The following is a 57,671-nucleotide window of genomic DNA, read 5'->3' as shown; positions in this document are numbered from 1 at the left end:
GTAGCCGATCGGCCGATTGTCGGGAAGCGGAATCCGTGCCCGGTCGCCTGACCAGCGATTATCTCGGCAGGTTCGGGCGGGGGAAGTCGTGGTGGTGGACCGATCGTCTCCCATGGCAAGCGGTTTCCGGTGAAAACGGCCCGGACGGCGAAGAACCGCCCGTGTCCACACAGGACACAGGCGGTTCTTCGGTCGGTTCAGGTCGAGAAGGTCAGACGGTCCACTTCTGGTTCGCGGCCCCGGTGCACTCCCACAGGTGCGTGCGAGTGCCGTCCCCGGAGTTGTTCCCGATCACGTCCAGGCACTTGTTCGCCGGGATGTTCACGATGTCGCGCGCCCCGCTGACCGCCCACTGCTGGGCTCCGGTGCCGTTGCAGTCGTACAACTGCACCAGCGTCCCGTTTGCGGTCCCGGCCGCGGCGGCGTCCAGGCACTTGCCCAGCGCGCGGATGGTGCCGTCACCGGGACGGCTCCAGTTCTGCGCGGCGTTGCCGTTGCAGCCGACGATCTGGATCGGCGTGCCGTTGGCGCTGTTCGCGCCCGCGACGTCCAGGCACTTGCCCGCGAGGCCGATGATCTGGCCGCCGCCGGGTTGCGGGCTGTCCGACGTGGTCACGCGGACGTAGTCGACGAGCAACTGCTGCGGGAACTGCGTGTTGCCGTCGGGGTCGCCGGGCCAGTAGCCGCCGACCGCCAGGTTCATGATGATGAAGAAGGGCTTGTTGAACACCCACTGCCTGCCGCCGAGGTCGGCGGGCGTGCGGGTCTGGTAGACGTTGCCGTCGACCGACCAGCGGATGGAGTTCGGGGCCCAGTCGATCGCGAACGTGTGGAAGCCGTCGGAGAAGTTCGGCCCGTTGTAGCCCGCGCCGATGCCGCCGGAACCCGAGTAGCCGGGCCCGTGCAGCGTGCCGTGGACGGTGTTGGGCTCGAAGCCGACGTTCTCCATGATGTCGATCTCGCCGCTGCCCGGCCACGGGTTGCCGGTGTTGATGTCGGCGCCCAGCATCCAGAACGCGGGCCACATGCCCTGGCCGCGCGGCAGCTTCATCCGCGTCTCGTAGTGGCCGTAGGTCTGGGTGAACTTGCCCGCCGTGTTCAGCCGCGCGGAGGTGTACTCGCAGCGCCCGTACCAGCAGTTGTAGTTGGCCGGGTTCTCCCTGCGGGCGGTGATGACGAGGTTGCCCGCGCCGTCGGTCGCCGCGTTGCTGCGGCTGTTCGTGTACATCTGGCGCTCGTGGTTGTTGACGTTGTCACCCGTCTCCAACTGCCACTTGCTGCCGTCCACCCCGCCGCCCGCGGGACCGTTGAACTCGTCCGCGAACGTGGTCGCCATCGCGCCGACGTCCTGTGCGGAGGCGGCGGGTGCGCTGCTGGCCGGGGTGGACACGGAGATCGCGCCCAGCGTCATCAGCAGGGCTGCACCCAGCATTCCGGCTGCTCGGGCACGCCGAAGAGGCCCTCGTGTCGACATCGCAGATCACCTTTCAGGCAGGGCGGCGGTTCGGCGTCGAACCACTGATCGGCGAAACGTCAGGGGGGATCAGTGGTAAATGGTCCGAACCACCTGGTGTCAACGGGACGTTACTCGACGTCTTTGTTCAAGTCACGATGAAAGAATGATCGGCTCCATTGATCGCTTCAGTGCGGACCGAACGGAACCATTCCCCGATAGTGTGCAGACGAGGGCGCGACCCGCCTGCTTTACTGAACGAACGGTCGGTAGATCACCCCGGACCTTGGAGGACGACCCCGATGGCTCTGCTGCGCAGTTACGTCTCCGGTCACTGGCACGTGCCGACAGCCGAGGGCGCACCCCTGCACGACGCCGTGACGGGGGAGGAGATCGCCCGGATCTCCTCCGCGGGCATCGACATGGCCGCTGCGCTGCGGCACGGCCGCGAGGTCGGCGGCCCCGCGCTGCGCGAGCTGACGTTCCACCAGCGGGCCGCGCTGCTCAAGGCGCTCGGCTCGACCCTGCGCGAACACCGCGACGAGCTGTACGCGCTGTCCGCGCGCACCGGCGCGACCAAGAACGACTCGATGATCGACGTCGACGGCGGCATCGGCGTGCTCCTCGGCTACGCCAGCAAGGCCAAGCGGGAACTGCCGAACGACACGGTCTACGTCGACGGCGCGGTGGAGCCGCTCGGCCGCGGCGGCACGTTCCTCGGCCAGCACATCGCCACGCCGCTGCGCGGTGTCGCCGTGCAGATCAACGCCTTCAACTTCCCGATGTGGGGCCCGCTGGAGAAGTTCGCCCCCGCGTTCCTCGCGGGCGTGCCCAGCCTGGTGAAGCCCGCCTCCCAGACCGCGTACCTGACGGAGAAGCTCGTCGAGCTGATGATCGGCTCAGGGCTCCTGCCCGAGGGGTCGCTGCAACTCGTGTCCGGCAGTGCGGGCGACCTGCTCGACCACCTGACCGAGCAGGACCTCGTCGGCTTCACCGGCTCCGCGTCCACCGCGCAGCACCTGCGCACGCACCAGGCCGTCGTGCGCTCCAGCGTCCGGTTCAACGCCGAGGCCGACTCGCTCAACTGCTCGATCCTCGGCCCGGACGCGGTGTCCGGCACGCCGGAGTTCGACCTGTTCGTCAAGCAGCTCGTGACCGAGATGACCGCCAAGGCGGGCCAGAAGTGCACCGCGATCCGCCGCGCGTTCGTGCCCGCGTCGCTGATCGACGAGGTGTCGGAGGCCGTGTCCGCGCGGCTCGGCAAGGTCGTCGTGGGCAACCCGGCCAACCCGGACGTGCGAATGGGCGCGCTGGCGGGCCTGGAGCAGCGCGAGGAGGTCCGGCGGTCGCTCAAGGGGCTGCTGGAGGCCTCGCGGATCGTGTTCGGCGACCCGGAGCGCGTCGAGGTCGTGGACGCCGACGCCGAGCGCGGCGCGTTCCTCTCGCCCGTGCTGCTGCGCGCCGACGACCCGGAACTGGCCCAGCCGCACGAGGTCGAGGCCTTCGGCCCGGTCAGCACCCTCATGCCGTACACCGACACCGAGCACGTGGTCCGGCTCGCCGCGCGCGGCCAGGGCAGCCTGGTCGGCTCGGTCGTCACGGCCGACACCGACTTCGCCCGCGAGGTCGTGCTCGGCGCGGGCGCGTGGCACGGCCGCATGCTCGTGCTGGACCGCGACGACGCCAAGGAGTCCACCGGGCACGGCTCGCCGCTGCCCGCGCTGGTCCACGGCGGCCCCGGCCGCGCCGGTGGCGGCGAGGAGATGGGCGGCATGCGGGCCGTGCTGCACCACATGCAGCGCACGGCCGTGCAGGGCAGCCCGAAGGTGCTGGCGGCGGTCACCGGCCGCTGGGTGCCGGGCGCGCCGCGCACGGACTCCGACGAGCACCCGTTCCGCAAGAGCCTGGCGGAGCTGAAGGTCGGCGACAGCGTCGTGGCGGGTCCGCGCACGGTGTCGCTGGAGGACGTGGAGCACTTCGCCGAGTTCACCGGCGACACGTTCTACGCGCACATGGACGAGGAGGCGGCCAGGGCGAACCCGTTCTTCGGCGGCCGGGTCGCGCACGGGTACCTCGTGGTGTCGTTCGCGGCGGGCCTGTTCGTCTCGCCGGAACCCGGTCCGGTGCTGGCCAACTACGGCCTGGACAACCTGCGGTTCCTCACGCCGACGTTCCCCGGCGACGAGCTGACCGTGACCCTGACGGCCAAGCAGATCACGCCGCGCGAGGACAAGGACTACGGCGAGGTGCGCTGGGACGCGGACCTGGTGAACCAGAAGGGCGAGTCGGTCGCGAAGTACGACGTGCTGACGCTGGTCGCGAAGACCAGGTAGGAAGCGAAAGGGGGGCTTCCGTCCGATGTGGACGGAAGCCCCCTTCGTCGTGTTCGGCTAGCTCGCGGTGTAGGAGAGGATCTCGGCGCTCGTCCAGTCGCTGGACACGATCGTCGCGCCGATCGCGCCCAGTTGCCGGACCCTCGCCTGCGCGTCGGCCGCGGCGGGGTTGCGGCTGTCGATGGCGGGTGCCACGTTGTGCGCGTCCGTCATGACCACCAGGTACTTGCCGCCCAGGTAGGGCGCGCCGCCGAAGCCCGCGTAGGACGTGGCGCTCCCGTCGAACGCGACCATCCACGGCTTGCGCGCGCCACCGCGGTCACCGGTGCGCGGGTCGGTCGCCGAGGCGCCGTTGATCGCCGGGAACGACAGCGCCGAGGCGAGCGCGCCGCTGGAGTTCGCCGCGATCAGCCGGTCGGTGACCTCGAGGTCCGTGTCGTAGTTGTCGAACGGGTTGCCCAGCTCGAACGTCCCGTTCTCCACGATCACGACGAACTTGCCCGTCAACGCCGATCGCGACGGCCAGCCGCTCGCCTGCACCGCCGTGTCGAGGTCGGGGTGACCGCCCTTGAGCGCCGCGGGGGAGAAGATGTTGGCCGCGCCGATCGTGTTGGCCAGCAGCGTGTCGAACTGCGGCACCCCGAAGCCCGCGCGCCCGTCGAAGCCGTTCTTCATCTCGACCTTGACGACCATCGGCGCGTGGTTCGGGTTGCGGTCGTGCCACAGCCTGATGTTGCGCAGGCAGCCCGCGAGGTTCTGGTTGCGGTTGCCGGAGCGCAGGCCCTCGTAGGTCGTGGCGTTGGAGCAGTTGTTGGCGTTGCCGGGGTCGTGGCCGACCTGGAAGTCGTTGGTGAAGAAGAAGTTCGTCCACACGTCGATCTCGATCATGCCCGGATTCCGGTCGAGCACGTCGACCAGCCAGGGCGCGGTCTCCTGCGTGTAGCTGTTGTGCAGTCCGACGGCCGTCGTGCCGGTGGCCGTCGGCGTCGCCTGCGCCGACGGCACCACCGTGATCATCAGGGCCGTCGTGGCCACGGCGGCCAGGAAGCGCTTCATCCGGAACTCCTCGCACTGGACGTGTTCGTACGGCTGCGTAGCGTAGGGACCATGAAGAGCGTTCACGATGAACGCTGGATGGCCTCTTCGGGAAGCGCTCGCGGACGTCAACAGTTGACGGTGGCCCGCCGGATGTCGACCTTGAGCTTCGGCGCGCCGTCGACCGGGGCGGGCGCCTCCGGGGTCGGCGCGACACCGGCCGCCGCGACCTTGTCGAGCGTCTTCAGGCCGTCCTCGCCGATGGTGCCGAAGACGGTGTAGTTGGGGCGCAGCACCGAGTCCGAGGTGACGAGGAAGAACTGGCTGCCGTTGGTGTCCGGGCCGGCGTTGGCCATCGCGAGGGTGCCGCGCGGGTAGATCCGGCGCTCACCGGTCGGGTCGTTCGGCGCGGGCGGGAGCGTGGTCGGCAGCTCGTCCTTGTACCGGTAGCCCGGACCGCCCTCGCCGGTGCCGCTCGGGTCACCGCACTGGAGGACCTTCAGGGTCGGGTACGTCGTCAGCCGGTGGCACGTGGTGACGTCGTAGAAGCGGTGCTCGGCGAGGTGCAGGAAGCTCTGCACCGTGCACGGCGCCTGCGCGCGGTCCAGGGTCAGCGGGATCGGGCCCTGGTTGGTCTTCAGCAGGACGTCGACCGTGCCGCGGTCCGGGGTGTGCCGGGGATCCCTGGGCAGGCGCACGGGTCGTGCGGCGGGCTCGTCCGGCGTCTTGGTGTAGGCGCACGGGCCGCGCGTGACGTCCGGGCTCGCCGACACCTCGGCGGTGGTCCTGGCGATGTCCGGTTCGGCGACCGCCGTCGTGGCCGTGCCGAGCAGGAATCCGGCCGCCGCTACCAGTGCGACCGCGATCGTCTTGCTGTCCAACTCTCGTTCTCCCTCTGCTCGGGGCGGCCCCGTTGTCTCTAGTGGAGGTCTTCGGTCGGGCACAAGGGCCAGGAGTCGGACGTGGACGTCATCTCCTGGGTTGACGCGCGCGTCGCTTCGGCCCTCCGATGATCGGTCGCGGTGACGGATCTCCACGGGGGAGTGGCATGCGACGGGTTCTGGCGTTGGTGTTGGTCGTGGTGCTGGGAGCGGGTGGCGCCGGGGTGGCGACCGCTTCGCCCGGTGTCGGGTGGGCCTCGTGCGGGGAGCACGGGGCGGAGTGCGCGGTGGTGCGGGTGCCGCTGGACTGGGGGCGGCCCGGTGGTGAGCGGATCAGCCTGGCGGTGAGCCGGGTGTCCGCCGCCGATCCGGCGCGGCGGATCGGGGTGCTGTTCTTCAACCCCGGTGGACCCGGTGGGCCGGGAGCCGGGTTCGTGCGGGACGAGCCGGAGCTGTTCCCGCGGGAGCTGCGGGAGCGGTTCGACATCGTCGGGGTGGACCCGCGCGGGGTGGGCGAGAGCGTGCCCGCCATCGCGTGCGAGCTGCCGCCGATGGGGGCCGCGGTGGACCAGTTCCCCGAGTCGCGCGAGGGGTTCGACCGGCTGGTGGCCTACAACCGGGAGGTGGCCGAGGGGTGCAGGCGCGCCACCGGGCCGTTGATCGACCACGTCGACACCGTGAGCGCGGCACGGGACTTCGACGTCGTGCGGGCCGTACTGGGCGAGTCGCGGGTGTCGTGGCTGGGGCTGTCCTACGGGACGCTGCTCGGGGCCACCTACGCGCGGATGTTCCCGGACCGGGTGCGGGCCGCCGTGCTGGACGGGGCGGTGGACCACGCGGTGGGCTCGCGGCGGCTGGCCCTCGACGAGGCCGTGGTGTTCGAGGAGGTGTTCGGGTTGTTCACGGGGTGGTGCGCCGCGGATCCGGCGTGCGCCCTGCACGGGCGGGACGTGGAGGCGGGGTTCCGGGAGCTGATGGCCCGGCCGCCGTCGGGCACCACCACCGCCCAGATCGGGTACGGGACGTACTCCGGGCTGGTGATCCGCGCGCAGTGGCCCGCGGTGGCGGAGATCCTGGCGCGGGCGTTCGACGGGGACGGATCGCCGTTCGCCCGCGTGGGCAGCGACGCCGCGTACCGGGTGATCGGCTGCCACGACTTCCCGTCGTCGGCGCGGAGGTACGAGGACCTGGCTCGGCGGATGGCGGAGGTCCGGCGGCTCGCCCCGGTGACGCGGGGGTACGTGGAGGGGTGGGACGTGCAGGCCGGGTGCGCCGGGTGGCCCGTCCGGGCCGCTAACCCGTGGGGACCCGTCGTGGTGCGCGGGGTGCCGCGGGTGCTGGTCGTCAGCGGCTCGCACGACCCGGCCACGCCCCACGTGTGGGGAGTGGGCCTGGCGGCGCGGATCGAGGGGGCTCGGCTGTTGGCCTGGGACGGGGTCGGGCACACCGCGTTCTTCAACGACGAGTCCGTGCTGCGCGCCGAGGTGGAGCACCTCACGGGCGGGGGACGGTGATGCCCGCCTCGCGCAGCCTCGCCTCGACCAGGGCGTTCAACCGCGCGATGGACGGGGCTTGGTCCTCCCGGTGGTGGTTGACCACCCCGTACCGGGAGGCGGCGTCGGACCGCGTCCGGAACGTGGTCGGCAGCGCCAGCAGCGCCCGGTCGGCCAGCAGCTTGTCGGCCAGCGCGGACGCCAGCTCCTCGATCCGCGGGTCGTCCGGGTCCCAGGACGCCGTGTCCCACCCGCTCCGGGTCAGCTCGACGTACTCGGGGTCGTCGAGCCGGTGTTCGAGCTGGTTCAGGAAGCTCTCGAAGACCTCGGGGACCAGCGCCCTGGCCAGCACCATGGCCTCCCGCTGGGTGTCCACGTAGTCGGGCTGGAAACCGAGGTCGGCGAGCCGGTCGAGGAGCGCGCACGCGCGGTCGGGCAGCAGGACCCGGTCGCCGTTGGCGAGCCTGCGCAGGGTGTCGCGGTGCGCCGCCAGCTTCTCGATCCGCTCGACGAGCCTGCGGTCGACGTCGTCCAGCGCGGCGGCGAACCGTTCGGGGTCGGCGTCGAGCAGGTCGCCGATCTCGGCCAGCGGCACGCCCGCCCCGGCCAGCGTCCTGACCCGCACCAGCCGGAGCAGGTGGGCCGACCCGTAGCGGCGGTAACCGGAGCTGTCGCGCACCGGCTCGTCCACCAGGCCGAGCCGGTGGTAGTGCCGCACGGTCTTGACGGTGACGTCGACGAACGCCGCGGCCTGACCGATCGTGAGCCCGGACGCCACGGCTCAGCGACCCTCGGGGCGCGGGTCACAGGTGATCACCGGGCGAGCGTAGCGCGGAGTTCGCGGTGGGAGTTGACCTTGACCTTGGGTCAGGGTCCACGCTCGCCGTACGGCCGCAGGCGCCGTACGACCACCGCGAGATGGGGAACGACATGGGCGAGTCCACGCACACCGCCGACGACAACGGGGGCGGGACGCCGGGGCTGTCCCGGCGCACGGCGCTCACGGCGGTGGCCGCCACCGCGCTGGCCGGGGCGGTCGCGCCGGGGATCGCCACCGCGGGCCCGCACCGCCCGGACCTGGAGGGGGCCATCCGGGTCTTCGTCGACGCGGGCTTCGCCGGGATGCAGATGCGCGTGCGCGACGAGCGGGGCGAGTGGGTCGGCAGCACCGGGGTGCGCGAGCTGGGCCGAACCGCCGAGCCGCCGACGGACGGGCTGTTCCGGGTGGGCAGCACCACCAAGACCTTCGTCGCGACCGTGGTGCTGCACCTGGTGGCAGAGGGGCGGATCGGGCTGGACGACCCGGTCGCCGACCGGCTGCCCCGGTTCGGGCTGGACCCGCGGATCACGGTGCGGATGCTGTTGCAGCACTCCAGCGGGGTGTTCAACTTCACCGGCGAGCACTACGAGGACGGGACGGTGGTGCCGGGGATCCCGTGGCAGGGGCAGGAGTGGGTGGACAGGCAGTTCCACACCTACCCGCCCGACGACCTCGTGCGGCTGGCGCTGTCCAAGCCCCCGCGGTTCGCGCCGGGCGCGGGCTGGAGCTACTCCAACACCAACTACGTGCTGGCCGCGCTGCTGATCGAGCAGATCACCGGTCGCCCGTACGGCGAGGAGGTGCGGCGGCTGATCCTGCGTCCGCTCGGGCTGCGGGGCACCTCGGTGCCGGGCACCTCGCCGGAACTCCCCGGACCGCACGCCCACGGCTACCACCGGTACGAGGTGGACGGCGGGTGGAAGACGGTAGACGTCAGCAGGCAGAACCCGTCCTGGGCCTCCGGCGCGGGCGAGATGATCTCCACCACCCGCGACCTCGCCACGTTCTTCTCGGCGCTGAACGGCGGGGAACTCCTGCCCGCCCCGCTGCTGGCCGAGATGCGCAGGCCGCACCCCGACAGCGGCGCCCACCACTACGGGCTCGGGGTGTTCGTGCAGGACCTCGGTCCCGGCGGCGGCACGATCCTGCACCACAACGGCAGCGTCCTCGGCTACGGCGCCCTGATGATCAGCACGCCCGACGGCCGCAAGACCCTGACCGCCTCGATCACCACGGGCGACGCGGAGGACAACCCGGTGCTGCGGTTCAAGGAGCTGCTCGACGGGCTCGTGGAGACGGTGTTCGGCGGCCGGGTCGCGGAATGACCCGAGCCCGGTGCGGGACGACCACCGTCGTCCCGCACCGGGCTCGTCACGGGTTCCGGCTAGCCGACGATGCGGCGGATGGTGTTGATCGGGCCGATGGAGTCGATCGGCGCGGTCTTCACCGGCACGCCCTCCGTGGAGGCGTGCACAGCGGTGTTCGAGTCCACCACCATCGCCACGTGCCCCTGGTCCGCGTAGTAGATCACCAGGTCACCGGGCTGCACCTCGCTCCGCGACACCGCGCGCCCCAGGACGGCCTGCGCGTAGGTCGTCCGGCCGATGCTGATCCCGGCCTCGCGGTAGGAGGCCTGCATCAGGCTGGAGCAGTCCCAGGAGTCCGGGCCGTTGGAGCCGAACACGTAGGGCTCGCCGCGCTGCGCCAGCGCGTAGTTCAGCGCGACCGCGACGTCACCGGTGGCGTTGACGCTGATCGGCGTGTTGGCGCTGCCCGCGTTCAGCGCGGTCTTCGTGGTGCTGCTGAGCGAGGAGTAGGCGGCCTTGGCCTCCTTGACCCGACCGTCCAGCTCCTCGGCCTTCTGGTCGATGTCCGCGAGCAGCTTCGCGGCGTCGTCCTTCGCCTTGCCCGCGCGGTCGGTCGCGTCCTTGGCCGAGGTGCGGGCCTGGTCGGCCGTCTCCACCGCGCCGGACAGCTTGCCCAGTGCCTCGCTGTTGTCCGCCGCCAGCACGCTGATGGCCGACATGCGGTTGAGGAAGTCCTGCTGCGAGTCGCTCACCAGCAACGCGGAGAGGTTGTTGAAGCGCGCGCCCTCGAACGACGCCTCGGTGAGCAGGTCGACCTGACCGCGGAACTGCTCCTCGGTCGCCTTCGCCGAGTTCTCGGCCTCGGTGGCGGTCGTCAGGTCCGCGTTGGCCTTGCCCAGTTCGCCCTCGGCGACCGTCAGGGCCTCCTGGGCCTTCAGGTGGTCGGCGTTGAGGACCTCGGCCTCGTGCGAGAGGTCGTTGTACTTCTGCAGGGCCTCGGACGCAGGGTCGGCCTGGGCGTAGGGCGCCGTGCCGAGGACTGACGCGGCCACGGCCGTGGCCGCCAGTGCTCCCTGGAACATCCGCTTGCGTGGTTGCGACGACACGTCGCGCAGCCTCCTTCGTCGGTACTTCCCACCTTGTGCCCGAAGGCACTGTCACAGTCTGTGTGGCGGTGACCTGGCCGTTTAGCCCGGAAGGGCTACTGCCTGGCGCGAAGTCTCGATCAGGTTACGGAACGTCTCCCTTGGAGTCCACCTTCGGGTTTGAACTGCCTCTAACGGCGGTAGGGAATGCCTGGGCAGGCAAAATCGTTTTGAACCAGTGAGTTGAAGTGTCAACCTGGAGGAAGCGATGCCCGCGGTCACCGTCACAGACATCACGACCCTTGCCCGGATCCCCGAGCCCGCACCCGACGCGGCCGATCGCGCGGTCCGCTCCGTAACCACTGGTCCACAGGGGTTCGAGGGCGAGGGCTTCCCCGTCCGCCGCGCGTTCGCGGGCATCGACCTCGCCGACCTCGACCCCTTCATCCACATGGACCAGATGGGCGAGGTGGACTACGGGCCGGGCGAGCCGAAGGGCACCCCCTGGCACCCGCACCGCGGCTTCGAGACCGTGACATACATCATCGACGGCGAGTTCGAGCACGCCGACTCGCACGGCGGTGGCGGCAACATCACCAACGGCGACACGCAGTGGATGACCGCCGGCGGGGGAGTGCTGCACATCGAGAAGCCCACCGAGGAACTCGTGCGCACCGGCGGCGTGTTCCACGGCGTCCAGCTCTGGGTCAACCTGCCGCGCGCCCGGAAGTGGGTGGAGCCGCGCTACCAGGACCTGCGCGGCAACCAGTCCGTGCTGCTGTCCTCGCCGGACGGCGGCGTGCTGGTTCGGGTCATCGCCGGTGACGTGGCGGGCCACCAGGGCCCCGGCTCGACGTACACGCCCATGACCATGCTGCACGCCACCGTGAGCCCCGGAGCGCGCGTGCGGCTGCCGTGGCGGCCGGACTTCAACGCGCTGGTCTACGTGCTGGCGGGGGACGGCACGGTCGGCGCCGAGCGGCGGCCGGTCTCGACCGGGCAGCTCGCGCTGTTCGGCCCCGGCGACACGATCGTGTTGGACGGCGCGGGCAAGCAGGAGTCGCGGTACGCCGAGATGGAGGTCGTCGTCCTGGGCGGAGCGCCGATCCGCGAGCCCGTCGCGTGGGGCGGGCCGTTCGTGATGAACACGCGCGCCGAGGTGCTCCAGGCCTTCGAGGACCACCAGGCGGGCCGGTTGGGGAGCATCCCCGCCCAGTACCTGCCCCACGGTGACGTGGGCGGTCAGATGGCCTGACCTGGTCGGGGGTCGTCGTGGACGTGCGACGGCCCCCAGCTCACCTGGGGGGTTGGGAGCCGGGGGCCGTGTACACGCCGGGTGCGGTCAGGGGGGTCGACAACACCGGGCACCCGAGAGTCTATGCGGTGAATTGGATTCGTGTACGCCAACCGCGCGGAGAAGCCCATGCGAATTTCCGATTCGGTCAACTCTCCATGGCGGCGGCGAAGGCGCTGAGCGCTTCCCGGTCGGCCCGGCTCGTTTTGTTGATCAAGCTCGCGACGTGCTTCTCCACGGTCCTGGGGGAGATGTGGAGGCGCGCCGCGATGGCCTTGTTGCCCATCCTGTTGGCCAGCAACAGGAACACTTCGAATTCCCGAACAGTGACGCCGAGCACCCTCAACTGGCGCGGCACCTGCTCGGTGCCCGTGCGCCGCTGCTGCACGGACGCGCCGACCTGGCGCAGCAACCCCCGGCACGCGCTCGCGACCGGCGTCACCTGCACCTGGTGGAAGTACTCCTCCGCACCGCGCAGCCACGTCACGGGATCGCCCCAGCCGTCCGCGTGCGCCGCTTCGGCCACGAGCCGCAGCCCGAGGTGCCGCGCGACCGGGAAGACCGCCGCGGCCTCCTGAGCGGCCAGCGCGGCGTCACCGGCTTCGGCGACCCGGCCGTCCCGCCCGAGCAGCACGGCGTGCGCCAACTCGACGAACACCCGGTTCCACCGCATCCCGCTGGCGGCGGCGCTGGTGACCTCCCGGAAGTGCGCCCACCCCGAACGACCCGCGAGCACCCCGAGCAGCAGGTGCAGCCCGTGGCGGCCCGCGAGGTGGAACGTGGTCGGGTTCTCCGCCTCGCAGGCCAGCGCCTCCGCCAGTTCGCTCTCCGCCAGTTCGCGGTCCTCCTCCAGCAGGGCGCAGAACGTCCGCGCCAGGCCGAAGCACAGCGGCATCTCCTGCGACCCGCCGCCCGCCATGTCCCGCAGCTCGGCGATGGCCAGCTCCATGCCCTGCCGGTCGAGCCGGTGCGCGGCCGACGTCGCCTTGACCATCAGCAGGTACCGGGTCAGCACCGTCATCTGGAGCCGGGTGGTGACCAGCGCCGTCTGCTCGCCCAGTTCGGCGGCCTCGTCGTGGTCGCCCGTCAGCACCGCGTGCAGCGACCGGATGGCGTCGACGTTGTAGGCGATGGTGATCGCGCCGACCCGCTGCGCCTCCTCGCGGGCGCGGTCCAGCGAGGTCGTGGACGCCTCGACCAGCCAGTCGTTGCCCGCTATCCGCACCATCGCGTACACCTGCTGGATCGGCAGGTCGTGCTCCTCGGCGAGTTTCCTGGCCTGCTCGAAGCACGCGTTGGCCTCGGCGAGGTTGTCCTCGCGGGCGAGGATGCCCAGCAGTTGCCACGCCTCGCAGCCGACCAGCGGCAGCGGCACCCGCTTCGCCGCGTCCACGGCCCGGCGCGCGAGCACCGCGGCCGCGGCGATCCGGTCCGGGCTCTGGGTGTGGATCGTCAGCATCGCGGCGATGGCGTCGACCGGCGCGGTCTGCTCGTCCTCGGCGTGGTGGCCCAGCAGCGCGCGGGCCGCGGCGACCTGCGCCATGCCGTAGTCCCACCGGCCCGCGATGTGCGCGACCCGCGCCAGCTCGGTGTGCAGCTTGACCCGGCGCGACCTGGCCAGCCCGGCGACGGCCAGCTCGGCCAGCGTGTCGGCGAGCCGCATGGCCGACTCGAACTGGCCCGCCTCGCCGAGCGCGGGCAGCAGCGACTCCAGCACGTCCGCGCGGATCTCCGGGTCGACACCGCTGGTCAGCAGCCGGTTCGCCTGGTCGAGCAGCGCGATGGCGGACCCCGGCGCGCCGCCCTTGAGCGCGCGGCGGCCCGTCTCGGCCAGCAGCCTGCCCGCCTCGGCGTCCTCGCCCGCGTCCAAGCGCAGCGACGCGACCAGCGCGCACCACTCGCCCGGCAGGTCGGGGTGGGCGGTCTTGATCGCGTCCGCCGTACGACCCGAGAGCTCGGCCCGGTCGCTGGGGGTGAGCTGCGCCCGCAGCGCCTCCGCGGTCAGCGGGTGGCGGAACGCGTACCAGTCGGGAGCGGGCTCGTCCGGCGTCACGAGCTGCGCCGCCACCCCGGCGTGCAGGTGGCTCAGCAGCCCGCGGTGGTCCATGCCGGTCACCCGCTGCACGACCGACAGCGGGAACCGGTGCCCCAGCACGGCCGCCACCGACAGCAGTTCACGCCCTTGCGGCCCGAGCCGGTCCGTGCGGTGCGCGATACTGCGCACCAGGGCCGTCGGCACCTCGATCCGCAGCTCGCCGAGCACCCGCCAGCCGTCCGGGCCGGGCACCAGCAGACCGCTGCTGACCATGCCGTGCAGCAGTTCCTCGATGACGAACGGGTTCCCCGCGCTGTCGGCCCACAGCCGGTCCGCGACCTCGGCGGGCACCTCGGCGGGCTCGACCTCCAGGCAGGACGCGGCCATCCGCCGGACCTCGTCGCGGTCGAGCCTCGTCAGCTCCAGCAGCACACCCGCGTCGCGCCGCGCGGCCAGCGTCACCACGTCCAGCGCGTTGCCGGGTTCGGCGCGGATGGTCACCAGCAGCACCACCGGCTGCTGGTCGAGGTTGTCGGCCAGGTACTCGATGACGGCCAGGGTCTCGGCGTCCGCGTCGTGCAGGTCCTCCAGCACCAGCAAGCACGCCTGCCGCTTGCCGACGATCGAGAGCAGCCGCAGGACCGCCTCGGCGAGCACGACCAGCGACTCGCCGTTGTGCTGGCCCTCGCCGCGGCTCCACTCGGGGATCAGCCTGCCGAGCACCGGTTTGTACGGCCCCAGCTCGTCCTCGTCCGGCGCCTCGCCGCCGCGGAACAGCGACAGCAGCGCCTCCGACAGCGGCCGGAACGGGACCATGGGGCCGATCGTGCTGCCCCGGCCGCGGAGCACCCGCATCCCGCTGTCGAACGCCCGGCCCGCGGCGACCCGAGCGAGCCTCGACTTCCCGACGCCCGCTTCGCCGACGAGGAACACGGCACTGCCGCGACGGGCCCTGGAGTCCTCCAGCGCCCGGTCCAGCTCGTGGACTTCCTTGTCCCGGCCGACCACCACCGGCGCGCGGGTCTGCATGAGCCTGACCTTAGCGATCCCGCGGCGTGCGCCGGTTCCGCTATTCGAATGCCGAATGGCGCGCGCCGGACTGCCTGCACCCCCAGGGGGCAGGCAGTCCGGCCGAGGAGGTGGTCACATGTTGCCGGGAGCGCTGACCGTGGTGAACGTGGTGGTCCCGTACGCGAGAACGGCCATGCCCGCGGTGAGGGCGAGCCCGGACAGCACCCTGGTGCGCACGCCGACCTTGGTCCTGCTGGACAGCGCCATCTCCCCGGCGGGGTTGGCCTCGACGTCGAACTCGTCGCCGTCGAGCGCCGGGACCTCGGTGTTCATGGCGTTGTTCATCGGAATGCTCTCCTTGAGGGGGTGTGGGTTTCTACCGTGGTTGGAGCAGGAGCACCGAAGGTACGTGCTCCGGGAACCCGAGCCGGAGCAATCCGTAGCCGATACCGGAAAGTCCGGTGAGCAAACCGGCGGAAGGGACTCCGCCGGGAGTTCCGCAGCGCGCGCCGTACTGGTCGAGCGCCCCGAGCACGAGCCCGGCCCGCCGGGTCCGCGCGGCGGCGGCCCGCTCGTGGCCGCGTTCCGCGAGCACCGCGAGCGCCTCCACGACACCGAGTTCGCCGTGGCACAGGCTGAGGTCCCGCAGGGGTTCGTGCACCGCGAGCGCGTTGATGCACCGGTCGAGGTGCAGCGTGTACGCGTCCAGGGGCTGTTCGGGGTGGGCGACGTGGGCGAGCACCGCGCCGGACAGGCCCGCGCACCAGCCGTGGTCGGCCTCGCCGATGGGCAGCAGCCGCTGGCGCAGGCTCCGATCGGCGCGCAGCGCGGCCCGGCCGGACACCGCGTGCCGGACCTCGCCGGTCGTGGCGGCGAACCGCAGCAGCGCCCAGCCGATCCCGGCCGCGCCGCGGGCGAACCCGTCGCCGGTGGCGGCCCGCTCGGCGAGCCGGTCGGCGAAGCGGTGGGCCAGCTTGCCCGCCTGGGGGAGACCGGTCTCGGCGTGCACGGCGACCATCGCGGCCAGTCCGCCCGCCGTGCCCTCGACGACGGACGGCGACTCGTCCTCCAGGTCCGAGGCGAGGTCCACGGACCGCTCCAGCCAGCGGGGCAGGTCGGGGTCGTCGGCCAGGATCGTGGAGAGCCGGGCGAGCGCGTAGCCGATGCCGCCGAGGCCGTGGAAGCCGCCGCTGCCGACGGCGGGCGCCAGCTCCGGGTCGGAGGCCAGCACGTCGAGCAGGTGGGGGATCGGCCGCAGGGCGTCGCGGGCGAACTCGGTGTACCGCTCGGCCCCGGTCAGGGCACCGAGCTGCGCCAGGAACAGTGCGACGCCGGTGTAGCCGTTGGACATCCCCGCGCCCATCGGCATGACGGTCCAGTGCCGGTCGTCCACCAGCTCCAGGCCCAGCCAGTTGACCCGGTCCCCCTCGACGGTGGCGTGGGCCAGTATCTCGTCGGCGATGCCGCACGCCGCGGCCAGCAGCCGCTGCGGGTCGGGCACACCGGCCGTGACCCGCCCCGGCACCAGGTCGACGCCGCGGTGCACCACCGTGCCCGAGCGGCTGGCCAGCGACGCGGCGATCAGCCACTGCTGGTCGTGCCGGTCCACCTCGTCCATCCGCTCGACCTTGCGGCACGCGGCGTCCAGACCGGAGACCGGCAGCAGGTCGGGGATCCGCTCGCCGGTCGACGTCCAGACGTCCCGGCTGCCGGGCCGGACGGTGAACAGCGGCACGTCGCCCGACCACAGGTCGGCCAGCTCGTGCGGGACCAGCGCGCGCAGCAGCGCGTCCTCGCGGGCCTCGGTCCACAGCAGGTCCAGCGCCAGGTCGCGGTCGAGCGCGTCGCGGGCCACCTGGGGGTGCGTCGTCTCGTCCAGCGCGCTCGCGTAGACGCGGGTGGCGCGCGCGACGAACCGCACCGGCACGTCGGCGCAGCGCCGCAGCAGGTCCAGCAGCTCGGAGCGGTGCGCGCAGATCGTGTCGTGGCCGACGCGGAACCCGGCCAGCAGCGCGGTCTGGTAGTCGCCGGGCTCGGCCTCCTCGCCGCCGAGGCGGGGCCGGTTGTGCGCGCCGGTGGCGGGAGTGGGCCGCCGGACCAGCCGCATGGTGTCGGTGGCCGGGTCGATCCAGTCGACCGACGTGGACGGGTAGGTGCGGTCGCGGTCGCCGCCGAGCCCGGACAGGTCGAACACGCCGTGGTCGCCGAGCAGCATCTGCGGCAGCAGGGCGGTCCTGGTCACGGAGCCCGCCAGCGCGTTCGCCGCCGGGTCGGTGCTCGGCGCGGCCGTCAGCAGCGTCGGGTGGAACAGGGTCTCGACGTCGATCAGCACCGGCTGGTCGCCGCACGCGACCAGGTTCTCGTAGTGCATGTCCGTGCCGTCCACGGCGTAGACGAGGGCGAGCAGCGCGCCGAGCCGGTGGTAGAACCGGCCGATCCCGCTGACCTCGGAGCACTCCTCGTGCTCGACGAACTCGACCCAGCCGTAGTCCTCGCCGCGCACGACCCGGACCCGGCGGAGACCGAGGCGGGTGTGGCCGTCCAGCCAGCCCAGCATCTCGTTGAAGCGCACGTGCAGGTCGATCGTGCGGGGCTTGTAGACCAGCCGGGACCCGTCGGCGAACCGCAGCACGCACACCGTGCGGCCCCGGCCGTGCGAGTCGCCGTGGTCGGACTCCACCGCGATGATCGCGCCGGGGTCGACGCCGTCGAGCAGGTCGGCCACGATCCGCGCGCGGTCGGCGGCGAACCGGTCGAGCATCTCGACGTGCGCGGCGGCGCTGTGCAGCGAGGCCAGGGCGAGCAACCGGGCCAGCACGGGGTAGCGGCTGAGCAGACCCGGCAGGTCGAGGTGGTCCACGAAGCAGGCGAACCGGTCCTCCCGGGTCGCGCCGACCAGGTCGCCGCGCTGCCGGGCCAGGTTCAGCTCCAGCACCAAGGCGCGGGCCGCGATCCGGACGAGCCGGTGCGCCATCCGCTCCACGAACGCGGCGTCCAGCCTCGGGTCGCCGCACGCCTCCTCGACCAGCGGCCGCAGGACGTGCGCGAAGGCCTCGGACCAGGTGCCACCAGGGAAGGAGGTGGGGGCCGCGTTCGCGGTGGCGCGTTCCACGAACGCGGCCCACTCCGGCCGTCCTGTGCGGGCGGCCAGTTCCTGAGCCGGTTCGGCCAGCAGCGCGTCCAGCGCGCGCTCGTCCAGTCCGGCGTCCGCCAAGCGCTGGGCGAACCAGGCGGCGCTGTCGTGCGCCGACCGCCACCGCGCCAGCCGTGAGCTGCTCCGACCGCGCGCGGCGAGCGGCCGTTCGGCCAGCCGGAGGCCCCCCGCCCACCAGCTCGTCGGCTGCCGCGCGGCGGGGGTCGGGGTCACGTCCACGACGGTCCCACCCACGTCCACGTTCGACATGGGGGCTTCGCCCCCAGATTTCCACCTGACCGCAGTTCACGGGTCCTTGGGCCGATCGGCGGGAATGTGGGGGTGCTACCCCCATGCCCATGACGGCCGTGGGCGGGAAGACTCCGACATCGCGCCCACGAGGCCGACCCCGTAGGAGAGGACCGCCCAGATGACCCCGCCGCCCGCCGCCCCGCCTCCGTCCCGACGGACGTGCCCCACACCGAGGGCGACGCGTCCCGAGACCGCGGCGACGGCGTGAGCGGGCTGACGGCGCGGGGCGTCCCCGAGGACCAGGTCCGGGCTCGGGCGCGGGACGGTGCCGCGTGCGCGTTCCCGCCGGTCGAGCAGTACGGGCGGGAGCTGTTCGGCGCGAGCGCGGGCGTGCACACCGACGAACTCGACACCATGCGGCTCGTGCCGCCGGTGTTCGTGCCGCGGCACCTGGTGGGGCGCGGCGACGTCGACCTCACCACGGTCGTCGGCGGCTTCCGGTCCACGGCGCCGGTCTTCCTGTCGGCGCTCGGGTCCACGCGGGTGGCGGGGTTGGACCTCGGCCTCGCGGCGGTGAGGCAGGCCGGAGCGCTCGGCATCCCGGTGGTGATCGGGGCGGGCACGTCGACGCTGGAGCTGATCCGCGCCTACACCGCCACCTGCCCGGACGGCTGGGGCGGCGTCGTGGTGCGGCAGCGCGCGGAGACCGCCGACGCCGGGGTGTGGGACCTCGTGCGCGGCGACCCGGCCGTGCGCTCGCTGCTGGACGACGGGCGGCTCGCGTTCGAGCTGGAGGTGGGACCCGGCCACAGCGGGACGACCGCGCTCGGCGCCGACCGGGCGGCGCGCATCGCGGACGCGTTCGACCCGCTGTTCGGCGACCGGGCGCTCCGGTCCGGCGGCTCCGGCACCCGCGCCGAGGAGGTCCTGCGCGAGCGGATCCGCCTGCTGCGCAACACCTTCCCGTTCGTCCGGACCTGGGTGAAGCTGACGCCCGCGCGGGACGTCGGCTCGGTCGTGCGGGTCGCGTGGCGGGCGGGCGCGGACGCGGTGACCGTGGACGGCGGCACCGGCTGGACGCCATCGGGGTTCCCGGACCACGGCGGCCTCCCGCTGGCCGAGTGCCTGCGCCGGATCCGCGAGCCGGAGGGCTGCCTGCTGGTCACCGGCCGCATGTGGGAGGGCGGCCGGGTGGCGAAGTCCGTCGCGCTGGGCGCTCGCGCCGTCGGGCTCGGCCGGGCCGCGCTGCTGGCCGTGGACGAGGACCCCGAGGAGGGGCTGGTGCGGCTGGTCGAGTGCCTCGCGCTGGAACTGCGGCTGCTGATCGGGTCCGTCGGCAAGTGCGCGCCGTGGGCGCTGGACGCGGACGACGTGTGGTCGCGGCCGTCGCCCGAGCAGATCCTGCTGCCGGAACAGGTGGTCCGGTCGTGAACCGGGGTCGTGAGGTGTGGTCGGAGGTCGAACCGTTCATGCTCCTCGGCCGCACGGGTGCGGTGCCGTCGGCGGTCCGGCCGTTCGCGGCGGCGGTGGCGGCGCTGACCGTTCCGCTGGCCGCTCCTCCCGAGGCCGAGTCCCGGCCCGTGCTGGAACTGGTGCCGGGCCAGGGAGAACCGGTGGACGGGCGGTCGACGGCGGACCTGCTCCTGCTGCCCCGGCCGGAGGTCGGCCCGTGACGGGGATCGCGCGTACGCTCGGATCCTGTGTGGATGGTCGAGTCGTCCCGGTCCTTCCGGTGGAGTAGGGGGGAGCCGTGGTTCCGCTGTCGTACGGGCGACGGCCGCTGTGGTCCGCGAACCGTGTCGGAGCCGACGGCCCGCCGGTGCGACCGGTGAGGGCCTCGGCAGGCCGGGGGCAGGTGCCGGTGGTGGTGTCGGCGGCGACCACCGAGGGGCTGGCCGCGCTGACCCGCGCCGCGGGCGTCACGACGTCCGTGCTGCTCCGAGCCGCGGTGGCGGTGCTGCTGGCCAGGCTCGGGGCGGGGGAGGAGATCCCGCTCGGCGTGACCGTCGCGGGCCGTTCCGGCGAGGAGAACGGCACGGCGGTGCTGCGCGCGGACGTCTCCGGCGACCCGAGCTTCCGCGAGTTGCTGGCGCGGGTCCGCGACGTGGACACGGGTGCGCCCGTGCCGACCGAGCGCTTGGCGGAGGTGCTCGGCCTCGCCCTGGTCCAGGTGCTGCTGGACGACTCGGGTGCCGGGTTGCCTGCCCCGGACGTGTTCGACCTGGTGCTGAGGCTGCGGGAGGACGGCGGCTCCGGTGTGGTCGAGTACGCCGCCGACCTGTTCGACCCCGCCACCGCCGAACGGTTCGCGGGCCGGTTCACCGCGGTGCTGGACCAGGTGGCGATCAGCCCGGACGCGCCGATCGGCACGCTCGACGTGCTGCTGCCCGGCGAACGCCGGACGCTGACCGCCGACACCGCCGCCGACATCCCGGACTGGTGCGTGCACGAGCTGGTCGAGGAGCAGGCCCGCCGCGTGCCCGACGCGGTCGCGCTGATCTCCGGCGACGAGCGGATCACCTACGCGGCGCTGAACGCGCGGGCCAACCGGCTCGCCCACCGCCTGATCGACGACGGGGTGCGGCGCGGTGAGCTGGTCGGCGTGCGCGTCGACCGCGGGCCGGACTTCGTGGTGACCCTGCTGGCTCTGCTCAAGGCGGGCGCGGGTTACCTGGCGCTCGAACCGTCGCAGCCGATCGAGCGCGTCCGCGTGCTCCTGGAGGAAGCGGGCGTGCACCGGGTGGTCGGGGTGATGCCGGACGTGTCCACGTACTCCGGCTACGACCCGGCCCTCGACGTCGACCCGCGCGGAACCGCCTGCGTGCTCGGCACGTCCGGGGTGATCAGCTCGCACCTCTCGGTGGTGAGCGCCTTCTTCGGCCGGTCGTACGTCCACTTCGGACCCGACGAGGTCTTCCTCCAGTGCTCACCGGTGTCGTCGGACGCGGCGGTGCTGGAGCTGTTCGGCGCGCTCCTGCACGGCGGCACCTGCGTGCTGGCCCCGTGCGGCGGCCCCGACCCGGCCACCGTCGAGCGGCACGGCGTCACCACGCTCTCGCTGCCCGCCGAGCGGCTCTTCGACGACCCGTCGGTGCTCGGCCTGGTGCGCCAGGTCGTCATCGACGGCGGCGCTGACGCGGTCGACGACATCCGGAAGGTCCGCGCCGCCTTCCCGGACCTCCGACTGGTGCACGGCTACGCACCGGCCGGGTGCCTGTCGTTCGCGACCGCGCACCAGATCACCGCCGACGACGCGACGGCGGTCCCGCTCGGCACGCCGCTGGCCAACACCGACGTGCTCGTGCTGGACGCCGCGTTGCGACTGGTGCCGACGGGGGTCGTCGGCGAGGTTTACGTGGGAGGGCTCGGCCTCGCCGAGGGGTACGCGGGCCGGATGCGGCAGACGGCGGAACGCTTCGTCGCCTCCCCGTTCCGCACCGGTGCCCGGCTCTACCGGACGGGCGACCTGGCGCGCTGGAACGGCCGCGGCGAACTGGAACTCGTCGGCCGGACCGATGATCCCCCGTCGCCGGACCGGCTTCCGTGACGGCTTTGTCGGGGTTTCACGATCCTGCTGCCCTGAATCAGCCGTTCGAGGGGTGGCGGCGGAGGTGGTCCGGGTGGGCACACTGAGCGTGTTCGCCTGACTACACCCCTGCGTGGTCGGGCCTGCACGAGAGGTGCTTCCCTTGCGACCCAGAACCCTGCTCACAGCCGTGGTGGTAGCGGCTGCCCTGGTCGTTCCCACCACGGCTTCGGCCGCACCCGACAGCGTTCCGTACGTCTGGCGGGTACCCGTCACGTCAGCCGCCCAGATGCACCAGTTGGACCGGGACGGCTACGACGTCACCGAACGCGACGCCGACGCCGTCCTCGTGGTCGGCGACGCCGCAGAGGCCCAACGCCTCCGCCGCGCGGGCTTCCACCCGACCCGCTTCGACACCGTCTACAAGCCGATCGCCCCTGGTAAGGAGGACGTCGGCACGGCTTCGTTCTACGGCGGGTACAAGACCGCCGCCGAACAGGAAGCCCATCTGAACGCCGTCGTCGCTGCTCACCCGGATCTGGCCACGCAGTTCGACATCGGGGATTCGTGGCGCAAGACCCGTGGGTTGGCTACGGGGCATGACATCAAGGCCATCTGCTTGACGAAGAAGCAGGCGGGGGATTGCGCGCGGACTCCGAACTCGACGAAGCCTCGGTTCTCAATCATCGCGCAGATCCATGCTCGGGAGCTTTCCACTGGGGAGTTGGCTTATCGGTGGATAGATTATCTGGTGGATGGTTATGGCACTGATGCTGATGCCACTTCTATTTTGGATACCACGGAGGTCTGGGTTGTGCCGGTGGCCAATCCGGATGGGGTGGATCTTGTGGCTGCGGGTGGGAATAGTCCTCGGTTGCAGCGCAAGAACGCCAATAACTCGCGTGGGTGTAGTGGTACGTCGATCGGTGTGGATTTGAACCGGAATTCTTCGTTCAAGTGGGGTGGGGATTCTAACTCTCCCTGTACGGAGACTTATCAGGGGACTGCTGCCAAGTCTGAGCCGGAGACGCAGGCTTTAGAGAGTTTGTTCTCTTCTATTTATCCGGATCAGCGGGGGACATCGGATACGGCGCCTGCGCCGGTTACTGCGCGTGGGACTATGATTACTTTGCATAGTTATGGGAATGATATTATTATTCCTTGGGGGTGGAGTCCTGTGAAGGCGCCCAATGATGCTCAGATGAGGGCATTCGGGAAGAAGATGGCTGCTTTTAATGGGTACTTGGTGGGGACTAATGAGGAGACTGTTGGGTATGACACCAGCGGTACCACTGATGACTTCACCTATGGGGTGTTGGGTGTGGCCAGTGTGACGTTCGAGGTTGGGGCGTCGAGTGGTACCTGTGGGGGGTTCTTCCCGGCTTATTCTTGTGTTAGCAGTACGTTCTGGCCGAAGAACAAGGGGGCGTTCGTGGTCGCGGCCAAGGCTGCGGCGGCGCCTTATCAGAGTTGAGTGGTAGTCGCGGGGGGTTGGCTCTTTTACGGGAGCTGACCCCCTTCGGCGCTTGAGTGGACGCATGCAACTGACCCGGCACAGACCTCCCCCGCCGCCCCGATCCCCAGCGCCCTTCGTGCTTTTCACGCTTTGTCAAGGCATCTTTCCCGCCTTGACAAAGCGTGAAAAGCATTGAAATAATTGCGCGAGAGGGGTGGCGGGGGAACCACCGTGGGGGGTCGTAGGATCGGGGCTTTCGATGTGGCTGGGTTGCGTACCGGAGATCCAGCGTGGGGGTGGCCGATTTGACTTGGGGCCCCTAGATTTGCCCCTTCGTCGGACCAAAACGGCGGGGAGGTGAAGCCGCCGTCCGACGCAAGTTTAAGGGGCAAATCCCCCAAGTAAAATCGGCCACGCTGCGTAGGCGGCGTCCGGCTTCGTAAGTGGTCGGCGGTGGTCGGCGTCCGGTTTCGTGGGTGGTCGGCAGTCGGCGAGGCCCGGTTTTGTAGATGGTCGGCTGCTGCTGGCACGGATTCGTAAGTGGTCGACGGTGGGCGCGTCCGGTTTCGTAGGTGGTCAGCGGTAGGCGGGTGCGGTTTCGCAAGTGGTTGGCGGGTCCGGTTTCGTAGGTCGTAGATGGCAGACGGCGTGCGGTTTCGTAGTGGGTCACCCGGAGTGGGCGCGCGTGGTGGTGCCTCCCCAGCCCCCACACCCAACCCCCGCCTTCCCTCCCTCACCCTTCCCGCCTGGCCCCCCTCACCCTTCCCCCTCACCCTTCCCACCCCTCAGACCCTTCGGCTCTCCCATGTCCTTCCCCCCTTCCCTGCCCTACCATCCCCTCCTTATGCACCAGGTCACCGCCCGAGTCCGCACGGGATACGCCATGGGCTCCTTCGTGACCGGCGCTTTCGGCACAGTCCCAGGCCTTCTCCTGCTCCCTTACCTGACTGACAACCTCGCCGTCCCCGCCGCAGTGGCGGGCCTCCTAGTCCTCCTCCCCAAAGCCTGGGACGTCCTCTTCAACCCCATCGCTGGCCGCATCAGCGACCGAGCGGGCACCAGACGCCCGTTCCTCCTCGTCGGTGGCCTCTCCGTGGCGGTCCTCTTCGCCGCCCTCTTCGCGGGCAACTCACCCACTTACGTCGCAGCGGTCTTCCTCTTGTGCGCCACCGCCTACGCCTTCTTCCAAGTCCCCTACGTAGCCATGCTCGCCGAGATCACCGAGGACTACGACGAGCGCACCCGTCTCATGGCCTGGCGGATGGCGATCCTCGCGCTGGCCATCCTCGTCAGCGGAGCCGGTGCCCCAGCGGTCCGAGACGCCACCAGCTACCCGGTGATGGGCATGGCCGTGGGCGTGCTCATCGTGATCGGCACTCTCGTCACGTACTTCGGCACAGCCGGGGCCTCCGCCTCGCGGCAGGTTTCCGCGTCGGCCACCCCGAAAGAACTCTGGGCCGTCATCCGTGGCAGCAAGCCGTTTCGGTTGCTCCTCACGGTTTTCGTGGTGCAGGCGGTGGGGTTGGGCACGATGTTGGCGGGAGTCGACTACTTCGCGAGGTTGGTCCTGGGGGACTCGTCCTACCAAACCCTTCTCTTCGCGGGCTTCGTCGGACCGGCTCTCCTGGTGATGCCCCTCTGGCAGCGAGTGGGGCGCAAGTACGGCAAGCGGATCGGGTTGGTTGTCGCCTCCGTGCTCTTCGCGGTGGCGGTCGTGGTCCTGGGAGCTTCCCGAATCCTCCCGGCGGGTGTGGTCGTGGCGGTGATGGCGTTCGTGGGTGTCGGTTACGCCGGGATGCAGGTGTTTCCGATGGCGATGTTGCCCGATGTGATCACGGCGTCCGAAAAGGCCAGTGGGACCACCCGTGCCGGTCTCTTCTCGGGTGTGTGGACGGCGGGGGAGACGTTCGGGTTGGCGCTTGGGCCGGGGGTGTACGGGCTGGTGTTGGCGGTGGGGGGTTATGAGGCCAGTACGGACGGTGCGGTTGTGCAGTCCTCCGGGGCCGTGTTGGCTGCGTTGATCGGGTTCACGGCCATTCCGGCCGTGTTGGCGTTGGTGGCGTTGCCGCTGCTGAAGCGTGAGGAGTCCGCGTGAGCGACGAGGTGTTGGACGAGTTGCGCGCGTTGCGGGCCGGGGACTTGCCGACTCACGGTGGGCGGACGTTGGCGTACGTCTACGACAGCGCGGTGCCGGGGTTGGACGCGTTGGCGGCTGAGGCGCATTCGATCGCGTCGTCGGTCAACGGGTTGGACCCGACGGCGTTCCCGAGTCTGCTGAGGTTGGAGAACGATCTCGTGGCGATGGCCGCGCGGTTGTTGGGCGGGTCGGACGCGACGGTTGGCACGGTGACGTCGGGTGGTACCGAGTCGTGTCTGTTGGCGGTGGTGGCGGCGAGGGACTCGCGACCTGAGGTCGAGCGGCCGTCGATCGTGGTGGCGGAGACGGTGCACGCCGCGTTCCAGAAGGCCGCCCACTACTTCGGGGTTCGGCTGGTGGTGGTGCCGGTCGACCCGGTGACCTTCCGGGCCGATCCCGAGCGCATGGCGGCGGCGATCGACGCGGACACGGTGCTGGTGGTCGCGAGTGCGCCGTCTTACGCGCACGGTGTGGTGGACCCGGTGCCGGAGATCGCCGCGGCGGCGGCGAGGGCCGGGGTGCGGTGTCACGTGGACGCGTGCATCGGGGGGTGGGTGCTGCCGTACTTCGCCAGGCTGGGCGAGGACGTGCCGCCGTTCGACTTCTCCGTGCCGGGTGTGACGAGCGTGTCCGTCGACCTGCACAAGTACGCCTACTGCCCGAAGGGCGCGTCCGTCCTGCTGCACGCGTCGGCCGACCTGCGCCGGGCGCAGTACTTCGCCAGCGCCGACTGGCCCGGCTACACGATGCTGAACTCCACCACGCAGTCCACGCGGTCCGGCGGTCCGCTGGCGGCGGCCTGGGCGGTGACCCGGCACCTCGGTGACGACGGCTACCTGGACCTGGCCGGGAAGGCACTGGCCGCGACCAGGCTGATCCTCAAGGGGATCGCGGGCATCGACGGGGTGCGGGTGTTGGGGGAGCCGGATTCGACGCTGATCGCCGTGACCGCCGATCGGGACGACCTCGACGTGTTCACGGTGGCCGACGAGATGAAGGCGCGGAACTGGTACGTGCAGCCGCAGTTCGCGCACGGAGCGTCGCCCGCGAACCTGCACCTGACCGTCACCGCGGCCAACGCGGGCGGTGAGGCCCGGCTGCTGGCGGACTTCGAGGACTCCGTGCGGGCGGCGATCGAGGCCGGGCCGGTGCGCGTCGCGGACGAGGTCGTGGCGGCGATCGGGGCGCTGGACCCGGATTCCCTGACGCCGCAGGAGTTCGCCGGGCTGCTGGCCGCGGCGGGCCTCGGCGGCGGCGACAGCGTGCTGCCGGAGCGGATGGCGCCGGTCAACGCGCTGCTCGCCGCCGCGAGTCCTCGACTGCGGGAACGGCTGCTGGTCGAGTTCCTCGGGGTCCTCTACTCCTGACGGAGCGCGGGGCTCACCGCTGCTGGGCGCGCACCCACTGCTCCAATTCGTCCGGCGCGCTCGGCAGGGCACCCGACAGCATCTGCACGCCGCCGTCGCGGACGACCACGTTGTCCTCGATGCGGACGCCGATGCCGCGCAGCTCCGGCGGCACGGTCAGGTCGTTCGGGTGGAAGTACAGGCCCGGTTCGACGGCGAGCGCCATGCCCGCCTCCAGCGGGCCGTCGTGGTACGCCTCGGCGCGCGAGTTGGCGCAGTCGTGGACGTCCAGGCCGAGGAAGTGGCCGACGCCGCAGACGATGTAGCGGCGGTGCTGCTGGCCGTCGGCCGACAGCGCCTCGTCCACCGACACGGGCAGCAGGCCCCAGTCGTCCAGGCCTTCGGCCAGCACGCGCATCGCCGCGTGGTGGAACGCCCGGTAGTCGTTGCCCGGCCGCACGGCGGCGAGCGCGTCGACCTGGGCGCGGGCCACGAGGTCGTACACCTGGCGCTGGGCGGTGCTGTACTCGCCGGAGATGGGCAGCGTGCGGGTGATGTCGGCGGTGTACAGCGTGTCGACCTCCACGCCCGCGTCCAGCAGCAGCACCGCGTCCTCCGGCACCACGCCGTTGTTGCGCACCCAGTGCAGCACCGGTGCGTGCGGTCCGGCCGCGACGATCGACGCGTAGCCGGGACCGTTGCCGCTGGTCCGGGCCCTGCGGTCGAACGTGCCCTCCAGCCAGCGCTCGCCGCCGCCCTTCACGGCCGTCGGCAGTTCGGCCGCGACCTCGGCGAAGCCGAGCACGGTGGCGTCGACGGCCTTCTGGAGCTGGCCGACCTCCCAGTCGTCCTTGATCCGCCGCAGTTCGGACAGCGTCCAGCGCAGCTCGGCGGCGTTCCCGCCGTTCGCCAGCGCGTCCAGCAGCGGGTCCGTGCCGTGGGCGGAGAACACCTCGGGCAGGCGGCCGCGCAGCGCGGAGGCGAGCTGGTCGATCGGGCGGCAGCGCAGGCCGAGGGCCTCCGACCACTCGGCGAGGCCGGGCACCGGGCCGATCCACAGCTCGCCGTCGCGGGCGCTGGCGAAGAAGTCCGGCTCGTCCGGGCCCGCGGGCTCGTGCAGGAACAGCTCGGCGTCGCCGTCGCTCATCACCAGCACGGTGCCCTCGGCGGAGCAGCCGGTGAGCCAGGAGAAGTCGCTGTCGGGCCGGAACGCGTAGTCGCTGTCGTTGGCGCGCACGGGGGCCCAGCCGGACGCGACGGCGATCCGCCGTCCCGGCAGGGCGGCGGCGAGCCGGGCCCGGTGGTCGGCCGCGGCGCGGGCGGCGCCTTCGGGGAGCCGGACGACGCGGTCGGCGTCGCCCCAGCCCTGGCGCACGTTCTGGCGGAAGCCGGTGGCGTCGACGAGCCTGCTCGGATCACGACGGGCGGGTCGGGTCATGCGATCCCCTCGGTACGGTGGTTCGGTGCCCCCGACTGTGCCATCCGGCCTGGCCCGGCCGCATCCCCGGTAACGTCGGTCACCATGACCACGGGGACGATGCCCGTCGACGGCGGGGAGCTGGCCTACGAGGTCCGCGGCGACGGCAGCCCGGTCGTGCTGCTGCACGGCGGGTTCCTGACCGGGGAGATGTGGGACGCGCAGGTCGAGGTGCTCGAACGCGCGCACACCGTCATCCGCTACGACGCCCGCGGCCACGGCTCGTCGTCCGGGGCCACGAAGCCGTTCGCCCGCCACGAGGACCTGCGCGAACTCCTCGCGGGCCTCGACGTGCCGCGCGCGTCGCTCGTGGGGATGTCGCTGGGCGGCGTCACGGCGGTCGACTTCGCCATCGCCCACCCGGACCTCGTCGACCGGCTGGTGCTGGTCGGGTCGGGCCTCAGCGGGATGGTGTTCCGCGACCGGTTCGTCCTGGGGAACATGAGCAAGCGCGGTGCAGAGAAGGACGTCGGGGACGGGGTCGAGGCCGTCCTGCGCACCTGGGTCGACGGCCCGCACCGGACGCCTGCCGAGGTCGACCCCGGTGTGCGGGACCGGTGCCGCGAGCTGGTGCTGGACAACTTCGTCCGGCACCGGAGGGCGGTGCTCCCCGCGATCGTGTTCGGCGCGGTCGAGCGGGTCGCCGAACTGCGGGCCCCGGTGCTGCTCCTCGTCGGCGAACTGGACTCCACCGACATCCACGGCGTGGCCGACCTGCTGGTCGACGCCGTGCCGTCGGCGCGCAAGGTCGTGGTCCCCGGCTCGGGGCACCTGGTGAACCTCGAACGGCCCGACGTCTTCGACCGGGAGGTCGCCGCCTTCCTCCGCTGACGGGCAGCGCCCCGGACCGCAGGGAGGTCCGGGGCGCTGCCACTGAGAGGTCCGGCCGGACAGGGGAAGGCCGGTCAACCCGCTAGAACACGAGGTTCCAGGAGTTGAGGTAGCCGGTGTCGACGGCGGCCACGTCCTGGAGGCGCAGCTTCCACGTGCCGTTCGCGACCTCGCTGGAGGCGTTGACGGTGTAGGTGGTCGTCACGTCGTCCGCGGAGTCGTTGGACGACCCCTTCAGGCGGTAGGCGGTGCCGTCGGGCGCGATCAGGTCGATCACCAGGTCGCCCCGGTAGGTGTGCTTGACGTCCACGCCGACCTTGAGCGCGGTGGGCGCGTTGCCCGTGCGGCCGGTGACGGTGATCGACGAGGTGACCGCCGCGCCGTTGTCCGGGATCTGCACGTCGGTCGTGTTCTCGAACGTCCCGCCGACCGGCGGCGTGGTGCCGCCACCCGCGGCGGCCACGGTCTTCGCGGCGTCGGCCAGACCGGCGCCGCAGCCACCCGTGCAGGTGCCCGCGAGCGGGCGGGCGTTGTTCTTGATCAGCGTCTCGACCTGGGCAGGCGTGAGGGCGCTGTTCTTCGCGAGCACGAGCGCGGCCAGACCGGCGATGTGCGGCGCGGCCATGCTGGTGCCCTGGTACGGCGTGTAGGTCTCGCTGCCCGGCGTGGTCGTACCGGTGTTCAGCGTGGACAGGATGCCGTTCTGCGGCGTGGAGACGGTGCCGCGGCGGGTCTCGCCGCCGGGTGCGGCGATGTCGACCTTGGCGCCGTAGTTGGAGTAGTACGACCGGTTGCCCTCACGGCTGCTCGCGGCGACGGCCACGACGTTGTTGCAGCTCGCGGGGGTGAACCCGGAGATGTCGGCGTTGGAGTTGCCAGCCGCCACCACCACGGTCGTACCCCGCCCGACGGCCGTGTTGATCGCGTTCTGGTAGGTGGACGAGCACGCCGACTGGCCGCCGAGGCTCATGTTGATGACCTTGGCCGGGGTCGCGTTGGCGGGCACGCCGGGGACGGTGCCGCCGGACGCCCAGACGATGGCGTCGGCGATGTCGGAGGTGCTGCCACCGCACTGCGCGAGCACGCGGATGGGCTGGATCTTCGCGTCGTACGCGATGCCCGCGACACCCTTGCCGTTGTTGGTCGACGCGGCGATGGTGCCCGCGACGTGCGTGCCGTGCCAGCTCGAGTTCTGGTCGGCCGGCGGGACGGGCTGGCCGAGCGAGTCGGTGCCGCAGTCGCCCCGCTTCATCCAGTCGCCGTTGTCCGACGCGTCGGAGTCGCGGCCGCCGCCGTCGCGCGCCCGAGCGGCGTCGGACACGAAGTCGTAGCCCGCGACGGTCTTGCCCGCGAGGTCGGAGTGCGCCACGTAACCGGTGTCGATGACCGCGACGGTCACGCCGCTGCCGGTCGAGGTGCCCCACGCGGACGGCACGTTCATGCCCGCGGTGGCCTCGTAGAGGTCCCACTGCTTGGCGTACTCGGTGTCGTTGGGGTCGGCCATCGGCTGCATCAGCAGGTCGGGCTCGACGTAGGCGACGTCCGGGTCGGCCCGGAACTCCTCGATGGTCCTGGCGGCGTCACCCGCGGTGGTCGTGCCACCCAGGTCGACGACCGCCGCGCCGGTGGCGAGCCGCCGGTCCAGCTTGAGCGTGCGCCCTGCCTTGGCGCCCTTGGTCTTCGCGTCGTCGGCGGCGGCCGTGTCCGACCGGGCCTCGGTCGCCGACGACTTGTAGCCGACGATCAGGCGCTCGTAGGGCCGAGCGTTCCCGGTGGGGACGGGCTGGGCCAGTGGGTCCGCGCCGGGCTGGGCCGCGGGTGCCGCGAACGCCGTCGTGGTGATGCCACCGAGCAGCGTCACCGTGACGGCAGCGCACGTGGCGGTGCGTCGCAATCCATTCACAGCGGTGTTCCTTCCAACTACAGGGACCCCGCTTGCCGCCGAGGGATCAGGGTTTCTGAAGCGGCTGCGGAGTTGAGCTGGAAGGTAGGCAGGGCTGTGGCGCCCGGCACAGGGTCTGAGCAGGCAGGTTCCCGTCAGTTGCGTGTTCCCGCCACGATTCTTGATGCATTCGGCCTAATGAATTGGACCGAGCGGCGGAATGGGTGACAATGCGCTGGTGTTCGAACACCTGGGCGTCACGCCGGATCAATCGCGGGTCTACGAGTTGTTGGTCCGGGTGGGGACGTGCACCGCCGCGGAGATCGCCGCCGAACTGCCGGACGTGGACGCCGCGGCCGTCGTGGCGTCGCTCGACGACCTCGGTCTGGTGCAGCGCCGGTCCGGCGACCCGGCCGTGTGGCAGGCCGTCGCGCCGGACCTGGCGGTGGAGATGCTGATCGCGGCACGCGAGGACGGCCACCGGCGGGCGCGGGCCGAGGCGCTGCCGCTGATGGAGCTGTACCTGAAGGGCCGCGACGAGCAGCACCAGGACGACAGCGGGATGGTCGAGGTCGTGACCGGGGTCAACTCGGTGCGCGACCTGTGGGAGACGCTGCTCGCCGGCGCGCGGACCGAGGTGTGCGTGCTGGACCAGCCGCCGTACGTGTCGCCGCCGGAGGACCACGTGGCGCTGGAGGTCGACACGCGGGCCAGGCAGGTGCAGTGGCGGGTGATCTACGACCGGTCCAGCATCGAGCTGCCCGGCAGGCTGGCGGAGATCGTGCACCTGATCGCGGCGGGGGAGCGGGCCCGCGTCACGCCCACGCTGCCGTTCAAGCTGGGGCTGGTGGACGCGCGGGTCGCGGTGCTGCCGGTGGGGGCGAACGGGATCGTGGACCGGGTGCTGCTGATCAGGCCGTCCGCGCTGCTGGACGTGCTGATCTCGACGTTCGAGCTGTACTGGGACCGCGGCATCCCGTTCACGCCGAGGTCGGCCGCGGGCGGCGCGGCCGACGAGGTCGCCGACCCCCAGTTGCTGGCGCTGCTGGCCGCGGGGCTGACCGACGAGAGCATCGCGCGGCAGCTCGGTCTCGGACCGCGGACCGTGCAGCGGCGCGTACGGCAGCTCATGGACCGCTCGGGGGCGCAGACCCGGTTCCAGGCGGGTGTGCAGGCGATGAGGCGGGGCTGGCTCTGACGGTGGCTCGTCCTCACAGACCGTCCAGCACGTCGTCAGGGACGGTGGAACTGGTGAACTCCTTGCAGAGGCGGGCCACCACGCCGTCGTGCTGGTCGAGGACCCCGTTCGGCACGGCGATCTGGTAGTCGGTCACCGCCACGCCGTCGGCGGTCGTGGCGTTGAGGCTCAGCGCCCGACTGGGCCCCGCGAACACGATGACCGTCTTCCCCACCGGCAGTTCCGGTGTGCTGACCGCGGGCCAGACCGCGAACTCGGCCGGTGGGGGCTCGCCCGCCAGGGTGGCCTCCGCGCGAACCATGAGCCCGTCACCGCTCGTGGGCCCCTTGACCAACTCGGGGTGACCGGTGACCACGACCCGCGCGACGAACAGCGAACGAGCCGCGTCCGCGCGGACGGTGTCGGCGCTCGGTGGCAGGCAGTCCCGCGGTGGGGACTGGCCGCAGCCGGTCCCCACCGAGAACAGCGCCACCACCAGGACGGGCAGTGCCGCCAGAACAGGGCGTTCGATCATGTGCGAATGGCCCAGAACGGGCCGTCCTCACTTCCGATCGTGTCCCACATCGCTTTGTTCCTCTCGTCGTTGGAGTGGTAGCTCAGCAGAGGCCAACCATCCTCTCCACGACCGGTGACCATCGTCGTGTGGTCCGGGATGTTCGGCGGGTCGCCGTATCCGTTGAAATCCATCTGGAAAACATCGGAAATCAGCAGATCGCTCAGGTAGGGGAGGAAGGTGACCCGATTTCCGTAGTTGTTCTCGTAGATGTTCCAGTTCCGCGCGCCACCCCAGGTGTAGGTCTTCCGGGGTGAGCAGTCGTTGCAGCGGTAGTACCAGACGTCGTAGTCGTCGTAGTTCCAGATGGCGTCGATCAGGCTTTCACTGCCTGCTTCGGCGTAGCGGCCGTTCCAGAGGACCCAGGAGATGAAGGTCGTGCAGTCGTTGGTGTCCCGCACGTAGGGAACGGCGTTGTCCCTCGCGTAGTAGACGGCGACGTCGACCATGAACCGGTAGTCGTACGGTGGGCCCTCGCCTCCCTGAGCCCCCACCTGCTCGTGCGGCACGGCCACCATCGGCTGGTCCGCGGTTCGCCCCAGCGCGCTGGGGGCCGCGACGTCCTTCCCGCCACCGGCGGGCGGGTTCGCGTCGAGCGTCTCCACCTGCTTGCCCGCGAGCTTGGCCTGGTCACCGGCCTTCAGCGCGGGCAGGTTCCGCTGGATCCCCTGGTTGATCGTCGAGATCCGATCGACGATCGCCGCACGGCGCTGTTCGGTGGACTCCCGCGCGGAGGCGGCGATGCGGGCATCGCTGACCACGCTGTTCCGGTCGAGCGCCGTGATGTCGGCGATGGCCCACCGGCCCTCCGTCCACTCGTAGGAGACCCGGTGGCGCCAGGTGGACGACGAGCCGTCCTTGGTGCCCGCCACCGGGTGGCCGCTGGTCTCCTCGATCTCCGCGGTCCTCGACGTGCCGCTGCCCTGGACCGATTCGACGCGCACCGACGTGGTGACGGTGTCGAACCGGGCCCCGGCCGCCTCGCGGGCGAACCGGCGGTCCTCGCTCAGCGACATCCGCGTCGCCACCTTGGCCCTGGCGGCCTCCGTGACGACCGGCTCCACCCCGGCGGTGATCCTCGTCCTGGCGTCGTCCGCGAGGACCGCCGCGTTCTCCAGCGGCAGCAGGTCTTCGGCCAGATCGCCCAGTTCGGCGGTCGACGGTTCCGGTGGAGCCGCCAGCGCCGTGCCCGGCAGCACGACCGCGGACAGGCACAGCATCGTCGCGAGCACTGAAATGGATCTTCGCGACCGGCTTCCCATTTGTTTTCCGAGTAGCACGGAATACCCCCTCAGCTATTCCCGTTCACTGCGAATCACAAAGAGCTCGTGGGATGGGTCGACCACAAGGATTCGATCAAGGAACGTCCCCCCTTGCAGAGCCGATCAACACCCCCTGGCCCTTGTTTCGAACGTATCGTTCCGCCGGTGCGGCGTCAAGCGGATCGCGGGTGCGGGGGAATGGTCCGGTCGGTTATCGGTCAGGTGTCGACGCTGAGGTTGAATTCTTCGCGAAGCGAATGTTCGCCGCGTCCTTCGAGATGGCGGGTGGTGTTATTCGGTAGTGCCGTCGAGTGTTACGGAAAGTCCCTCGGACGGGCATTCCGCACTCCACGGTCGAGTGTGCGGGTAGCCCCTGAACGCCCGCCGCCGTCCACGGACCGGGCGACACGCCGCAAGTCACTCGATGGTGGTCACCCGCATGACACGCGGTCCGGGGTTCGGTCACGATGGCGCTCTCATGTCCGTCACCCTGGAGATCACCGACGGGGTCGCGCTGATCCTCGTCGAGCACTCTTCGGCGGGTCCGACCGGTGCCGACCTGGCCGCAGTGCGATCGGCGCTCGACGCCGCGTCGGACGCGGTCGCGGTCGTGCTGCACGGCGGCGACCGCTCGTTCTTCTCCGGTGTCGACCTCCGTCAGGTCGCCCGCACCTCTCCCGCCCAGGTCCGGGCCCACTGGGAGGAGCTGCGGCTGTTGTGCGAGCAGGTCGCGCGGATGGCGGTCCCGGTGGTCGCCGCGATCGGCGGGGACGCCGTCGGCGGTGGCTGCGCGCTCGCCACGGCGTGCCACGCGCGGGTCATCACGACCGGCGGCGGCCTCGGTCGCGTGACGTCCGCGCGGGCCGACCGGGCCGTGCTGACCGGTCGCCGGATGCCCGCCGCGGAGGCGCTGCGCGCCGGGCTGGTCGACGTGGTCGTGCCGCCTTGCGCGCTGCTTGCGTCAGCGCGAGAACTGGCCGTCAGCCACGCGGCACACAAACCACGCAAACGAGCGCAAGAGTACGCAAAAGTCCGTTAATCACTGTCGTATACTTGCTACATGACGCAGCGACGGTTGGCGGAAGTGGCCGCGAAGGTCGGCGTGAGCGAGGCGACCGTGAGCCGCGTGCTCAACGGCAAGCCCGGTGTCTCCGACGCCACCCGTTCCGCCGTCCTGACGGCGCTCGACGTGCTCGGCTACGAGCGGCCGACCCAGTTGCGCGGCGAGCGCGCCCGGCTGGTCGGGCTGGTGCTCCCCGAGTTGCAGAACCCGATCTTCCCGGCGTTCGCGGACGTGGTCGGCAACGCGCTCGCGCAGCGCGGGTTCACCCCCGTCCTGTGCACCCGCACGGCGGGTGGCGTGTCCGAGGCCGACTACCTGGAACTGCTGCTCGAACAGCACGTCTCCGGCGTCGTGTTCGCGGGCGGCCAGTACGCGCAGGCCGACGCGCCGCACGAGCACTACCGCCAGATGACCCGCCGCAAGCTGCCCGCCGTGCTGGTCAACGCGGCCGTCGAGGACCTCGGCTTCCCGCGGGTGTCGTGCGACGACGCGGTGGCCGTCGAGCAGGCGTTCGGGCACCTCGTGTCGCTGGGCCACCAGCGCATCGGCGCGGTGCTCGGGCCGCCCGACCACGTGCCGTCGCAGCGCAAGCTCGCCGCGCTCAAGGTGTGCGCCGAACGGGCGAACCTGGAGCTCTTGCACGATTTCGTCGAGCACACCATGTTCTCGCTCGAGGGCGGGCAGGCCGCGGCCACCAGGCTGCTCAACCGCGGGGTCACCGGCATCGTCTGCGCGAGCGACCCGCTTGCGCTCGGCGCGGTGCGCGCGGTGCGCAGGCAGGGCAAGCGGATCCCGCAGGACGTCTCGGTGGTCGGCTACGACGACTCGGCGTTCATGAACTGCACCGAACCGCCGCTGACCACCGTCCGGCAGCCGATCGAGGCGATGGGCCGGGCGGCCGTCGAGCTGCTGGCGAACCAGATCTCCGGCGCGCAGGTGCCCGACGAGGAACTGCTCTTCGAGCCCGAGCTGGTCGTGCGCGCGTCGACGGGCCCCGCGCCCAGGTAGTCCAGTCCCGCCAGACCCCGAAGGGGCGAGCCGCCACCGGCTCGCCCCTTCTTCGCGTCACCCGTTCGTGACAAATGTCAGCATCTTGCGAAATCTCGTAGACATCTTGCGGACTCCGGCTCGTCACGCTTATGGTGTGCGCCACACAAGCCGTCGCTGATCCGCCGCCGGGAGTCACCTCCGACTCACGGACAGATCCCGCGCACCCTCGTCGAGAAGGGTCCCCAGACGATGAACACATCAACGGTCCGCAGAGCCGCAGGCCTGTTGCTGGTCAGCAGCCTCAGCCTCGCCACGGTCGCGTGCTCCTCCGGCACGCCCGACGCGTCGACGGGCGGGAAGGTGGCCCTCACGATCAACGGCCAGCCGCCGCAGACGCAGGCGTTCGACCGGAAGATCTTCGACGAGGACGTCGCCGAGTTCGAGGCGGCGAACCCCGACATCGACCTCCAGCCGAAGGAGGGGTTCATGGACCCCAAGACCTTCTCGGCGAAGCTCGCGGGTGGCCAGCTCGAAGACGTGTTCTACGCCTACTTCACGGACCCGGCGAACCTGATCGCGCGCAAGCAGGCGGCTGACATCACCGAGTACGTCAAGGACGTGCCGCACTACGCGGACATCCAGCAGAACCTCAAGGACGTGTTCAGCGCCGACGGCAAGGTCTACGGCGTGCCCACGGCCAACTACTCCATGGGCCTGCTCTACAGCCGGGCGGTGTTCACCAAGGCGGGCCTGAACCCCGACTCGCCGCCGAAGACGTGGGACGAGGTCGCGGTGGCGGCCAAGAAGATCGCCGACCTCGGCGACGGGACGGTCGGCTTCGCCGAGTACAGCAAGAGCAACCAGGGCGGCTGGCACTTCACCACCTGGATGTACTCGCAAGGCGGCTCGATCGCCAAGAAGGACGGTGACAAGTGGGTCGCCGACTTCAACAACGACAAGGGCAAGGCCGTGCTCAACCACCTCAAGAAGATGAGGTGGGACAACAACAGCATGGGTGAGAAGCAGCTACTCGAACTCGCCGACGTGCAGCAGATGATGGGCGCCGGGCAACTCGGCATGTACCTGGCCGCGCCGGACAACGTGCCCACGCTGGTCAACCAGTTCAAGGGCAAGTACGAGGACTACGGCCTGGCGGGCATCCCGGACGGCAAGGGCACGCTGATCGGCGGCGAGGGCTACATGATCAACCCGAAGGCCACGCCCGAGAAGATCAAGGCCGGGCTGAAGTGGGTGCAGTGGAAGTACCTGAACCCGGACCGCATCGAGAAGAACCTCCAGCGCTACAAGGCCGACGGCCAGCCCATCGGCCTGCCGGTCCCGCCGGTCGCCGACATCTGGACCGGCGCCACGCGGGACAAGCAGAACCAGCTCAAGGACGCCAGCGCGACCGTGCCGGTGGCGAACTTCAAGGCCTACGTCGACTCGTTCGAGAGCATCAAGGGCGCCATCGAGCCGCCGAACGCGCAGCAGGTGTACGCGATCCTCGACAACGTGATGCAGGCCGTGCTCACGAACAAGGACGCGGACGTCTCGCAGCTCCTCTCCGACGCCGAAGCCAAGGTGAACCCGGTGCTGGCCCAGGTGAAGTGATGTCGGCTTCCACACTGCTCCGCCCTGCCGGAGCACCCGCCCCGGACGCCGACCGGCGTCCGGGGCGGGCCCCCGGCCGGATGCGCCGCCGGATCGTGGAGAACCTGACGGCGTACGGGTTCCTCTGCGCCGCGCTGGTCTGCTTCGCGCTGTTCTCCTGGTACCCCATCGTCCGCGGTGTCCTGCTGGCGTTCCAGCAGGTCAACTTCATCACCGACCCGGAGTGGGTCGGGTTCGAGAACTTCGAGCGGCTCTTCGCGGACCCGCTGTTCTGGGACGCCTGGGGCAACACGCTGCTGTTCACCGGGCTGGCGCTGGTGTTCGGGTTCTTCGTCCCGTTCCTGATCGCCGTGCTGCTCAACGAACTCCGGCACGCCAAGGGGTACTTCCGGCTGGTCGTCTACCTGCCGGTCATGCTCCCGCCGGTGGTGGCGGCGCTGCTGTGGAAGTGGTTCTACGACCCCGGACCCGGCCTGTTCAACTCGATCCTGCGGACAGTCGGGATCGACGGCCCGCGCTGGCTCGACGACAGCACGACCTCGCTGCTGTCGCTGGTGCTCGTGGCGACGTGGTCGAACCTCGGCTCGGCGACGCTGATCTACCTGGCGGCGTTGCAGACGATCCCCGGCGAGCTGTACGAGGCGGCCGAGCTGGACGGCGCGAACGTGGTGCAGCGCCTGCGCCACGTCACGATCCCGCAGACCCGGTTCGTGCTGCTGGTGCTGCTGCTGTTGCAGGTCGTCGCGACGATGCAGATCTTCACCGAGCCCTACATCATGACCGGCGGCGGTCCGGACGACTCGACGGTCACCGTGCTGCTCCTGCTGTACCGCTACGCCTTCGTCTACAACGACTTCGGCACGGCGAGCGCCATGAGCACGCTGCTGCTCGTGTTCCTGTCGGTGTTCTCCTTCGCCTACCTGCGGATCACCAGGAGGGCAGACGCGTGAGCGACCGTCCTGTTCGGACCCTCTTCTCCGGCAGCCGCACCGGGATCGGCTACAAGATCGTGTTCACCGCGACGATCGTGGTGTTCACCGCGGCGTTCGTGCTGCCGTTCCTGTGGCTGGTGCTCGGCGCGATGAAACCCGCCGTGGAGCTGGCGAAGGTGCCGGTGACGGTGCTGCCCGAGACCTTCAACCCCGGCAACTACGCCGAGGCGTGGGAGCTGATGGACCTGGGCAAGTACTTCCTCAACACCGTGCTGGTGGTGGCGGGCGCGTGGTTCGTGCAGATCCTGTTCGACGTGCCCGCCGCGTACGCGCTGTCGAAGCTGCGCCCGGTGTTCGGCGACGGCGTGCTGGTGGCGATGCTGGTCACGCTGATGCTGCCGCCGTCCACGCTGCTGGTGCCGATGTACCTGACCATCACCGACGTGCCGATCCTGGGCGTCAACCTGGTCAACAACCCCGCCGCGATCTGGCTGCCCGCCGCCGCCAACGCGTTCAACATCTACCTGCTGAAGCGGTTCTTCGACCAGATCCCGACGGAGCTGCTCGACGCCGCGCGGATGGACGGAGCGGGCGCGGTCACGGTGCTGTGGCGGGTGGTGCTGCCGATGGCGCGGCCGATCCTGGCCGTGGTCTCGATCCTGGCCGTGGTGGCCGCGTGGAAGGACTTCATCTGGCCCCTGCTCGTCTTCTCCGACCCGTCGCTGCAAACGCTCAGCGTGGCGTTGCAGCGGTTCGCGCCCGACACCCCGATCAACCTGCTGCTGGCCGGTCTGGTGCTCGCCGCCCTGCCGATGATCGCCGTTTTCCTGCTGTTCCAACGGCACATCCTGGCCGGTCTCACCGCGGGCAGCGTCAAGGGCTGACCCATTCCACGAGGAGGGCATTGAAGTGGCCGAAGCGAAGACGACCACGACCACGCGTTGGTGGCGCGGGGCGGCGATCTACCAGGTGTACGTCCGGAGTTTCGCGGACGGCAACGGCGACGGGGTCGGTGACCTCCAGGGCCTGCTGCGCAAGCTGCCCTACATCGCCGAACTGGGCATCGACGCGATCTGGCTCAACCCGTGGTACCCGTCGCCGATGGCGGACGGCGGCTACGACGTGGCCGACTACCGGGCCATCGAGCCGCTGTTCGGCTCGTTGGTGGAGGCCGAGAAGCTGATCGACGAGGCGCACGCCCTCGGCATCAAGATCATCATCGACATCGTGCCCAACCACTGCTCGGACCAGCACCCGTGGTTCCAGCGGGCCATCGCCGAAGGACCGGGCAGCCCCGCGCGCGAGCTGTTCTGGTTCCAGCCGGGCAAGGGGGAGGACGGCTCCGAGCCGCCGAACGACTGGCAGTCCCGGTTCGGCGGCCCGGCGTGGAGCCGGACGACGAACCCGGACGGCACGGCGGGCGACTGGTACCTGCACCTGTACAGCCCGGAGCAGCCGGACTTCAACTGGACCAAGCAGGAGGTGCACGACGAGTTCGACGACATCCTCCGGTTCTGGCTGGACCGCGGCGTCGACGGCTTCCGCATCGACGTCGCCGACGGCCTGGTGAAGGAAGACGGTCTGCCGGACCTCAACGGGGAGACACCGGAACCGCTGCCCTTCTCCGACCAGGACGGCGTCCACGAGATCTACCGGCACTGGCGGCGCATCGCCGACGAGTACCCCGGCGAGCGGATCTTCGTCGGCGAGATGTGGCTGCCGGACCCGGAGCGCTTCGCCCGCTACCTGCGCGAGGACGAGCTGCACTCGGCGTTCAACTTCGACTTCCTCGGCTGCCCGTGGGACGCCACGGCGCTGCGCGGGGTCATCGACGACACCCTCGCCGCGCACGCCCCGGTCGGCGCGCCGCCCACCTGGGTGCTGTCCAACCACGACGTGACCCGGCACGTCACCCGCTACGGCCGCGCCGACACCTCGTTCGACTTCGGCGACCGCCAGCACCTGGCGCCGACCGACTTCGAGCTGGGCACGCGGCGGGCCCGCGCGGCGGCGCTGCTCACCACGTCCCTGCCCGGCGGCGTGTACGTCTACCAGGGTGAGGAACTGGGCCTCTGGGAGGTCGAGAACCTGCCGGACGAGCTGCGCGAGGACCCGGTGTGGGTGCGGTCCGGCCACACCGATCGCGGTCGCGACGGCTGCCGCATCCCGATCCCGTGGGGCGGCGCGGAACCGCCGTTCGCGTTCGGCGACGGCACGGCCTGGCTGCCGCAGCCCGAGGAGTGGAGCGACTTCACCGCCGAGGTCGAGGCGGCCGACCCGGACTCGATGCTCTCCTTCTACCGCAACGCCCTCCGGCTGCGCCGCAGCGAGGAAGCGCTCGGCGACGGCGACCTGACGTGGCTGGACCTCGGTCCCGGCGTGCTCGCCTTCACCCGCTCGCCGGGCTTCGCCTGCGTGGTCAACCTGTCGTCGGCCCCGATCCCCCTGCCGGAGCACGACGGCGTGCTGCTCACCAGCAACCCCCTCGTCGACGGCGACCTGCCGTCGGACACCGCGGCCTGGCTCCGCCTGGCCTGACAGAGGAGGACAACGATGTCGGTCCGCCTGAGACCCGAGCACCCGTAGTCCCCGCTCCGCGCGCGCTCACCGGTGGTCGTCCGCCCGACCACCGGTGGCCCGGCACCACCCGCCCGGCGCTCGGCCGGGTCTCGACCCCCTGCGCTTCACCCCCTGCTTGGAGCCGTTGATGTCTCCTGTCCGCAGCACAGCCCTGCCCTTGACGCTCGCGGTCGTGGCCGCGGGCGCACTGGCCGGGATGGTCTTCTCCACCGCCCCGACGGACGCACCGCCCCTGACCCTCACCGCGGGCGGGAACGGGGCCTCGGTCGCGTTCACCGAGTACGAGGCCGAAACCGCGACCACCAACGGGAACCGGATAGGTCCCGACTACACGCAGGGCAGCCTCGCCTCCGAGGCGTCCGGCCGCCAGGCGATCACCCTGTTCGGCCAGGGGAAGTACGTCGAGTTCACCCTCACCAAGCCCGCCAACTCGATCGTCGTGCGCTACAGCGTCCCGGACGGCAGCCAGGGCACGGTGTCCGTGCTCGTCAACGGCGCCAAGGTCCGCGACCTCGCCGTCACGTCGAAGTACAGCTACCTCACCGCCCCGTGGATCGCGGGCGCGAAGGAGCACCACTTCTACGACGAGTCGCGCGCCCTGCTCGGCCGCGACGTCCAGGCCGGTGACAAGGTCCGCGTCCAACTCGACGCGGGCAACGTCGGCACCGCCACCATCGACCTCGCCGACTTCGAGCAGGTCGCGGGCGCCGCGGCCCAGCCCGCGAACTCGGTGTCCGTCACCAACTACGGCGCGACGCCGAACGACGGCGGCGACGACGCGAACGCGTTCGTGAACACCATCAACGCCGCCAAGTCACAGGGACGCGAGGTGTGGGTGCCGCCGGGCACCTTCGACATCGGCCGAGGCCTGGCGATCGACCAGGTCACGATCCGCGGCGCGGGCAACTGGCACTCCGTCCTGCACAGCAACAACCCGTTCCTCAACAACGGCCAGGTGCAGGGGAACATCAGGCTGCACGACTTCGCCGTGCTGGGCGAGGTCACCCAGCGCGTGGACACCAGCCCGGACAACGCCTACCACGGCCCGCTGGGCAACGGCTCGGTCATCTCCGGCCTGTGGATGCAGCACCTCAAGTGCGGGATCTGGACCATGAACGGCACCACGAGCAACGCCGTCATCGAGAACAACCGGTTCCTCGACCTGGCGGCCGACGGCCTGAACTTCAACGGCCGCGTCACCGACTCCGTGGTGCGCAACAACTTCCTGCGCAACACCGGGGACGACTCGCTGGCCATGTGGTCGCTGGGCGCGGACGTGCGGGACTCGTTCGTCAACAACACGATCGTCCAGCCGAACCTGGCCAACGGCATCGCGATCTACGGCGGCACCGACATCTCGGTGCGCGGCAACCTGATCCGCGACACGAACGCGCTCGGCGGCGGCATCGCCATCTCCAACCAGGCGTTCGTCTACGACGGCTCGTTCTCCCCGCTCGGGGGCACCACGACGGTCGCGCAGAACACGCTGGTCCGCACCGGGGCGATCAACCCCAACTGGGGCCACCCGATGAGCGCGATCCGCTTCGACTCCTACGACTTCCCGATCACCTCACCGGTCACCGTCACCGACAACCGGTTCGTCGACAGCCCGTACAGCGCGCTCCAGTTCGTGTCGGGCAGCGGCACCGGCAAGCCGATCACCGGCGTCACCGTGGACGGCGCGTCCGTCGAGGGCGTCGGCACGGTGGTGCTCCAGGTGGAGGCGCCAGGCTCGGGGAGGTTCACCGGCGTCGTGGCCTCGCGGGTCGGCACGCGCGGGTTCTACAACTGCGTCTACCCGTCGAACGCGGGCACGTTCGCGATCAACCGCGGCAGCGGCAACTCCGGCTGGGACAGCCAGTGGACCGACTGCGGCACCTGGCCCCCGCGCAACGCGGGTGACACCCCGACCACCACGACGACCACACCGCCGCAGTCCGGCAACGTGGCCCGCGGCAAGCCGGTCAGCTCGTCCAGCCAGGTCGGCGGCTACCCGTCGACGGCGACCACCGACGGCAACGCCGACTCGTACTGGGAGAGCGCGAACAACGCGTTCCCGCAGACGCTCACCGTCGACCTCGGCTCGGCCACCGCCGTCAAGCGGCTGGTGCTGAAGCTGCCGCCCGCCGCGGCGTGGGGCGCCCGCACGCAGACGGTGAGCGTGTCCGGCAGCAACGACGGCACCGGCTTCGGCCAGGTCGTCGGGGCCACCGGCTACCGGTTCGACCCGGCGAGCGGCAACCAGGTGACCGTCCCGGTCACGGTGAACCAGCGCTACCTGCGCCTGACCTTCACGGGGAACACGGGCTGGCCCGCCGGGCAGCTCTCCGAGTTCGAGGCCTACACCTCCTAGAAGGGCCGTCCCATGCGCTCCTCCCTCCGACGGCCGCTGGCGTTCGGCGCCGCGTGCCTGTCCGCGGCGGTGGTGACCGCGCTCGTGGTCGTCGCCGCACCCCAGTCCGCCTCCGGCCAGGTCGCCGCGGCGGCGGCCTACCAGTCGCCGTTCGACGTCCCCGGCCGCGGCGCCACCGTCCCGTTCACCGAGGTCGAGGCCGAGAACGCCGCCACCAACGGCACCAGGATCGGCCCCGGCCGCAGGCAGGGCACCCTCGAGGGCGAGGCGTCCGGCCGCCAGGCCGTCACCCTGTCCGGTCAGGGGAAGTACGTCGAGTTCACCCTGACCAAGCCCGCCAACTCCATCGACATCCGCTACAGCGTCCCGGACGGCAACGGGGGAGCGGGCATCACGGCGCCGCTGTCGCTCTACCTCGACGGGACGAAGTCCGGCAGCCTCACGCTGACGTCGAAGTACTCGTGGCGCTACGGCGGTTACCCGTACGCCAACGATCCGGGGCAGGGCAAGCCGCACCACCTGTACGACTCGACCAGGGCGCTGTTCGGCTCGACCTTGCAGGCGGGCGCCAAGGTCCGGTTGCAGGTCGACAGCGGTGACACCGCGCCGTCGTACACCATCGACCTGGCCGACTTCGAACAGGTGGCCGCCGCGACCAGGCCCGCCAACTCGGTCTCGGTGACCGAACACGGTGCCGTGGCCGGGGATTCGGGCGACGACAGCAACGCCTTCGTCGCCGCCGTGGCCGCCGCGAAGGCCGCGGGCAAGGAGGTGTGGATCCCCGCCGGGACGTTCACCGTCACCCGGCACATCACCGTCGACCAGGTGGTCGTGCGCGGCGCGGGCCACTGGCACAGCGTCGTGCGCGGCAACCGCGTCGGCTTCTACGGCCTGGGTGAGCCGTCGAGCTGCGGCATCGGCGGCAACTCCGGCCGCAGCAGCCGGGTGGAGCTGCGGAACTTCGCCATCATCGGCGAGGTCACCACGCGCGAGGACTGCGACCAGGTCAACGCCATCGGCGGCGCGCTGGGCGGCGGGTCGGTGGTGGACGGCATGTTCCTCCAGCACACCAAGGTCGGCCTCTGGCTCGACGGGCCGTTCGACGGGTTGACGATCAGCAACAACCGGGTCGTCGACCAGCTCGCCGACGGGATGAACCTGCACCAGGGCGTCAGCAACGTGCTGATCGAGAACAACCTGTTCCGCAACATCAGCGACGACGGCATCGCGTTCTGGTCCGAGCGGGACGCCGATCACAGCAACACGATCCGGCACAACACCGTGGTCGTGCCGATGAAGGCCAACGGCATCGCCATCTATGGCGGCCGGGACAACACGGCCACGGACAACGTCGTGGCCGACACCCAGGACCAGGGCGGCGGCATCCACGTCGGCAACCGGTTCCAGTCCGTGCCGCTGGCGGGCACGACCACGTTGGCGCGCAACACGACCCTGCGCGCCGGGGTGCTCGACTCCAACTGGCAGTTCGGCGTCGGCGCGCTGTGGTTCGACGCCCGCGACGGCGCGATGTCGGGGCGGATCGACGTCACCGACACGGACCTGATCGACTCGAACTACGAGGCGATCCAGTTCATCAGCGGGACGATCACGAACGTGCACTTCAACGGGGTGCGGATCCTCGGCGCGGGGACGTTCGGGATCCAGCTCCAGTCGCCGGGCGGGGCGTCGTTCTCGAACGTAACGGCGAGCGGGCTGGGCCGGGGTGGGATCTATAGCTGCCTGGGGTCGGGCGGGTTCGCGATCGAGCGCGGCACGGGCAACTCCGGGTGGGACACCACGCCGTACTGCGGGCCGTGGCCGGAGCCGGTGTACGGCGATCCGACCGTGCCGCCGACGACGACCACGACCACCACGACGACCACCACTACTACGACCACTGTTCCGCCGGACCCCGGTGGCAACCTGGCTCGTGGTCGGTCGGCTTCGGCGTCCAGCCAGGGGTCCGGGTTCGCCGCGTCGAACGCCACCGACGGCAACGCCGGGTCGTACTGGGAGAGCGCCAACGGCTCGTTCCCGCAGACGCTCACGGTCGACCTCGGCGCCTCCACCGCCGTCGGCAGGCTCGTGCTGAAGCTGCCGCCGTCGTGGGAGGCCCGCACGCAGACGATCGCCGTGTCGGGCAGCGCCGACGGGTCGTCGTTCAGCCAGCTCGTCGGCCCCACCGGCCACCGCTTCGACCCCGCGTCCGGCAACGCGGTCACCATCCCGGTGACCGGCGACCACCGCTACCTGCGCGTGACGGTCACCGCCAACACCGGCTGGGCCGCCGCCCAGGTCGCCGAGTTCGAGGTCTACCGGTCCGGTGGCCCGACGACGACCACCACCACCACTCCCGTACCCACTGGCAACCTGGCGCGCGGCAAGTCCGCCTCCGCCACCAGCCAGTCGGACGTGTACGGCCCGTCCAGGACGACCGACGGCGATCCGGGCACGTACTGGGAGAGCGCGAACAACGCCTTCCCGCAGTCGGTCACCGTCGACCTGGGCACGTCGACGCAGGTAGGCCGCGTGGTCCTCAAGCTGCCCACCCCGACGGCCTGGGCAACCAGGACCCAGACCCTGTCGATCGAGGGCAGCACCGACGGCAACACCTACCGCACCCTGTCGGCCTCCGCGGGCCGCACGTTCGACCCGGCCACCGGCAACACCGCCACCATCACGTTCACGGCGGGCCAGGCCAGGTACGTCCGCGCGACCATCACGGCCAACACGGGCTGGCCCGCGGGCCAGGTGGGCGAGTTCGAGGTCTACGGCAGCTAACCCCCATCCACCAGCACACCCAAGACACCGGGCCCCCGAGCCTCGACCTCCTCGGGGGCCCGGCCCATGCGTGGGGGCGGTCGGGAGGTCGGCTCGGAGGGGTCCCCTGATCAGGAAGGCCCCCCGAACTGAACGCTACCGGTGGGCACCGACAAAAACGGTGCACGCGAGCGCCGGGGTAGGGAGTAGGTGAGTGCCGGGATCGGTGGAGCCGAGTACTGGGAGGACACAGCGTTGGTGAGCACCGGGCACCGAGGATGCGGTGTAGGTGAGCGCTCGCGGACACAGCGTTGGTGAGCACCGGGGTACCGAGGATGCGGCGTAGGCGGGCGCTCGCGGGCACGGTGTTGGTGAGCGCCGAGCTGCCGGGGAACGGCGTGGCTGGGCGCTGGCAGAAGCGGCGTAGTGAGTACCAGTGGAAGCCGCGTCCCTGGGTTCCGGCTTGGCAGCTCCGGCCAGTTCCGGCAGCTCCGGTGGGCCTGTTTCCACCCCCGGCCCTGCCCCCGCCCGGCCCTGCTTCCGGCCATGGCCTCCTGGTGTGGCCCGCTATGGCCCTGGCTATGCCGCCCCGCCCTGCCCCTGGTGTGTCCCCGGCATGGCCCAGGCCATGCCGCCCCGCCCCCGGGCCGTGCCCACCGCCATGGCCTTCGAGAACCTCAGTCCGTGAAGCCGCCGCTCAGGTTCGCCGTGCTGTTGCTGCCGGGCGAGGCGCTGCCCTCGGTTCGGGTCAGCAGTTTGCCGTCCACCGTGCCGGTGGCGCCGACGTCGCCGCCGTCGTACCGCATCGCCAGCTCCCACTCGTGGCGTCCGCTGCCGTACGGGACCTCGACCTTCTTGGTCCACGGCAGCACCACGTTCGCCTCCTCGGTCGCCTTCCCGTCGAAGGTGAACGTGAGGCTGGTCAGGACCGCCGTGCCGGTCACCTGGACGTCGAGCACGTGCCGCCGCTCGGACGTCGGGCTCGACGAGGTGGGGTCCGGGGTCGGGGAGGGGGTGGGGGAAGGGGTGGGGGTGCCGCAGGCGGTGAGGAGGCCGGCGCTCAGCAGGGCGACGGCGGTTCGCGCCAGCAGGCGTGCGCCGGGTGTCGGGTGCTCGATCTTCGGCATGCGGAGCATTCTCCAGGTCCGGAGCGACCTCCGGGCGAACTGGGGTGATCACCCACCGCACTGGGAAGATCCCAGACCGTGAACACCCAATCGTGACCGTTCGGTCATTGGTCCGTGACCTCCTCGACGGTCACTCGATCGTGAAATCCATTGCTTTCCGTAGCAACAATCTGCCCAAAGGCGTAGAGACCCTCACATTTCGGCCTAGCGGTAGACCACTATTACGCCTATCGGCGATCTTCCAGATCTGACGAAACTGGCCCGCCACAAGAAATCCGGGCACGTTCTGAGTGGCAAACGGGCAGATGTTCGGTCTCCATTCGGTAATTACGCGTGTTTCGACTAGCAAAACGGGCAGTAATCGGGCATGTTCACACCTGCTGTGTCGCTGGCCACACTGTTTCGCCGGTGTTAAACCTATGGGCAGCCCGAACGGGCATGCGTAAGTCCGAGTGGGCAGGAGGGTGTGCATGCAGGCAGAAGAGCGTCAGCGCCGCATTCTCGCTCGTGCTCGGGCCGACGGGCGGGTCGACGTGGTCGACATCGCCGCTGAGCTCGGCGTGGCGCCGGAGACGGTCCGCAGGGACCTGAGGCTCCTCGACGACCACGGCTTGGTCCGGCGGACGCACGGTGGCGCCTTCCCCGTGGAGAGCGCGGGGTTCGAAACCGGTCTCGCGTTCCGCTCGGCGTCGATGGTGCCGGAGAAGCGGCGCATCGCGAAGGCGGCGGCCGATCGACTGGCCGACGCGGAGACGGTGTTCGTCGACGAGGGGTTCACGCCGCAGTTGGTGGCGGAAGCCCTTCCGACGACCCATCCGCTGACCGTCGTCACCGCGTCGTTGCCGACGGCCGCGGCGTTGTCCGGGACGCCCTCGGTCACGGTGCTGCTGCTGGGCGGTCGCGTACGCGGCCGCACACTGGCCACTGTGGACCACTGGGCGATCCGGATGCTCAGCGAGATGGTGATCGACCTCGCGTACATCGGGTCGAACGGGATCTCGCGCGAGCACGGACTGACCACACCGGACCCGGTGGTCGGTGCGGTCAAAGCACAAGCCGTGGGCGTTTCGCGACGGAAGATCTTCGTCGGCGTCCACACCAAGTTCGGCGTGGCGAGCTTCAACCGGTTCGCCGCGATTTCGGATCTCGAAGCCATCATCACGGATTCCGGACTGCCCGCGGCCGAAGGTCACCGCTATGCCGCGCTAGGCCCGAAAGTAGTCAGAACCTGATCAAGTCCCCCGAGTGGTGCACCACGGCGTGGTGACCTGGCTGCTCGACGCCCTCTTCAGGGCAAATCGGTTAGATGGGAAGGAAAGACGATGACGTCATTCAGTTCTCGCCGCGTCGCCCGTGTGGCGGCAGCCGCGCTGGTGGCAGTCGGGGTGACGGCGTGCAGTGGCGCCGGTGGGGGTGGATCCACGGCCGACGGGCAGTCCATCAACGTCCTGATGGTCAACAACCCGCAGATGCAGGACATCCAGAAGCTCACCGCCGACAACTTCACCAAGCAGACCGGCATCAAGGTGAACTACACCGTGCTGCCCGAGAACGACGTCCGCGACAAGATCAGCCAGGACTTCTCCAGCCAGGCCGGTCAGTACGACGTCGCGACGATCAGCAACTACGAGACGCCCATCTACGCCAAGAACAACTGGCTGGCGCCCCTCGACGACTTCATCGCCAAGGACAGCGGCTTCGACCAGAACGACATCCTGGAGCCGATCCGGCAGTCGCTGACCGCCGAGGACGGCAAGGTCTACGCGGAGCCGTTCTACGGCGAGTCGTCGTTCCTCATGTACCGCAAGGACGTCTTCGACGCCAAGAACCTCACCATGCCGGAGAAGCCGACGTGGCAGCAGGTCGCCGACCTCGCGGCCCAGGTCGACGGCGCGGAGCCGGGCATGAAGGGCATCTGCCTGCGCGGCCAGCCGGGCTGGGGCCAGGTCATGGCTCCGCTCACGACGGTCGTCAACACCTTCGGCGGCACCTGGTTCACCAAGGACTGGCAGGCGCAGGTGAACTCCCCGGAGTTCAAGGAGGCCACCAAGTTCTACGTGGACCTGGTCCGCGCGCACGGTGAAGCCGGTGCCCCGCAGGCGGGCTTCGCGGAGTGCCTGAACAACATGACGCAGGGCAAGGTCGCGATGTGGTACGACGCCACGGTCGCCGCGGGCCTGCTGGAGGCCAACGACTCCCCGGTGAAGGGCAAGCTCGCGTTCGCGCAGGCGCCCGTCGTCAAGACCGACGCGTCGCAGTGGCTCTACACCTGGGCGTTCGGCGTCCAGAAGGCCAGCAAGAAGCAGGACAACGCGTGGAAGTTCATCTCCTGGGCGTCCGGCAAGGACTACGAGAAGCTGGTCGGCACGTCGCTCGGCTGGTCGAAGGTGCCGGACGGCAAGCGTTCCTCCACCTACCAGAACCCGGACTACCTGGCCGCGGGTAGCTCGTTCGCCAAGCAGGCCGAAGCCGCGATCAAGGGTGCCAAGCCCACCGACCCCGGTGTCCAGCCGAGGCCCGCGAGCGGCATCCAGTTCGTCGGCATCCCCGAGTTCACCGACCTCGGAACCCAGGTCTCGCAGCAGATCAGCTCGGCCATCGCGGGATCGACGTCGGTCGACGACGCGCTGAACGCGGGCCAGGCGCTCGCGGAGAAGGTCGCCGAGAAGTACCGCGCGAAGTAACGAGGAGCCCTCGATGAGCCTCGACACGGCACCACCACCGGCAAAGCAGCAAAGGCGGGGCACCCCTCCCGCACCGACGGGGCTCAGCGCGGCAGCGCGCTGGGCCCGTCGGGCCCCCCTCCTCCCAGCGCTGATCTTCACCATCGTGGTGACCCAGCTCCCCTTCGTGGCGACGCTGATCATCTCGGTGCTGCGCTGGAACTCCCTCGACCCCGACAACCGCGGGTTCGCCGGGTTCGACAACTACGTGGCGGTCTTCACCGACCCGAACCTCAGGTCGTCGATCGTCACGACGGTCATCCTCACCGTCGTCGTGGTGGTGGTCAGCCTCATCCTCGGCCTCGGTCTGGCGCTGCTGCTCGACCAGAAGTTCTTCGGCCGGGGACTGGCCCGCACGATGCTCATCGCACCGTTCCTGGTCGTCCCGGTGGCCGCCGCGCTGCTGTGGAAGCACGCCCTCTACAACCCGGAGTACGGCCTCTTCAACGGCGCCCTCACCTGGTTGTGGAGCCTGTTCGGCGCCGAACGCCCACCGCAGCCCGAGTGGATCAGCGACATGCCGCTGATCGCGGTCGAGGCCTCGCTGGTGTGGCAGTGGACGCCGTTCATGATGCTGATCCTGCTGGCGGGCTTGCAGAGCAGGCCGATGGACGTGGTCGAGGCCGCGCGCATCGACGGGGCGACCGGGTGGCAGATCTTCCGCTACCTGACGTTCCCGCACCTGCGGCAGTACCTGGAACTGGGCGGTCTGCTCGGGTCGATCTACATCGTGCAGAACTTCGACGCGGTCTTCACCATCACCTCGGGTGGTCTGGGCACGGCGAACCTGCCGTACACGATCTACCAGACCTTCTACCAGGCGCACGACTACGGGCAGGCGTCCGCGGCCGGTGTCGTGGTGGTCATCGGGTCGCTCATCATCGCCAACTTCGCGTTGCGCGTGGTGTCGTCCCTGCTGAAGGACGAGGTGAAGTGATGCGCAGGCTTGTCGGTGTGGTGGCCTGGTTCTCGGCGATCCTGTTCTTCGCGCCGGTGGCGTGGATGGTGCTGACCTCGCTGCACAGCGAGTCGGACGCGGCCACGAACCCGCCGTCGCTCGGTGCGGGCCTGACGCTCCAGGGGTACGAGGAGTTCTTCGGCGCGTCCACCGGCCAGTCCCCGTGGCCGCCGCTGATCAACTCGTTCAGCGCGAGCATCGGCTCCACGATCATCGTGCTGCTGCTGGCGATCCCGGCCGCGTACGCGCTCTCCATCAAGAAGGTGGAGAAGTGGACGGACGTCATGTTCTTCTTCCTCTCCACCAAGATGCTGCCGGTCGTCGCCGGTCTGCTGCCGATCTACCTGGTCGCGCAGTTCACCGGGATGCTCGACAACATCTCGTTCCTGGTCATCCTGTACACCTCGATGAACTTGCCCATCGCCGTGTGGCTGATGCGCTCGTTCCTCGCCGAGGTGCCGCCGGAGATCCTGGAGGCGGCGTCGATCGACGGTGCCGGTCTCATCACGACGCTGCGCCGGGTGGTGGCTCCCATCGCCATGCCGGGCATCGCCGCGACCGCGTTGATCTGCTTCATCTTCAGTTGGAACGAACTGCTGTTCGCCAGGGTGCTGACCGGCGTGGTCGCGGGCACCGCACCGGTGTTCCTCACCGGCTTCGTCACCAGCCAGGGCCTGTTCCTGGCGAAGGTCTGCGCCGCGGCGACGGTCGTGTCCCTCCCCGTGCTGATCGCGGGGTTCGCCGCCCAGGACAAGTTGGTCCAGGGCTTGTCGCTAGGAGCCGTCAAGTGAAGGCTGTCGTGATCACCGGTGTCGGTCAGCTAGAGGTGACCGAGGTGCCCGATCCGAAAGCGGGCCCCCGCGAGGTGGTCGTCGACGTCTCCGCCTGCGGTCTGTGCGGAACGGACCTGCACATCCTGCAGGGCGAGTTCGCCCCGACGCTCCCGGTGATCCCCGGCCACGAGTTCGCGGGCGTCGTGGTCGAGATCGGCGCCGACGTCACCGAGGTCGCCGTCGGCGACCGCGTGGCCGTCGACCCGTCGCTGTACTGCCACGAGTGCCGGATGTGCCGGTTGGGGCGCAACAACCTCTGCGAGCGGTGGAACGCGATCGGGGTGTCGGTGTCCGGTGGCGCCGCCGAGTTCGCGGTCGCACCGGTGGCGAACTGCGTGAAGCTGCCCGACCACGTCCGCACCGAGGACGCGGCGCTGATCGAGCCGCTGTCCTGCGCGGTGCGGGGGTACGACATCCTCCGCTCGCAGCTCGCGAGCCGGGTGCTCATCTACGGCTCGGGCACCATGGGCCTGATGATGCTCCAGCTCGGCAAGCTGACCGGCGCGGCCAGCATCGAGGTGGTCGACATCAACACCGACCGCCTCGCCACGGCGAAGCAGTTGGGCGTCACGGCGACGGCCACGTCGGCCGACGAGCTGGACCGGCCGAAGGGCTGGGACGTGGTGATCGACGCGACCGGCAACGAGCGCGCGATCCAGGACGGCCTCAACCGGGTCGCGAAGGGCGGGACGTTCCTCCAGTTCGGCGTCTCGGACTACGCGGCCCGCGCGGTGATCGAGCCGTACAAGATCTACAACCAGGAGATCACGATCACCGGTTCGATGGCGGTGCTGCACTCGTTCGAACGAGCGGCCGACCTCTTCGCGACCGGTGTGCTGGACCCGAACATCTTCATCAGCGACCGCCTCCCGCTGGACAGCTACGCGGCGGCGATCGAGCAGTTCAAGGCGGGCGAGGGGCGCAAGATCCAGATCCTGCCCTGACCCCTCCCACCGACCGGAAGCCCACCCGCCGCGCAGGCGGGTGGGCTTCCGCGCGTCCGGCCCCCCGAACGCGGAGCACGAAGGGCCGGAGGGGGAAGCCGCTGTCAGGCGGCGTGCCTGCCGCGCTTGCGCGGGTTGCGCATGCTGAACACCACGACACCGCCCGCGGTGAGCATGCAGAGGCCGAAGAGCAGCGGGATCGCGACCGACGCGCCGGTGGTCGGCAGGTCGGTGTCGTCCGCGAGCACCTGGACGTTGCTCCGGCTCGTCGTCTCGGGAGTGGTCGTCGAGGACGACCGCGAGGTCTCCCCGCCCACGGGCCCGCGACCGTCACCGGCCGCCGACGAGGAGGAGGAGGAGGAGGAGGAGGAGGAGGAGGACGAGGCCGCGGCGGGCGATGAGGACGACGGCCTGTCACTGGGCGCGGTCGCGGAACCGGCCGACGTCCGCTCGGTCTTCGCCGACGGCGGCTCGATGAGGCTGACCAGCGGCGGCACCAGCGGCGGCAGGGCCTTCGTCGTCGCCTCGGTCGTCGTCGTGGTCGTGGTCTCGCTCGTGGTGGTCTCAGGCGTGGTGGTCTCGGTCGTCGTGGTCTCGCTCCGCACGGGCGGCTCGACCTTCCGCGCCGGGGGAGGGGTGTTCACCGTCGTGGTGGTCGTCACCGGGGGCGGCGTCACGTGCGTGGTGGTCGTCGTAGGCACGGTGGTCGTCCTCGGAGCGGTCGTCCTGAACGACGGAGTCGGCTTCTGGGCCTGCGTCGTCGTCGACGTCGTCGTGGGCGCGGCACGGGCGCACACCTGCTGCGGCACCGTCCGGTCGAACGAGAACCCCTGGTCCCCGGTCCGGTCGTTCCCGGCCTTCACCACGACCCGGTAGGAGTGCTCCACGTTGCCCGGCCGGATGAACGAGTTCTGGTACGACGACCCGAACCTCTGGCTGTCCAGGACCTTCTGGCCGTCCAGGACGCTGACGGTGTTCGTCACGCGGCCGTTGTAGTCGTGGACCTCCACGGTGAGCACCGACTGGCCGCCCACACAGCTCGCCTTCACGGTCGGCGCGTTCGCGCCCGCCGGGTCGACGAAGCCGAACCAGACGACCGCCGTGGTGCCCACGAGCGCGAAGGCACCCAGGGTCCGCCTCGCCACGCGTATGGCCGCGTCGTCCGATCGTGCAAACCCCATGGTGACACTCCTGTCGTGGTCCGTGCGGTGGCGTCGCGAAGCCGCCACTTGTCTGTACGGAGTCGAGCAGGTCACTGTTCACGGCAATTGATGGGCCGATCGGGTGATGGTTGGTCACCGTCCGAATAACGACGAGCCTGATCAGGGGCTTGCGGGGGCCGCCTTTCGGTCAGTCGGACCGGTGTCGGCGCCGCACGCTGAACAGCACCATGCCGAGCGCGCTGACCAGGCAAAGGCCGATCAACAGGGGGATCGCGCCTGCCGCGCCCGCGTCCGACAGCTCGGAGCTGCTGCCGAGCGGGACGATGCCCGTGTTGGTGGTCGGAGGCGTCGACGATCCCGGATCAGTCGCCGAAGGCGCCGGAGTGCTACTCGCAGTGGGCGTGGTGGTCGCCGTGGTGGGTGTCGAGGAAGGCGGGGCGACGGTCGAAACCGGCGGCGGCACCTGGCGCGGGGGCGCGCACGGCGTCGTCCTCACCTCGCGGACGAACGACTGGCGGCTGTTGCCCGCCACCCGCACCGTGACGACGAACGTGTGCGCGAGGTCGGCGGGCCGGGGGAACGAGCCCACGTAGGACCGGTCGAACTCCCGGTTGGAGAGCACGATCCCGCCGTCCTGGACCTTGATGGTGTTCTTCCCCGCCGCGTACCCCTTGAGGTCCACCGCCAGCACCGCGCCACCCGCTCCGCAGGACGCGCTCAGGTCCGCCTTCTCGGCCACCGCGGGGGCGGCCGCCATCAGCAGCACGACGGCGGCCGTCGTCGCGACCACGACGGCGCCGAGCCCCGTGCGGGCGGTGCGGGCGAACTCCATGGGGGACTCTCCTGGTGCGGGTGCTGCCGGGGCACTAGGCAATACGGCCCAGGTCGGCCCGCTGTTCACCTGCGGGGCTGAGCTATTCGGGTGAGAGTGAAACGATGTCAACGAGCCCAGGCGGAGTTTCACCAGTTGGACGTTCGGTCGCGAGTGGATCCGATGTCTTGCCCGGTGGTTCGGGGCGTGGTTACCGTTCCCCCGACAAGCCGGACACACCACCGCGAAACGGAGAGCGACATGACCGTCCTGTGCTCCCGCCGCCACGTGGACTTCGGCCGCATCAGCAGCGCCATCTGTCGCACCCGCTGATCTCCTCTTCCACCAAGTACCGAGCCCGGCCCACCCCGGCCGCCGGGCTGCTCAGCCGACCCCGGCCCAAGGACCCCTCATGAGCGTTTCCGCGCGCCCTTTGGTGGCCGCACCAGAAGACGAGGCCGATCCGGCGTCGCTCAAGGTGGTGCCCTCCCGCCACCCGTGGCGGTGGGTCGGCGTCGCCGTGGTGCTCGTGCTGCTGGCCCAGTTCATCCACGGCCTGGTGACCAACACCGGCTGGGACTGGCCCACGTTCAGGCAGTACTTCACGGCCGACTCGATCCTGCGCGCCGTGGGCGTCACCATCGAGCTCACCGTCTACGGCACCGTGCTGGGCTTCGCGCTCGGCGTGGTGATCGCGCTCATGCGCCTGTCCAAGAGCCCGTTCCTCCAGGTCGTGAGCTGGACCTACATCTGGGCGTTCCGCTCCATCCCGCTGATCGTGCAGTTGTTGTTCTGGTTCAACATCGCCTACCTGTACCAGCGCTTCGACTTCGGCATCCCGTTCGGCCCGTCCTTCGTCTCGTTCGACACCAAGGACCTCATCGGCCCGATGAGCGCCGCGGTGCTCGGACTCGCGCTGCACCAAGCCGCCTACGCCGCGGAGATCGTCCGCTCGGGCATCATCGCCGTCGACCACGGCCAACTCGAAGCCGCCGCCGCACTGGGCATCCCCAGGCTGCGCCAGTTCCGCCGAATCGTTCTGCCACAAGCGATGCGCTCCATCCTGCCGAACGCGGCCAACGAGGTCATCAGCCTCTTCAAGGGAACCTCGGTCGTCTCCGTCATGGCCATCGGCGAACTCTTCTACCAGGTGCAGGTCGTCTACGGCCGCAACGCCAGGGTCGTGGCACTGCTCATGGTCGCCACGGTCTGGTACATCGCCATGACCACCCTCCTGTCCGTCGTCCAGTACTACGTCGAACGGCACTACGCCAAGGGAGCGCTGCGCAACCTGCCACCCACACCGCTGCAACGGGTGCGCGCCCAGTACGCCGCGCTCCGCGCCAGAGCAGGAGCGACCGGATGAGCAGGCCGATGGTCGACCTCAGGGGCATCCACAAGAGCTTCGGCACCCTGGAGGTCCTCAAGGGCGTCACCCTGGAGGTGGAGCAGGGACAGGTGGTCGTCGTCCTCGGCCCGTCCGGCTCCGGCAAGTCCACGCTGCTGCGCACCATCAACCACCTGGAGAAGGTCGACCGGGGCTACGTCAGCATCGACGGCGACCTGCTCGGCTACCGCAGGGTCGGCGACAAGCTCCACGAGCTCAAGGAACGCGAAATCCTGAAGCAGCGCACCCACATCGGGTTCGTCTTCCAGAACTTCAACCTGTTCCCCCACCTCACCGTGCTGGAGAACGTGGCAGAGGCCCCGCTCTCCGCACAGCGCAAGCAGAAGAAGGAAGTCCACCAGGAAGCGGTCAGACTACTGGCCAGGGTAGGCCTCTCCGACAAGGAGAACGCCTACCCCAGACAACTCTCCGGCGGCCAACAACAACGCGTGGCCATCGCCAGAGCCCTAGCGCTCTCCCCAAAACTCCTCCTCTTCGACGAGCCCACCTCAGCACTCGACCCCGAACTGGTCGGCGAGGTGCTGGACGTCATCAAGGACCTCGCGAGCACCGGCACGACCATGATCGTCGTAACCCACGAGATCGGCTTCGCCCGCGAGGTAGCCGACCGCGTCGTCTTCATGGACGACGGAGTCATCGTCGAACAGGGCAGCCCAACCACGGTCCTGGACCACCCCCAACACCCGCGCACCCGCGCCTTCTTGTCAAAAGTCCTGTGATAGCCGGAGGAAGCACCGTGTCACTAGCCAGACTCGTCCCCGCGGTAGTAGGTCTGCTCGTCCTGGTCTCGGCCTGCGGCGGCGCAGACGGCGCGGTGGCGGAAGACCAGGTAGTAGCCCAGGGCAAGGTCATCAACCTCAGCCCCGACCAGAAGCGCGTAACAGCCGAGAAGGACAACGCAATCGCCGCCCTGGTCCCGGAAGAGGTCAGGAAAACCGGCAAGATCACCATCGGCGGCTCAGCAGGCACCGCCCCACCACTGCGCTTCTACGCGACAGACGACAAGACCCCCATCGGCGTAGAAACAGACATCGCCGTACTCATCGCCCAGGTACTGGGCCTGGAACCACAACTGGAGGTCTCCTCCTGGGAAAACCTCTTCGTGGGCCTGGACTCGGGCGCCTACCAGCTAGGCCTCTCCAACATCACCGTCACCGAAGCCAGGAAGGACAAGTACGACTTCGCCACCTACCGCCTGGACACCCTGGCCTTCGAAGCGAAGAAGGGCGGCACCTGGAAGGTCAACGCCCCGGCAGACGTAGCAGGCAAGATCATCGCAGTAGGCTCAGGCACCAACCAGGAAAAGATCCTGGTCGATTGGTCGAAGCAAAACGAGGCAAAGGGCCTCAAGCCAACAGACATCAAGTACTTCCAGAACAGCTCCGACTACTACCTGGCCCTGGAATCCGGCCGCATCGAGGCCTACCTGGGCCCGAACCCCACAGCCGCCTACCACGTGGCAACCTCGGGCAAGACCGAAATCATCGGCAGCTTCTCCGGCGGCGGCGACATCGTAGGAAAGATCGCAGCCACCACCAAGAAGGACAGCGGCCTGGTCAAGCCAGTAGCAGAAGCACTAAACCTGCTGATCAAGAACGGCAAGTACGCAGAAGTC

At 70.3% G+C, this 57,671-nt stretch carries 43 protein-coding genes; 28 read left to right on the top strand and 15 right to left on the bottom strand.

Going from position 1 to position 57,671, the window contains the following annotated elements; translation table 11 throughout:
• Window positions 1-211 precede the first annotated feature (211 nt).
• Entirely contained in the window at window positions 212-1,432 is a 1,221-nt protein-coding gene (locus NZH93_RS45780) for a family 16 glycosylhydrolase (protein WP_372507007.1), read from the bottom strand.
• A gap of 323 nt (window positions 1,433-1,755) precedes the next feature.
• Here NZH93_RS45780 and paaZ point away from each other — a divergent pair, with 323 nt between their 5' ends.
• Window positions 1,756-3,786, top strand: coding sequence for a phenylacetic acid degradation bifunctional protein PaaZ (gene paaZ, locus NZH93_RS45775; RefSeq protein WP_259629636.1), 2,031 nt, complete (start codon window positions 1,756-1,758; stop codon window positions 3,784-3,786).
• 57 nt (window positions 3,787-3,843) lie between these two features.
• Here paaZ and NZH93_RS45770 read toward each other — a convergent pair whose 3' ends face one another.
• Both NZH93_RS45770 and NZH93_RS45765 read right to left on the bottom strand, forming a co-directional pair.
• Window positions 3,844-4,842: a Ca2+-dependent phosphoinositide-specific phospholipase C gene (locus NZH93_RS45770; RefSeq protein WP_259629635.1), complete on the bottom strand. Its 999-nt coding sequence runs from the start codon at window positions 4,840-4,842 to the stop codon at window positions 3,844-3,846.
• Window positions 4,843-4,949: 107 nt separating this feature from the next.
• Window positions 4,950-5,702, bottom strand: a complete 753-nt coding sequence (locus tag NZH93_RS45765; protein ID WP_259629634.1) for a peptidylprolyl isomerase — start codon at window positions 5,700-5,702, stop codon at window positions 4,950-4,952.
• Window positions 5,703-5,869: 167 nt separating this feature from the next.
• On the opposite strand from NZH93_RS45765, the gene NZH93_RS45760 reads away from it, so the two are divergent.
• Entirely contained in the window at window positions 5,870-7,216 is a 1,347-nt protein-coding gene (locus tag NZH93_RS45760) for an alpha/beta fold hydrolase (RefSeq protein ID WP_259629633.1), read from the top strand.
• On the opposite strand, the gene NZH93_RS45755 is transcribed toward NZH93_RS45760, so the two are convergent.
• Window positions 7,197-7,973, bottom strand: coding sequence for a MerR family transcriptional regulator (locus tag NZH93_RS45755; protein WP_259629632.1), 777 nt, complete (start codon window positions 7,971-7,973; stop codon window positions 7,197-7,199). The genes NZH93_RS45760 and NZH93_RS45755 overlap by 20 nt on opposite strands.
• 140 nt (window positions 7,974-8,113) lie before the next feature.
• Here NZH93_RS45755 and NZH93_RS45750 point away from each other — a divergent pair, with 140 nt between their 5' ends.
• On the top strand, window positions 8,114-9,340 hold the full coding sequence (locus NZH93_RS45750) for a serine hydrolase domain-containing protein (RefSeq protein WP_372507006.1): 1,227 nt from the start codon (window positions 8,114-8,116) through the stop codon (window positions 9,338-9,340).
• Between the two features lie 59 nt (window positions 9,341-9,399).
• Here NZH93_RS45750 and NZH93_RS45745 read toward each other — a convergent pair whose 3' ends face one another.
• Window positions 9,400-10,428: a C40 family peptidase gene (locus NZH93_RS45745; RefSeq protein ID WP_259629631.1), complete on the bottom strand. Its 1,029-nt coding sequence runs from the start codon at window positions 10,426-10,428 to the stop codon at window positions 9,400-9,402.
• A 247-nt stretch (window positions 10,429-10,675) separates the two neighbouring features.
• On the opposite strand from NZH93_RS45745, the gene NZH93_RS45740 reads away from it, so the two are divergent.
• Window positions 10,676-11,662 (top strand): pirin family protein, encoded by a 987-nt coding sequence (locus NZH93_RS45740; RefSeq protein WP_259629630.1) that lies wholly within the window; start codon window positions 10,676-10,678, stop codon window positions 11,660-11,662.
• A 187-nt stretch (window positions 11,663-11,849) separates the two neighbouring features.
• Here NZH93_RS45740 and NZH93_RS45735 read toward each other — a convergent pair whose 3' ends face one another.
• The 3 genes from NZH93_RS45735 to NZH93_RS45725 all read right to left on the bottom strand — a co-directional run bounded on the left by NZH93_RS45735 (window position 11,850) and on the right by NZH93_RS45725 (window position 18,150).
• Window positions 11,850-14,765 carry a helix-turn-helix transcriptional regulator gene (locus tag NZH93_RS45735; protein ID WP_259629629.1) on the bottom strand — a complete coding sequence of 972 codons (2,916 nt, stop codon included), beginning with the start codon at window positions 14,763-14,765 and terminating at the stop codon, window positions 11,850-11,852.
• 114 nt (window positions 14,766-14,879) lie between these two features.
• A complete protein-coding gene (locus tag NZH93_RS45730) occupies window positions 14,880-15,092 on the bottom strand; it encodes a hypothetical protein (protein WP_259629628.1) in 213 nt (70 codons plus the stop codon).
• A 31-nt stretch (window positions 15,093-15,123) separates the two neighbouring features.
• Window positions 15,124-18,150 (bottom strand): type 2 lanthipeptide synthetase LanM family protein, encoded by a 3,027-nt coding sequence (locus NZH93_RS45725; RefSeq protein ID WP_259629627.1) that lies wholly within the window; start codon window positions 18,148-18,150, stop codon window positions 15,124-15,126.
• Window positions 18,151-18,351: 201 nt separating this feature from the next.
• Between NZH93_RS45725 and NZH93_RS45720 the strand changes: the two genes are divergently transcribed.
• The 6 genes from NZH93_RS45720 to NZH93_RS45695 all read left to right on the top strand — a co-directional run bounded on the left by NZH93_RS45720 (window position 18,352) and on the right by NZH93_RS45695 (window position 26,618).
• On the top strand, window positions 18,352-19,563 hold the full coding sequence (locus NZH93_RS45720; RefSeq protein WP_259629626.1) for an alpha-hydroxy-acid oxidizing protein: 1,212 nt from the start codon (window positions 18,352-18,354) through the stop codon (window positions 19,561-19,563).
• Window positions 19,560-19,805 (top strand): hypothetical protein, encoded by a 246-nt coding sequence (locus NZH93_RS45715; RefSeq protein ID WP_259629625.1) that lies wholly within the window; start codon window positions 19,560-19,562, stop codon window positions 19,803-19,805. The genes NZH93_RS45720 and NZH93_RS45715 overlap by 4 nt, the downstream gene beginning before the upstream one ends.
• Before the next feature lie 155 nt (window positions 19,806-19,960).
• The gene (locus NZH93_RS45710) at window positions 19,961-21,679 is read left to right on the top strand and encodes an AMP-binding protein (RefSeq protein WP_259629624.1); all 1,719 of its coding nucleotides are present in this window, start codon (window positions 19,961-19,963) and stop codon (window positions 21,677-21,679) included.
• 133 nt (window positions 21,680-21,812) lie between these two features.
• The gene (locus NZH93_RS45705; protein ID WP_372507004.1) at window positions 21,813-23,132 is read left to right on the top strand and encodes a M14 family zinc carboxypeptidase; all 1,320 of its coding nucleotides are present in this window, start codon (window positions 21,813-21,815) and stop codon (window positions 23,130-23,132) included.
• Window positions 23,133-23,958: 826 nt separating this feature from the next.
• Window positions 23,959-25,209, top strand: a complete 1,251-nt coding sequence (locus tag NZH93_RS45700; protein ID WP_259629622.1) for an MFS transporter — start codon at window positions 23,959-23,961, stop codon at window positions 25,207-25,209.
• Window positions 25,206-26,618 carry a pyridoxal phosphate-dependent decarboxylase family protein gene (locus NZH93_RS45695; RefSeq protein WP_259629621.1) on the top strand — a complete coding sequence of 471 codons (1,413 nt, stop codon included), beginning with the start codon at window positions 25,206-25,208 and terminating at the stop codon, window positions 26,616-26,618. Before NZH93_RS45700 ends, NZH93_RS45695 begins: the two co-directional genes overlap by 4 nt.
• 13 nt (window positions 26,619-26,631) lie before the next feature.
• On the opposite strand, the gene NZH93_RS45690 is transcribed toward NZH93_RS45695, so the two are convergent.
• Entirely contained in the window at window positions 26,632-28,035 is a 1,404-nt protein-coding gene (locus NZH93_RS45690) for an aminopeptidase P family protein (RefSeq protein WP_259629620.1), read from the bottom strand.
• A gap of 84 nt (window positions 28,036-28,119) precedes the next feature.
• On the opposite strand from NZH93_RS45690, the gene NZH93_RS45685 reads away from it, so the two are divergent.
• Window positions 28,120-28,905 carry an alpha/beta fold hydrolase gene (locus NZH93_RS45685; RefSeq protein ID WP_259629619.1) on the top strand — a complete coding sequence of 262 codons (786 nt, stop codon included), beginning with the start codon at window positions 28,120-28,122 and terminating at the stop codon, window positions 28,903-28,905.
• An 82-nt stretch (window positions 28,906-28,987) separates the two neighbouring features.
• Here the strand turns inward: NZH93_RS45685 and NZH93_RS45680 are convergent, their stop codons facing one another.
• Complete coding sequence (locus tag NZH93_RS45680; RefSeq protein WP_259629618.1) at window positions 28,988-30,808, bottom strand: S8 family serine peptidase; 1,821 nt, start codon at window positions 30,806-30,808, stop codon at window positions 28,988-28,990.
• Between the two features lie 217 nt (window positions 30,809-31,025).
• Between NZH93_RS45680 and NZH93_RS45675 the strand changes: the two genes are divergently transcribed.
• Window positions 31,026-31,985, top strand: coding sequence for a helix-turn-helix domain-containing protein (locus NZH93_RS45675; RefSeq protein WP_259629617.1), 960 nt, complete (start codon window positions 31,026-31,028; stop codon window positions 31,983-31,985).
• Window positions 31,986-31,998: 13 nt separating this feature from the next.
• Here NZH93_RS45675 and NZH93_RS45670 read toward each other — a convergent pair whose 3' ends face one another.
• Both NZH93_RS45670 and NZH93_RS51120 read right to left on the bottom strand, forming a co-directional pair.
• On the bottom strand, window positions 31,999-32,499 hold the full coding sequence (locus NZH93_RS45670; RefSeq protein WP_259629616.1) for a hypothetical protein: 501 nt from the start codon (window positions 32,497-32,499) through the stop codon (window positions 31,999-32,001).
• The gene (locus NZH93_RS51120) at window positions 32,496-33,770 is read right to left on the bottom strand and encodes an amidase domain-containing protein (RefSeq protein ID WP_259629615.1); all 1,275 of its coding nucleotides are present in this window, start codon (window positions 33,768-33,770) and stop codon (window positions 32,496-32,498) included. The genes NZH93_RS45670 and NZH93_RS51120 overlap by 4 nt, the downstream gene beginning before the upstream one ends.
• Window positions 33,771-34,278: 508 nt before the next feature.
• Here NZH93_RS51120 and NZH93_RS45660 point away from each other — a divergent pair.
• The 8 genes from NZH93_RS45660 to NZH93_RS45625 all read left to right on the top strand — a co-directional run bounded on the left by NZH93_RS45660 (window position 34,279) and on the right by NZH93_RS45625 (window position 46,110).
• Complete coding sequence (locus tag NZH93_RS45660) at window positions 34,279-34,839, top strand: enoyl-CoA hydratase/isomerase family protein (protein ID WP_259629614.1); 561 nt, start codon at window positions 34,279-34,281, stop codon at window positions 34,837-34,839.
• Between the two features lie 21 nt (window positions 34,840-34,860).
• Window positions 34,861-35,871, top strand: coding sequence for a LacI family DNA-binding transcriptional regulator (locus NZH93_RS45655; RefSeq protein ID WP_259629613.1), 1,011 nt, complete (start codon window positions 34,861-34,863; stop codon window positions 35,869-35,871).
• Window positions 35,872-36,102: 231 nt separating this feature from the next.
• Window positions 36,103-37,464 (top strand): ABC transporter substrate-binding protein, encoded by a 1,362-nt coding sequence (locus tag NZH93_RS45650; RefSeq protein ID WP_259629612.1) that lies wholly within the window; start codon window positions 36,103-36,105, stop codon window positions 37,462-37,464.
• Window positions 37,464-38,414 carry a carbohydrate ABC transporter permease gene (locus tag NZH93_RS45645; RefSeq protein ID WP_259629611.1) on the top strand — a complete coding sequence of 317 codons (951 nt, stop codon included), beginning with the start codon at window positions 37,464-37,466 and terminating at the stop codon, window positions 38,412-38,414. The genes NZH93_RS45650 and NZH93_RS45645 overlap by 1 nt, the downstream gene beginning before the upstream one ends.
• Window positions 38,411-39,280, top strand: a complete 870-nt coding sequence (locus NZH93_RS45640; RefSeq protein WP_259629610.1) for a carbohydrate ABC transporter permease — start codon at window positions 38,411-38,413, stop codon at window positions 39,278-39,280. The genes NZH93_RS45645 and NZH93_RS45640 overlap by 4 nt, the downstream gene beginning before the upstream one ends.
• A 25-nt stretch (window positions 39,281-39,305) precedes the next feature.
• A complete protein-coding gene (locus NZH93_RS45635; protein ID WP_259629609.1) occupies window positions 39,306-40,934 on the top strand; it encodes a glycoside hydrolase family 13 protein in 1,629 nt (542 codons plus the stop codon).
• A 169-nt stretch (window positions 40,935-41,103) separates the two neighbouring features.
• On the top strand, window positions 41,104-43,329 hold the full coding sequence (locus tag NZH93_RS45630; protein WP_259629608.1) for a discoidin domain-containing protein: 2,226 nt from the start codon (window positions 41,104-41,106) through the stop codon (window positions 43,327-43,329).
• Window positions 43,330-43,341: 12 nt separating this feature from the next.
• Window positions 43,342-46,110: a discoidin domain-containing protein gene (locus tag NZH93_RS45625; protein WP_259629607.1), complete on the top strand. Its 2,769-nt coding sequence runs from the start codon at window positions 43,342-43,344 to the stop codon at window positions 46,108-46,110.
• A 656-nt stretch (window positions 46,111-46,766) separates the two neighbouring features.
• On the opposite strand, the gene NZH93_RS45620 is transcribed toward NZH93_RS45625, so the two are convergent.
• Window positions 46,767-47,216 (bottom strand): hypothetical protein, encoded by a 450-nt coding sequence (locus NZH93_RS45620; protein WP_259629606.1) that lies wholly within the window; start codon window positions 47,214-47,216, stop codon window positions 46,767-46,769.
• Between the two features lie 470 nt (window positions 47,217-47,686).
• Here NZH93_RS45620 and NZH93_RS45615 point away from each other — a divergent pair, with 470 nt between their 5' ends.
• The 5 genes from NZH93_RS45615 to NZH93_RS45595 all read left to right on the top strand — a co-directional run bounded on the left by NZH93_RS45615 (window position 47,687) and on the right by NZH93_RS45595 (window position 52,674).
• The gene (locus tag NZH93_RS45615; protein ID WP_259629605.1) at window positions 47,687-48,448 is read left to right on the top strand and encodes a DeoR/GlpR family DNA-binding transcription regulator; all 762 of its coding nucleotides are present in this window, start codon (window positions 47,687-47,689) and stop codon (window positions 48,446-48,448) included.
• 90 nt (window positions 48,449-48,538) lie between these two features.
• Window positions 48,539-49,900, top strand: a complete 1,362-nt coding sequence (locus NZH93_RS45610; RefSeq protein ID WP_259629604.1) for an ABC transporter substrate-binding protein — start codon at window positions 48,539-48,541, stop codon at window positions 49,898-49,900.
• A 13-nt stretch (window positions 49,901-49,913) separates the two neighbouring features.
• Window positions 49,914-50,876: a carbohydrate ABC transporter permease gene (locus NZH93_RS45605; RefSeq protein WP_372507003.1), complete on the top strand. Its 963-nt coding sequence runs from the start codon at window positions 49,914-49,916 to the stop codon at window positions 50,874-50,876.
• Window positions 50,876-51,688, top strand: a complete 813-nt coding sequence (locus NZH93_RS45600) for a carbohydrate ABC transporter permease (RefSeq protein WP_259629602.1) — start codon at window positions 50,876-50,878, stop codon at window positions 51,686-51,688. The genes NZH93_RS45605 and NZH93_RS45600 overlap by 1 nt, the downstream gene beginning before the upstream one ends.
• Window positions 51,685-52,674 (top strand): zinc-dependent alcohol dehydrogenase family protein, encoded by a 990-nt coding sequence (locus tag NZH93_RS45595; protein ID WP_259629601.1) that lies wholly within the window; start codon window positions 51,685-51,687, stop codon window positions 52,672-52,674. The genes NZH93_RS45600 and NZH93_RS45595 overlap by 4 nt, the downstream gene beginning before the upstream one ends.
• A 104-nt stretch (window positions 52,675-52,778) precedes the next feature.
• Here the strand turns inward: NZH93_RS45595 and NZH93_RS45590 are convergent, their stop codons facing one another.
• The gene (locus NZH93_RS45590) at window positions 52,779-53,855 is read right to left on the bottom strand and encodes a hypothetical protein (protein WP_259629600.1); all 1,077 of its coding nucleotides are present in this window, start codon (window positions 53,853-53,855) and stop codon (window positions 52,779-52,781) included.
• A 169-nt stretch (window positions 53,856-54,024) separates the two neighbouring features.
• Window positions 54,025-54,669 (bottom strand): hypothetical protein, encoded by a 645-nt coding sequence (locus NZH93_RS45585; protein ID WP_259629599.1) that lies wholly within the window; start codon window positions 54,667-54,669, stop codon window positions 54,025-54,027.
• 391 nt (window positions 54,670-55,060) lie between these two features.
• On the opposite strand from NZH93_RS45585, the gene NZH93_RS45580 reads away from it, so the two are divergent.
• The 3 genes from NZH93_RS45580 to NZH93_RS45570 form a co-directional block, all read left to right on the top strand.
• A complete protein-coding gene (locus NZH93_RS45580; protein WP_259629598.1) occupies window positions 55,061-56,014 on the top strand; it encodes an amino acid ABC transporter permease in 954 nt (317 codons plus the stop codon).
• Complete coding sequence (locus tag NZH93_RS45575) at window positions 56,011-56,775, top strand: amino acid ABC transporter ATP-binding protein (protein WP_276025263.1); 765 nt, start codon at window positions 56,011-56,013, stop codon at window positions 56,773-56,775. The genes NZH93_RS45580 and NZH93_RS45575 overlap by 4 nt, the downstream gene beginning before the upstream one ends.
• Window positions 56,776-56,792: 17 nt before the next feature.
• The coding region (locus NZH93_RS45570) for a transporter substrate-binding domain-containing protein (RefSeq protein WP_259629597.1) at window positions 56,793-57,671 on the top strand (879 nt) is incomplete at its 3' end.

Origin of the sequence: Umezawaea endophytica, from assembly GCF_025061645.1 — a bacterium.
Lineage (GTDB): Bacteria > Actinomycetota > Actinomycetes > Mycobacteriales > Pseudonocardiaceae > Umezawaea > Umezawaea endophytica.
Note: the sequence above shows the minus strand (reverse complement) of the source record. Positions and strands in the feature narration are given on the sequence as shown.

Coding starts and splice junctions, on each gene's coding strand:
- NZH93_RS45585 (WP_259629599.1), bottom strand. CDS start 54,669: ATGGAGTTCGCCCGCACCGCCCGCACGGGGCTCGGCGCCGTCGTGGTC.
- NZH93_RS45610 (WP_259629604.1), top strand. CDS start 48,539: ATGACGTCATTCAGTTCTCGCCGCGTCGCCCGTGTGGCGGCAGCCGCG.
- NZH93_RS45740 (WP_259629630.1), top strand. CDS start 10,676: ATGCCCGCGGTCACCGTCACAGACATCACGACCCTTGCCCGGATCCCC.
- NZH93_RS45685 (WP_259629619.1), top strand. CDS start 28,120: ATGACCACGGGGACGATGCCCGTCGACGGCGGGGAGCTGGCCTACGAG.
- NZH93_RS45670 (WP_259629616.1), bottom strand. CDS start 32,499: ATGATCGAACGCCCTGTTCTGGCGGCACTGCCCGTCCTGGTGGTGGCG.
- NZH93_RS45600 (WP_259629602.1), top strand. CDS start 50,876: ATGCGCAGGCTTGTCGGTGTGGTGGCCTGGTTCTCGGCGATCCTGTTC.
- NZH93_RS45780 (WP_372507007.1), bottom strand. CDS start 1,432: ATGCTGGGTGCAGCCCTGCTGATGACGCTGGGCGCGATCTCCGTGTCC.
- paaZ (WP_259629636.1), top strand. CDS start 1,756: ATGGCTCTGCTGCGCAGTTACGTCTCCGGTCACTGGCACGTGCCGACA.
- NZH93_RS45580 (WP_259629598.1), top strand. CDS start 55,061: ATGAGCGTTTCCGCGCGCCCTTTGGTGGCCGCACCAGAAGACGAGGCC.
- NZH93_RS45725 (WP_259629627.1), bottom strand. CDS start 18,150: ATGTCGAACGTGGACGTGGGTGGGACCGTCGTGGACGTGACCCCGACC.
- NZH93_RS45770 (WP_259629635.1), bottom strand. CDS start 4,842: ATGAAGCGCTTCCTGGCCGCCGTGGCCACGACGGCCCTGATGATCACG.
- NZH93_RS45690 (WP_259629620.1), bottom strand. CDS start 28,035: ATGACCCGACCCGCCCGTCGTGATCCGAGCAGGCTCGTCGACGCCACC.
- NZH93_RS45645 (WP_259629611.1), top strand. CDS start 37,464: ATGTCGGCTTCCACACTGCTCCGCCCTGCCGGAGCACCCGCCCCGGAC.
- NZH93_RS45620 (WP_259629606.1), bottom strand. CDS start 47,216: ATGCCGAAGATCGAGCACCCGACACCCGGCGCACGCCTGCTGGCGCGA.
- NZH93_RS45630 (WP_259629608.1), top strand. CDS start 41,104: ATGTCTCCTGTCCGCAGCACAGCCCTGCCCTTGACGCTCGCGGTCGTG.
- NZH93_RS45750 (WP_372507006.1), top strand. CDS start 8,114: ATGGGGAACGACATGGGCGAGTCCACGCACACCGCCGACGACAACGGG.
- NZH93_RS45625 (WP_259629607.1), top strand. CDS start 43,342: ATGCGCTCCTCCCTCCGACGGCCGCTGGCGTTCGGCGCCGCGTGCCTG.
- NZH93_RS45605 (WP_372507003.1), top strand. CDS start 49,914: ATGAGCCTCGACACGGCACCACCACCGGCAAAGCAGCAAAGGCGGGGC.
- NZH93_RS45700 (WP_259629622.1), top strand. CDS start 23,959: ATGCACCAGGTCACCGCCCGAGTCCGCACGGGATACGCCATGGGCTCC.
- NZH93_RS45760 (WP_259629633.1), top strand. CDS start 5,870: ATGCGACGGGTTCTGGCGTTGGTGTTGGTCGTGGTGCTGGGAGCGGGT.
- NZH93_RS45575 (WP_276025263.1), top strand. CDS start 56,011: ATGAGCAGGCCGATGGTCGACCTCAGGGGCATCCACAAGAGCTTCGGC.
- NZH93_RS45655 (WP_259629613.1), top strand. CDS start 34,861: ATGACGCAGCGACGGTTGGCGGAAGTGGCCGCGAAGGTCGGCGTGAGC.
- NZH93_RS45650 (WP_259629612.1), top strand. CDS start 36,103: ATGAACACATCAACGGTCCGCAGAGCCGCAGGCCTGTTGCTGGTCAGC.
- NZH93_RS45735 (WP_259629629.1), bottom strand. CDS start 14,765: ATGCAGACCCGCGCGCCGGTGGTGGTCGGCCGGGACAAGGAAGTCCAC.
- NZH93_RS45615 (WP_259629605.1), top strand. CDS start 47,687: ATGCAGGCAGAAGAGCGTCAGCGCCGCATTCTCGCTCGTGCTCGGGCC.
- NZH93_RS45730 (WP_259629628.1), bottom strand. CDS start 15,092: ATGAACAACGCCATGAACACCGAGGTCCCGGCGCTCGACGGCGACGAG.
- NZH93_RS45590 (WP_259629600.1), bottom strand. CDS start 53,855: ATGGGGTTTGCACGATCGGACGACGCGGCCATACGCGTGGCGAGGCGG.
- NZH93_RS45660 (WP_259629614.1), top strand. CDS start 34,279: ATGTCCGTCACCCTGGAGATCACCGACGGGGTCGCGCTGATCCTCGTC.